Here is a 57671-nt window from a genome sequence, read left to right as displayed (position 1 = left end):
GACTAGAGCAGGCTGTCCTTTTTCAACAATTTCTCTTGCGACAATATCGGCATCAATGACTTGAATACCTTGGGTTTCAAACCATTGACTTGCAGCAGATTTACCACTGCCAATTCCACCTGTTAAGCCCAAGATAAACGTCATATTTAAATCCTATTAACCGCCTAAATATACTTTCATAATTTGCTCACCCCATAAAAAGGCAATCCAACCAGCAATGGCAATATAAGGGCCAAATGCAAAAGGTTGATTCTCTTTACGGATTTTAAGCAGAATAATCCCAACGATTGCACCAACGAGTGAGGAAAGTAGCACGATGAGGGGCAACATTAACGGGCCCATCCAAGCACCGAGTGCTGCTAATAATTTAAAATCACCATAACCCATACCTTCTTTACCCGTAATCACCTTAAATAGGTAGTACACAATCCAAAGGCATAGAAAACCAATGATATAGCCCCAAATTGCTGATACTGGTGTGGTATATAGACCGATGCTGTTGACAGCTAAACCTAAAGCAGCAAGCGTAAGGGTGAAGCGATCGGGTAACAATTGTGTATCAAAATCAATGAAGGTTAAAGCAATCAGTGTCCATGTGAGTATCAGTCCAAATAGCATCTGTAGGGTAGGGCCAAATATAGCCACAATCACTAAAGAGCAGAGCATGGTGAGAATTTCTACACATGGATAACGAAAACTAATCGGATTTTGGCAAGTACCACATTTGCCTTTAAGTACAAGCCAGCTAATGACTGGAATATTCTGATACCAGTGAATTTTGGTATTGCATTTTGGACAGGTGGAAGCAGGTTGGCTTAGGCTCAGTTTATCTGTATCAATGATTGCTTGTTCAGGATGCAAAAGCATTTGCCATTCTTGATGCCATTCTTTTTCCATGATTTTGGGTGTTCTAAAAATGACGACATTTAAAAAACTACCAATACATAAGCTCAATACACCAACAGCGAAAAAAAGGGCTGTTGGTGTTTGAGTAAAGTAATAAATCAGTTCTTGCATTAGACAACTGAACCCATTTGGAAGATTGGAAGGTACATCGCAATCACGAGACCACCAACTAGAACACCAAGTACTGCCATAATTAAAGGCTCCATCATTGAGGTTAGACCATCGACCGCATTATCAACTTCATTTTCAAAATGGGTTGCTACTTTATCGAGCATTGAGTCAAGTGCTCCAGATTCTTCTCCAATAGCCACCATTTGGATCGCCATTGAAGGAAATTTATTGGTCATTCGCATCGCAAACTGTAATTGTTGCCCCGTAGAAACATCATCACGGATCTTAAGCACGGCTGCTTCATAGACGCAATTATTGGTTGCACCTGCAGTTGACTCTAAAGCATCAATTAGTGGTACACCCGCCGCAAAGGTAGTGGCTAAAGTACGGCTATAACGGGCAATAATTGCTTTGTAGACTAAATCACCAAAAATAGGGGCTTTAAGTGCAGCTTTATCGAGTAAATCACGGAACTTTTTACTACGTTTTTTAGCTTCAAGGAATGAAGCAATAATTGCACCAATTACGAGAATTAAGATGAACCAGTAGTTCTGCATCCAGTCTGACATATTGACTACCATCTGAGTGAAAGCAGGAAGGTCTGCGCCAAAGGAACTAAATAAGCCTTGGAATACAGGCACGACTTTTACCATCAAAATAATGGTGACAATCAGTGCTACTACGATCACTGACATCGGATATTTCATGGCCTTTTTGATTTTTTGCTTTAAAAGTTCACTTTTTTCTTTATAAATTGCCACTCGATCTAACATGGTTTCAAGTGCACCAGATTGCTCACCAGACTCGACCAAAGAGCAGAATAAGTTATCAAAATACTGGGGGTATTTTTTGAGCGCACCTGCAAAAGTATTTCCGCCCTCAACTTCACTTTTAATTCCCAAAACCACTTCACGCATAGAAGGATTTTCTAAGCCTTCCGCAACGATTTCAAAGCCTTGTACTAAAGGTACACCTGCTTTCATCATGGTTGCAAGTTGTCGGGTGAAAATAGTGATATCTAAAGTTGTGACCTTTTTTTTCATTAAACCTTCGAGAATATTTTTACGCTTTTCTCGAATGGTTTTAATGTTAACCCCTTGCTTTCTAAGCGTAACTTTGGCCAATGCCATATTACGTGCAGGTAGTTCTCCTTTAATTTTGACCCCTTTACGATCAACCCCATCATAAGCAAATGTTGGCATCATTTGAGCTTTTTTGACTGCCATAATGTATTCCTTAAATATTGATTATTCTTTATTCGCTGGTCACACGGTTTATTTCTTGTAAAGAAGTTAAACCGTTAATGACTTTGATTAATCCAGAACGTCTTAAATTATTAAACCCCAATCTTTCCGATGCCGCTGCAATTTCTAAAGCATTGCCATCTTCCATAATAATTTTTGAAATTTCTGGCGTCACTTTCATGACTTCATAAATACCGACACGCCCTTTATAGCCTTCTCTACATTCATTACAACCGATCGGTTGATAAATTTGAAACTCAGGACTTGATAAATCTTCTTGTGTAAAACCCATTTCTAACAAACTTTGTTTAGGGATTTCGACAGGTACCTTACAATGGCTACATAAGCGACGTGCTAAGCGTTGTGCAATCACTAGATTTACAGAGGTAGCAATATTGAAAGATGGGACACCCATATTTCTTAAACGGGTTAATGTCTCTGGTGCACTGTTAGTGTGCAGTGTCGACATTACCATATGACCCGTTTGTGCGGCTTTAATCGCGATTTCAGCAGTTTCTAAATCTCGAATCTCTCCGACCATAATAATGTCAGGATCTTGTCTTAAGAAGGATTTTAAAGCAACGGAAAAACTTAACCCAACTTTTGGATTGACGTTGACCTGATTAATACCTTCTAAATTAATTTCGACTGGATCTTCAGCTGTGGAAATATTTGAGCTTTCAGTATTTAAAATATTAAGACCAGTATATAGCGAAACTGTTTTACCAGAACCTGTTGGTCCAGTGATGAGAAGCATCCCTTGTGGCTTATCTAAAGCATCCATAAATAATGCTTTTTGATGTTCTTCATAGCCGAGTGCATCAATCCCGAGCATTGCACTTGATGGATCTAGAATACGCAGTACCAGCTTTTCGCCAAATAATGTCGGTAAGGCGTTGACACGAAAATCAATAGCTTTATTTTTAGAAAGTTTGAGCTTAATACGACCATCTTGAGGGATACGTTTTTCAGAAATATCCATTTGTGACATGACTTTGAGGCGAGATGCCAAACGGGTTGCAAGTTGCAAAGGGGGGTTGGTAATGTGTCGTAAAACACCATCGACACGATAACGAACACGATAGGTTTTTTCGTAAGGTTCAAAGTGTAAGTCAGAGGCGCCCATTCGGATCGCATCAATTAGTAATTTATTAATATATTTAACAATTGGAGCTTCTTCTTCCGCTTTTTCCTCAGGGTCTGAGTCTGTAGCGGTGTCGTCTGTCTGGATGAGATCAACATCGAAATCATCACCACCAAAATCAAAATTAGTTTCTTGAGTAAAATATTTTTCTAAATATTTGATTAATTTATCATGTTCAACAATAACTGGTTCAATATTGAGGTTGCTATTAAAACGAATAGCATCAAGCGCTTCAATATTGGTTGGATCACTGATGGCAATATAAAGTACATTGCCACGATGCACCAATGGCAGGACATGGTGTTTATTAAAGAGATTATTGTCGACTAAATCTTGAGGGAATAGATGTGGGTCAAAAGCATTGAGATCAAAAAAAGGTTCACCAAATTCAAGTGATATCATTTCTGCGATCAGCAATGGTGATACTTTTAGATGTTCTATTAAGTATGCGACCAGATTGACTTTATTCTTTTTCGAACTATCTATCGCAATTTGCATCTGTGGCACAGAAACAACGCCATCATCTACGAGACGACGAATGTAACCAGAAAATTTAGGCGAAACTTGCTGTGTAGACATCCCCAATACACCTTAAATTCATTTTATAATTGGAATGTTAAAATTATACGGTGATCGTTAAAAATATCTATATTTAAAAGTACTGATATCAAAAGATAATCGATAAATAGTATGCACTAATTATAATTCTGTAGCTGAACTATGAAATGTTCAGCGTTTATTTTTTTATTCTTATTTAGTAATAACAATAATTAGCCTATGAAAATATTCTTATTCTGAAAAAAATCCGTGTAGAATGTGCTCATTTTCGATAATAGGGTTAGATGTATGTCGGGTTCGACTATTATTCCTTGGGTTGTCGGCAATTGGAAAATGAACCCATTGCAAGCTAACGCACAGCAACTTATTCAAGATTTAAAACAATATTTTACTCAAGAGCAAATTTCAGCACAAAGCTGTCATATCGGTGTTGCGCCAGTATCCATCGCATTATTGAATGTTCGAGCTCAATTATGTGATACCCCGATTAAAACGGTTGCTCAAGACGTTTCTCGTATTGCAGGTTTAGGTGCTTATACGGGAGAAGTAAGTGCCGAGCTATTAAAGGATAGTGGTATTCAATTTGTTTTAGTTGGACATTCAGAGCGTCGTGAAATTTTTGCGGATACGGCTGAAATTGTCAAACAAAAAGTACAACATGCATTAAGTGCAGGACTGACTGTAATTTATTGTGTTGGTGAAAGTTTAGAACAACGTGAAAGTGGTCAAGCAGAGCAAGTGGTATTACAGCAAATTTGCGATATCGCTACTGTGGTTCAAGCGGAACAGTGGCAAAAAATTGTTATTGCCTATGAGCCTATTTGGGCGATTGGTACAGGAAAAACTGCATCTCCAGAAGATGCGCAGACCATGCATGCTAAAATTCGTGAAGGTTTAAGCCAAATTACAGATCAAGGTAAAAATATTGCAATTTTATATGGTGGTAGTGTTAAGCCTGAAAATGCAGTAGAGTTGGCGGCTTGTCCAGATATTAATGGTGCGCTGGTTGGCGGTGCATCATTAAATGCCGAGTCTTTTTATCAAATTGCTCAGGCATTCGCAAAAACACAATAATGAGGAGTTCAGCATGCAGACATTTGTGCTGGTAGTGCATATCATTTTAGCCGTATTAATGATTGTGTTGATTCTTGTACAACACGGTAAAGGTGCAGATGCAGGTGCTTCATTTGGCGGTGGTGGTGCAGCGACAGTATTTGGTGCGTCTGGTTCTGCGAACTTTTTGACGCGCTTAACCGCAATTCTTACTGCATTGTTTTTTGTAACAAGTTTAAGTTTAGCTGTTTTTGCGAAAAAACAAACAAGCGATGCTTATGGCTTGAAAACAGTTCAAACCGCACCGCAAACGACGGTGCCACCCCAACAAAATTCGGGTGAAACTTCACCAACTGCACCAAAATAAGCTGAATTATTGAAATTAAACCTTTCAATTTGATAGGCAAGCTACTAGAATGCCACACAGCTGCGGTGGTGGTGGAATTGGTAGACACGCTACCTTGAGGTGGTAGTGCTTTCGGGCGTGGGGGTTCAAGTCCCCCCTTCCGCACCAACAATGAACCAGATTGTTGGTGTTAGCAGCTAAAAAAAGCATTGATGCGGGATGGAGCAGTCTGGTAGCTCGTCGGGCTCATAACCCGAAGGTCGTTGGTTCAAATCCAGCTCCCGCTACCATTTTAATTAAGATGCAACTTAATTAAAACAATTGTTTAGCTGTAAAGTTAAAGTTGTATGTAAAATTGCAGTATAGTTGCGGGATGGAGCAGTCTGGTAGCTCGTCGGGCTCATAACCCGAAGGTCGTTGGTTCAAATCCAGCTCCCGCTACCATTTTAATTAAGATGCAACTTAATTAAAAACAATTGATTAACTGAAAAGTTAAAATTGTCTATAAAATTTGCAGTATAGTTGCGGGATGGAGCAGTCTGGTAGCTCGTCGGGCTCATAACCCGAAGGTCGTTGGTTCAAATCCAGCTCCCGCTACCATTTTGATTAAGGTGCAACTTAATCAGGACAAGAAATTAAAGTTTGATTGAAAAACGTTTAATTATTGTGTATAATTTTGCAACGTTGATGCGGGATGGAGCAGTCTGGTAGCTCGTCGGGCTCATAACCCGAAGGTCGTTGGTTCAAATCCAGCTCCCGCTACCAAGTTTCTAAAAGGGCTCACAGATAGGTGGGCCTTTTTGCACAGTGGACTTTAGTTTTCTGTGTAATAATAGGGGCGATTACGCCCTTTTTTATTGGCTATCGTGTGGTGTAGACATCAATTGGTCAAAAAGTCATGCTTCACTATAGTAAGTTTGAATCGGTCCAATGAGCGATTGAATCGCACAAATATGACGAGAGTAAATGAAGCTATCAAATAAAACTCAAGCACTTCAAGACTTAATTGCCCCGGCAGTGCAAGCTTGTAATGTAGATCTTTGGGGAATCGAATTCCTTCCTCAAGGTAAGCGTTCTTTATTGCGTATTTATATCGACAAACCAGTCGGTGAAGACGCAACATCATTCACGAATGATGATGGTGAAGAAGAATTGGTACGTGGTATAGGTGTGCAAGATTGCGTGCGTGTAACTCAACAAGTTGGCGCAATGATGGATGTTCATGATCCAATTTCTGGGGAGTATTCTTTAGAAGTTTCTTCTCCAGGTTGGGATCGTCCTTTTTTCCAACTTGCACAAATGCAGGCTTATATAGGTCAACAAGTTGCATTTCGCTTAATTTCAGCTGTAGAAAATCGTCGTAAATTCCAAGCGAAATTGGTCTCAGTTGATCTTGAAAATGAATTTATTCAAGTGGAAGTTGAGCAGCAACAAGTGCTTGAAATTGATAGTAATAACATCGACAAAGCGAATTTGATCTATCAAGACTAAATTTAATTTATAAGAATTTGAATAGTAGGTGACTTATGGGCCGTGAAATTCTTACCGTTGCAGAGACGGTTAGTAATGAAAAAGGTGTTAGTCGTGAAGCGATTTTTGAAGCACTTGAGCAAGCGCTTGTAGCTGCGACGAAGAAAAAATTCTACGAAGGCACAAATTCTGAAGAAGCTCAGCTTCGTATCGAAATCGATCGTAAAACGGGTGAATATCGTACTTTCCGTCAGTGGGAAGTAGTTGCTGATGAAGATCATGAGATGCCTGCATGTCAAGATGCTATTTCAGATCTAGATCCTGAAAAATGGTCTATTGGTGATATTCGCGAACTTGAAGTGACATCTATCGAGTTTGGCCGTATTGCTGCACAAATTGCAAAACAAGTTATTGTTCAAAAAATTCGTGAAGCAGAGCGCGCGTTAATTGCTGATGCTTATGAAGAAAAAGTTGGTGAACTGATCTACGGTGAAGTGAAAAAACAAACCAAAGATGGGTTTATTATTGACTTAGGTGATAATGCTGAAGGGTACTTATCACGTGAAGAAATGATTCCTAAAGAGCTTCTTCGTCCTAAACAACGTCTTACTGCCATCCTTTACAGTGTAAATCGTGAAGGTCGTGGTGCACAATTGTTATTGTCACGTGCTAAACCTGACATGCTGATTGCTTTAATGAAAAAAGAAATTCCTGAAATTTCTGAAGAAATCATTGAAATTAAAGCAGCTGCACGTCAACCAGGTGTTCGTGCTAAAATTGCTGTGAAAACCAACGATCATCGTATTGATCCAGTGGGTGCATGTATTGGTATGCGTGGTACGCGTATTCAAGCGGTACAATCTGAATTAAATGGTGAGCGTATTGATGTTGTGGTGTGGTCTGATGATCCAGCTCAATATATTGCAAGTGCTTTAGAGCCTGCTGATGTATCGGGTATTGTGCTTGATGAAGATGCAAGAACTGCAGATATTATTTTTGCAACCAGCGATCAATTGGCACGTGCTATTGGTTCACAAGGTCAAAATGTACGTTTGGCTTCAGAGTTGACTGGCTATAAGCTGGATATGATGCTTGAAGATGAATATCGTGCTCGTCAACAAAGTGAAGCGCAACAATATTTAGATATGTTTGTTGAGCGTCTAGAAATCGAAGAAGATCTTGCCATGGCATTGGTAGAGATGGGCTTCACTTCTCTTGAAGAAGTGGCGTACGTTCCTGCTGAAACATTTGATGAGATCGAGTTAGATGCTGACTTGGTAGAATTATTACAAAGTCGTGCAAAAGAAGCTGCTTTAGCAGATGCGTTAAAACAGCAAGAAAATATTCAAGATCCAAGTGCTGAACTTCTTGCAATGGAAGGGATGACTTCAGAGATCGCTTATGCATTAGCCGCTCGTGGCGTAATCACTGTGGATGATTTGGCAGACCAAGCAACTGACGATATTTCTGATATTGACGGTTTGGATGCTGAAAAAGCAGGAAAATTGATTATGAAAGCACGTGAATCATGGTTTAACTAGGAGGTAATACATGACGGATAAGTCAATTCAAGAGTTAGCAGTCAGCGTAGGACTTCCGGTTGAAAAGCTTCTAGATCAAGTCCGTGAAGCTGGATTACCGCAAAAAATGGCTGATGATAAAATTACTCACGAACAGCAAGATGCTCTAGTCAACCATTTGAAGAAATCTCATGGTCAAGATACGAGCAATGCAGGAAAAATAACGTTGAAACGTAAAACAACAAGTACGGCTAAAGTAGCCAGTACTTCTGGTAAGGCAAAAACGATTAACGTTGAAGTTCGTAAAAAGCATACTTTTACGAAGCCAAATCCTGAACAAATCAAAGCTGAAGCTTTGGCTAAAGCCAATGCACAAGTAACGCAAAAAGCACCAGAGGCTGCTGTAGCAAAAGATGTTGCACCCGCTGGTGGTAAAGCAAGTGCAAATTTAGAAGCAATGCGCGCTGCGGCAAAACAACAAACTGCTGCTAAAGAAACGCCAAAAGCTGCTGTAGTTGTTAAACGTAAGTCAAACAACAAACTAGTGACTAAAGCAACTGTAAAAGTTATTGAAACACTTGAACAGAAAAAAGCGCGTGAGGCTCAAGCTGCTCAACTTAAAGCAGTTGAAGAATCAGCACGTCGTAAATCTGCTGAAGAAGCGCAGCAACGTACACTTGAACAAATGCGTCAAATGGCGTCTAAATATTCAGGTGATGAAGCAACAACCGCAACCATTCGTGTAGTTGATGATTCTCCACTTGCTGCGGGTCTTGTAGGTCAAGCCTATGAAGATTCGTTTGCAAAAGAAGATCGTGAAATCAAACGTGGTAGTAACACGACAAGCACGCGTGCGCCGAAAAAAGGTGGACGTCGTGGTCAAGAAGAGCAGAATTTCTCTTCTAATCATCATAAACGTGGTTTAAAAACCAGCCAAGCGAATAAGCATGGTTTTGAAAAACCAGTTAAAAAACAGGTTTATGATGTAGAAATTGGTGAAACCATTGTGGTTGCAGATCTTGCAGCGAAAATGGCGATTAAAGTTCGTGAAGTTATTAAATCACTCATGAAAATGGGCGAGCTTGTGACTCAGAACCAAGCAATTGAGCAAGATATTGCAGCACTTGTAGTTGAAGAAATGGGTCATAACCCAGTTCGTGTTTCTGATACTCAAGCAGAAGACAACTTACTTGAAGCAGCTGAAGAAGCACGTGGTGCACAAACTACGCGCCCTCCAGTAGTGACTATTATGGGTCACGTTGACCATGGTAAGACTTCGCTTCTTGATCGTATTCGTCGTGCGAAAGTAGCACAAGGCGAAGCGGGCGGTATTACGCAGCATATTGGTGCTTATCATGTAACCACTGATAAAGGAATTATTACATTCCTTGATACACCAGGGCATGCGGCATTTACAGCGATGCGTTCACGTGGTGCTAAAGCGACAGATATCGTGGTATTGGTTGTTGCTGGTGATGATGGTGTGATGCCACAAACTGCTGAAGCTATCGATCATGCACGTGCTGCAGGTACGCCAATCATTGTTGCAATTAACAAGATGGATAAAGAATCTTCTGATTCAGATCGCGTGTTGAATGAATTGACAGCTAAAGGCATTGTCCCTGAACAATGGGGTGGTGATGTACCAGTTGCAATGGTTTCAGCGCACACTGGTCAAGGTATCGATGAACTTCTTGATTTGATTTCAATTCAGGCAGAATTGCTTGAGCTGAAAGCATCTGAAGAAGGTGCTGCACAAGGTGTTGTTATTGAGGCACGTGTAGACAACAGCCGTGGTGCGGTTACCTCAATTCTTGTACAAAATGGTACCTTGAATGTTGGTGATTTAGTTCTTGCTGGTGCATCTTACGGTCGTGTTCGTGCGATGACAGATGAAAATGGCAAGCGTATTCAATCGGCAGGTCCTTCAATCCCAGTTGAGATTTTAGGTTTGCCTGAAGCGCCAATGGCGGGTGATGAAGTTCTTGTTGTAACCGATGAGAAAAAAGCACGCGAAGTTGCTGATGCGCGTATGGCACGTGAGCGTGAACAACGTCTTGAGCGTCAAAGTGCAATGCGTCTTGAAAACATTATGGCATCTATGGGCAAGAAAGATGTGCCTTATGTCAATGTTGTCCTTAAAACTGACGTACGTGGTACGCTAGAAGCGTTGACTGTTGCATTGAGCAGCTTGTCGACAGATGAAGTTCGTGTTCGTGTAATCGGTTCAGGTGTTGGTGCAATTACTGAATCTGATGTTACATTAGCTGAATCTTCTGAAGCTGTACTCTTCGGCTTTAACGTACGTGCGGATACAACTGCCCGTCAAAAAGCAGATGCAGATGGTATTGATATTCGTTATTACAGCATCATTTATGAATTGATTGATGATGTGAAAGCAGCAATGAGCGGTAAACTTGCACCTGAACATCGTGAAACGATTCTTGGTGTAGCGCAAGTACGTGAAGTATTCCATTCAAGTAAGTTTGGTGCGGCAGCAGGCTGTATGGTTCTTGAAGGCATGTTACACCGTAATAAACCAATCCGTGTCCTTCGTGATGACGTGGTTGTGTTCCAAGGTGAGCTTGAATCACTTCGTCGTTATAAAGAAGTGGTTGAAGAAGTTCGTGCTGGTATGGAATGTGGTCTTGCCGTGAAAGGTTATAAAGACATCAAACCACTCGATAAAATCGAAGTATATGATGTTCAATTGATTAAACGGAGTCTTTAATGGCGGGTAGTCAACGTCTTAAGCGTATGGCCGATACAGTGCAACGTGAGTTGTCAGAACTGATTCGTCAAGAGCTTAAAGATCCACGCTTAGGTGGTCTTGTGACCATCTCTGCGGTGAAAGTCAGCCCAGACTTAGGTTATGCAGAAGTTTATGTCACTGTAATGGGGCGTGAATTAGGCGATGATCAAAGTGAAGTTGCAAATCAAGAAACTTTGGCCGTATTAAATGGTGCCGCTGGGTTTTTGCGTCACGAATTAGGTCGTCGTATCAAGACACGTGTAACGCCACGCTTGCGTTTCCATTATGATAAAACCAATGCATATGGTAACTATATGTTCGGTCTTATTGCAGAAGCAGTCAAAGATTTACCTGAGCAAAAAGAAGACGAATAGTTATTTTTAGCATTCCATGAAAGCCACCTTCGGGTGGCTTTTTTGTGGATAACTTTTGAGTTATACACATCAGATAAAATGCATAAACAAAAGCAACACATCAGTTTAAAAAACTGTTTAGAATGATATTTTATATCAACAAATACCAATAAATATTTGAGGCTTAAAATGAGTAGTCGCATTAAAAAAGGCTTATTGGCTGTTATCTTGGCAAGTACATTGTTATTTACGGGATGTGGCTACAACACTTTGCAAGCCAAAGATGAAGCTGTCATAGGCTCTTGGTCTGAAGTGCAAAATCAATATCAACGTCGTGCTGACTTAGTGCCAAATTTAGTTAATGTAGTGAAAGGCTATGCAACGCATGAAGAAAAAGTACTGACTGAGGTGACACAAGCCCGTGCAAATGTTGCAGGTTTGAAAGTAGATAAAGATGTATTGGAAAATCCAGAATTATTTAAAAAATATCAAGAAGCACAATCCCAAATGACGGGTGCTCTATCGCGCTTATTGGCTGTCACCGAAAATTATCCAGATTTAAAAGCCAATGAGCAATTCCGTGAGTTACAAGTTCAGCTTGAAGGGACTGAAAATCGAATTGCGGTAGCGCGTAATCGTTATATTGCAACAGTGCAAGATTACAATACCTATGTTCGTCAGTTCCCACAAGCCATGACTGCAAAAGTGATTGGTATGAAACCTAAACCTAATTTTAGTGCTGAAACGGATGCACAAAAAGCCCCAACAGTAAGCTTTAACTAAATAGAGTTAGGTGTAAATATATAAACGGATGTTGATATGACTGAAGAAAGTAATAAATCTAAAATAAGCCCACTCAATATTATGATAATAATGGGATTGCTTACGCTGATGGTTGCTTTCCAGTCTATTGCTTGGGCAGAAGTTGCAACAGCAAGCAGTGATGCTGAAGATGCTGTTGTGCTGCCAAAGATTGTGAATAATCAGCAGCCGATAGCAATTAATCCTATAAATAGGATTGGTGAAAATCAGCTGAAGCAGAATGAAGCCAATCCGCAAAAAAGTCAAATTCAGGACAGTAATACGACTCAGGCTTCAGCAGCAGCTAATGACATGGCAGATGGGGAATCTATTCGCCAATTGCCCACATTAAATCAGCCAGTGATTGATCAAGCCAATGTGTTGTCTGTAGCACAGAAGCAAGATTTAGAACAAAGAATACGAGCTTTATATAATCAGGGCAAAGCACAAATTGGAATTGTGATCGTGCCAACTACAGGTCAAGAAAGTATTTTTGATTATGCTATGCGTATTGCACAGCAATGGCAGTTGGGTTCAGCAAAGCAAGATAATGGTTTACTTATTGCAGTTGCAGTGAATGATCATCGAATACATATTGCGACAGGCTATGGTTTAGAAGGTGTTATCCCCGATATTATTGCCAGCCGAATTATTCAGAATCAAATTACGCCTTTTTTTAAACAGGGTCAGTATGCTCAAGGTTTAGAGGCGGGTTTAACTGAAATTGAACGAATCCTAAATTTAGATCCTGAAATCGCGCAACAAGCGGCTGAAGATTTAAAGCAGCGTCAAGCACAAGCGTTACATGAGCAACAGGCTAAAGAGCAAATATTTACCACAGCAATGATTATATTGATTGTGGGTATTTTGGCTTCATTTATGGTCGGTAATCGTTTAAGTGCTTCTGTCGCAGGAGTCACAACTTTTGCTGCTGGTCTGATTTATGGCGCCGGAATTGTCATGAGTTTAGTTTTAGGCTTTGGTGTTTTTTTCTTACTCATTACCTCAGTAGCACAGCTTATTTTACAAATATTTTTAGCTGGTGGTGGGCGTGGTGGCGGAGGGCGCGGTGGCGGAGGTTATAGCGGTGGTGGTGGCGGATTTGGCGGAGGAGGCGCATCTGGCTCATGGTAACAATAACAGATACAACAGCAATTGTAACTGAACCGAAGTTGCAAGAAATAGTACAGCCTAGTTTAAAGCGCTGGTTGAAGCATTTTATATATTTACCTGCATCAAAGCGTTATTTTTCCCAGCAAGATCAAGCTGCAATTGCTGAAGCTGTGAAGCAGGCAGAATTGGGACATGTCGGTGAGATTCAAGTGGTGATTGAAGGGCATATTCCCAGTCATCAGGCCTATTATCAGAATACACGAAGTCGTGCACAGCAGTTATTTGCTGAGTTAGGTGTTTGGGATACTGAGCATAATAGTGGTATCTTGGTTTATCTAAATTTGTGTGAAAAAACGGTGGAAATTATTATCGATCGTGGAATTAGTTCCGCGACAACACAACTGGAATGGCAAAGAGTTTGTGATGTAATGATTGCGAGTTTAAAAAATAAAAACTATAGAATGGCAGTGATTGATGGAGTGTCGGATATTGGTCGAATATTAGATCAGTTTTATGAGCATCAAATTGTAGATAATTCGAATGAATTATCAAATACACCTAGAATTATGAACTAAATCAAACCTATGTGACGAGGAATGTCACTTTTTTACACAAACCTACTTTAAAAAAACATAAATTAAAAAAAACTCTTGTATTTAAAAACATAGAACATAGAATGATAATGTTTTGGTAGTTTTACGTTTTTTTCCAAAGAATAAAACAGATTAACTGCATAAAGAGGCTTGTAAAAGCAATAAAAATTTTAAACATTTGTGGAGAATGTTATGAACGCTCAAAAGGGTTTTACACTTATTGAATTAATGATCGTTGTTGCGATTATTGGTATTTTGGCTGCAATTGCGATTCCAGCATATCAGGATTATATTGCTAAATCACAAGCAAATGCTGGCTACTCTGAAATTAGCTCTGTTAAAACAGGTTATGAAAATGCAGTAAATGAAGGAAAACTTCCTACTAAATTAAGTGATGTTGGCTTTACTGCGGCTACATCTAATGTGTGTGATTATGGTATTACTGCTTTTACACAAACCAGTGGGGCAGTAGACAGTGCATTGACATGTACGCTTAAAGGTAATCCAAAAATTGCAACTAAAGTAATTGTATTAAATCGTTCTGAAGAAGGTGGCTGGACTTGTTTAACAGATATTCCTGCTACAGATGATAAATTTATTCCTAAAGGGTGCGCAACAGGCACAGCAGTGGCTGGTGCTATTAATACACTATAAAAATTTATTTTAATATAAAAACGCACTTAAATTAGGTGCGTTTTTTTAACTCAATTTTTTTAACAACAGTGAATTAATTTCTACAGCAAATTTTTATAATCTATTTTAACTGCTTTGGCCTAACTCTTTGCTTTCTAAGTCTGTTGGGCTTTATTGCACAAAGTCATTTGTAAGACATTGTTTTATATAATAATTAATTGTTATCTGAATAGGCTTACAGTAAAAATCTATCGCACAAACAATTGTCCTCTTACAATAGTACTTTGATCATTTGAGGAAATCTCTCGAGCTAGTTTGATTCCAATACACAATGGTATATCTAAGAAAAAGGCAAACATGATTGAAATCAAACTTATTCAGATGCAGCTATTTAATACTGTTTGATGATCAAGTTCTTATTTTGATTATCTTTGCTTATGGTCACAGGCTTTGTGTAATGCGAAGTCTTGGAAAGATACAAAGACTAGCTCGCTATAACGCAATGAGTTTTTTAGAAGAGTAAAATATTTAGGTAGGGCGTTGTGCAAAAAATGGTCGGGTTAACATCGGAAAAGTTTGGTAGAAACTAAGATGTACTGCATCAAATTATTAGGTGACTGTTATTTTTATTAAGTGGTTTGATATAAGAGATTATGCTTTGGGCAGGCTATTTTAATACTACTGAAGCTTTTAAAAAAATCTGTTTTATCTAGCACTATTTATATTTTAATTTATGAATTTTTAGAATTAGATAGGACTTTATTAAAAAATATGGTACCAATTTTTTATATTAAGAATGAAATTAATTTATACCTAGAAGTCAGATTTAAAAAAATATGATTGTTGATATGGTACTTAAATTATAAATATAGTCATATTATAACAAATATTTTAATATTAAATTTTTTTTAATGCAGAAAATTGAAAGTTACTTATACTTTAATAAATTTACTCAATTAAAGTGTGAGAATAACGTTGAATAATAAAAAAATAAAGGGATTTACACTTATAGAGTTAATGATTGTTATTGTTATCATTGGTGTGTTAGCAGGAATTGCATTAATACAATATCGAAATTTTATTATAAAATCCCAAATTACTAGTGCGGTCATTGAGTTGATGGGTTCAAGAACACAATATGAGCTTATTATGAATGATGGTGCAAATAATAATGATTTTACTAATGATAATATTGGCTTTTCAGTCTCAGAAATTTGTACCTATGTTGTGCATAAACCTATCGGAGAAATATCGCAGCCTGCGCTTGAATGCCAGTTAAAAAATGTAGCAAGTGCTATACAAGGAGAGTCCATTTATCTAAATAGAACTGCTGGGGGATCATGGAAATGCTCTACATCGGTCGGAATTGCTAATAAGTTTAAACCTGTAGACTGTATTTAATTTTTGAAACCTCGATTACACTACATAAAAATTTAAAATTGGTTACTTATTTATGTCAACGCGAATAAAATTCTTTTTGGGGCACTTGTTAGTATCAGTTATTCTTGCATTATTAGTTATAGCTATTGTATTTTTTGTCTGGTATCCATTTCCATTAGCTAAGGCAGTTGGTGTTACCCAAATTTTTCTGATGTTAATTGTGATTGATGTCATTATTGGTCCACTTTTAGGGTTGTTAGTTTATAAAGAGGGTAAAAAAACCTTAAAAATGGATTTGGTTATTATTATTCTAATCCAGCTTGCTGCTTTAAGTTATGGAGTATTTAGTATTGCTCAGGGTAGACCAGTATGGATTGTCTACACCAATATTGATCGTTTTGAGTTGGTTAGAAACATTGATGTTGAGAAAGACAATATCGCTATAGCATCACAAGAATATAAAAAAACAAATTGGTTACGACCACATATTGTTGCATTAAAAAAGGAAAAGACTATTGATGAGCAAAATAAAAGATTGTTTAATGATTTATCTAATGGAATATCAGCTGCAATGTACCCTGAAAGATATACTACATTCAGTGAATCTAAATTGGATTTACAGAGGTATACCAAAAATTTAAAAGAATTAAAAGAATATAATTCTGATCCTATCGTTAGTGAAATTTTAAAAGAATATCCTTCAGCAAACTCTTGGCTTCCACTAAAAGCTACTGCGGTAGATATGGTGGTTTTAATCAATAAAGAAAAAGCTGAAGTAGTCAAAATTGTTGATTTGCGACCATGGAATTAGATTAAAATCCTTGCCCCATATCGCTGTGTAAAACTGAGTGTATAATGTGCTCAGTTTTTTTTTAACTGAAATCCATGAAAGCTTACTTTCTCTATCTTTCAGCTATGCTCATTGCAATAGCTTGGCTGCTCCCCATTCACCAGACGCCTTGGACAACATTTGAAAGTGAAATACTCACTTTTCTTTCAGGCTTAGCATTATTGGGTTCTTTTTTACAACAAAAAATCAAAATCGCGAAGCCACAGATTATTGCTAGCATAATTTTGATTATTCCAATATTGCAGTGCTTCTTTGGACAAATTCTTTATTTGAGTAATGCTTTATTAAGCTTTGCTTATATATTTTCATTTTGGCTGATGATTGTGTTGGGTTATAACCTCTCCTTAGGTGGGAGTGCTCGAGAGAAGGTACTTAAAAACTGGAGTTGGTTAGTACTTATCGTAGGTTTGATTTCAAGTTTAATTGCAATTTTACAATGGTTGCAGCTCAGTCATTATTTTTTCCCATATATGAATCTCCTAAAAGGGAATCGTCCATTTGCGAATTTCGGACAACCGAATAATTTAGCCACTTTTCTAACTTTGGGCACATTGGCTTGCTTATATTTTTATGAAAAGCGCTTCGTTTCAAATGTGATACTTATTCCAAGCGCATTAATCTTGATATTTAGCATCGCTTTAACTCAATCCAGAACTTCATGGGTGGTTGGCTTATTTATTTTACTTTACTGGGGAGTAAAACAATATCAACAACCTAAACGTTTTGGCTGGATAAAGTTGCTGTTATGGATGGCCATTTTTATTGGCTTTATTAGTTTTTTACCGAGTCTAAATCATTTGCTGGAAGCACTTTCGAGTCAGCAAGTGGCAGAAACTGCTTCAGTGATTGAGCGAGCATCATCGGGCTATTTGCGGTTAGATATGTGGTCGCAAATGCTGGTTGCTATTTCGGAGCAACCTTGGCTAGGTTATGGGTGGAATCAAACAGGAATTGCACAAATCACAGCTTTTGATGCATATCCTTCACATGAGTGGATTAAAAGTGCACACAATATTATTTTAGATTTATTGATATGGAATGGGATTCCAATTGGCGTATTGATTCTGCTTTATCTCAGCTTTTGGTTATATTGGCTCAATAAAGGTGTTAAAGATCTAGAGTCAATGATTGCGATATTGATGGTGTGTGCCATTCTTATTCATGCACTGTTAGAATTTCCAATTCATTATGCTTACTTTCTTTTACCATTAGGTTTTTTATTAGGTGTGATTCAAGCACGCTATACGCGACTACCTTTAATTCAAATAAATGCGGTTGTTGTACGAGTACTCTTTCTACTTTCAGCGCTATTGATTGCCGTGGTATATCGAGATTACAACGTGTACAAGCAGCAAAGTTTAATTGTACTTAAAACGGCCCCTTTGAGCTTACAGCAGCAAGAAGTGATGCAACAAAAAATATGGCTACTGGATCAATTTTCAGATCGAGTTTGGTGGATTGAGTTAAATCCCCTCACAAAAATGTCTACATCACAATTACAGCATGTGGGGCGTATGGTTGCGAATACAGCATCAAAATATGATCTGTATAAATATGCGCAAGTGCTGGCATTTAATGGTCGAGTGGATGAAGCAAAGCATCAATTATGGATTTTAAAAACCCTACATGGTCAGGAACGTCCATTTGAAGATTTATTAAAAGTCGATGTATCTCAACAGCACTAACGGTTGATGATTTGTAATAAAAAATCCCCAATTGGGGATTTTTTATTATGGTAAAACCTTACATTTGACTTTGAATATAATTTTCAATACCCACTTGATCGACTAGGTCAATTTGAGTGGTGAGCCAATCCCAATACTCTTCTTCTTTTTCTAAAATTTCTTGGACTAGATCACGGGTTACATAATCTAAATTTTGTTCAGCAATAGTGACAGCTAATTGAATCGCTTCGATATTTTCTTTTACTTTGCGAACATCACAATGTAATACTTCTAGCGTGTGTTGACCAATGTAAAGTTTACCGAGATGTTGTAAATTTGGTAAGCCCTCTAGAAATAGAACGCGTTCAATGATTTTATCGGCATGTTTCATTTGGCGAATAGATTCTTTGTATTCTGCTGAACCTAATTGCTCAATTCCCCAATCATTAAACATACGTGAATGTAGGAAATATTGATTAATTGCCGTGAGGTGATGATAAAGCACCTGATTCAGTTGGTTGATGATGTCTCGATTGCCTTTCATGGTTCATACTCCATTCATTCACGCTGCCTTATTGAATAAGGCAATCTCTATTATTAAGCTACTTTGGATATCTTAATCAAGTTTACGCTTAGTTTCGAGTGATTTATGGAACGGCAAATGAAAATCGCAATCAAAAACAATTGTTGTGGAGCTTTAAACGAACAATAACTCTAATTGACTTGGAGCTGGGAATGGAAACAATGTCTATATTTTCGTTATTTTTATCCTACTGGTAGGAAGCCTTTTGTTCATGCTGCGATTGAGATACGTCCCGCAATTTCTGCCAGTTCTTGATTGATAATACTTTTCGCCTCTGGTGCGCAACGTCCACAACATGTGCCAAGATCCAGTAAATCACGGATTTCACGATAACTTTCCGCACCATCAGCTACGGCATCTTTGATATCTTGATCTGTAATACCACGACATAGACATACGTACATAAGTTCGAGCCAGCCAAAAGGTTAAATGGGATATCTAATATTAGTGATAATTGTTATCACTTGTCAATGAAATTCATTTGAATTGTTGGTGTGTGTTAATTGAACTTTCAAATAAAAAAATACCACCTGATCGGTAGTATTTAAAATTAAAGATTAAGTTGTTGATTCGTCATTTACTCATAGATTAATAATGGCAATGCCATCCATTTCAACCAATGCGTCTTTAGGTAAGCTTGATACACCTAATGCTGCACGAGCAGGGTAGGGTTGGGCAAAATACTCACCCATAATTTGATTGACCAATTGGAAGTGAGTAAGATCGGTGAGGAATATATTTAATTTTGCGATATCAGCTAAAGAGCCACCTGCAGCTTCACATACTGCTTTTAAATTATCAAAGGCACGACGAATTTGTGCTTCAATACCGTCAACCAACTGCATGCTGTAACAATCAAGTCCAATTTGTCCGGAAAGGTACAGTGTATTTCCAACTAAGATTGCTTGAGAATACGTGCCGATTGCAGCTGGGGCATTTTCAGTATGAATAACTTGGCGGGACATTGATTTCTCCTTTTTCATCTGATTTCATCATAATGGAAGCGGAGGCATCACGAAAGGCTTTCTTATGTCTAAATTAGCTGGCGTGCGGCACAGCTAAAATTGCAGCAGGCATGTTTAAGCGAGAAATTCGTGGAAAACCGAGCAGCATACGTAACTCGCGGATGATCTGTGCAACTTGTTTACGATTGTGTACCACAATATTGACATATGTTTTACCATCTTGAGATTGCACCATTTCAACCCCAGTTTTTGCTTTACGACATTGATAAATTAAATCAGAGATTTGTTCATCATTAAGTAACATGTCAATACAGAGATAAGCTGTAAAGCTGACATCGTCGACTGCTTCAGTGCTCCATTGTAAAGGCATAATGTTTTCTGGGTGTAAATGTTGCTCATGTAATAAATTATGACAACGTGCACGATGTACGATTAAGCCGCGACGAGATAAATGTCCTTGAATAGGATCACCCAAAACGGGGTTGCAGCAATGCGCATATTTAACATCAACGCCCTCTGTACCTTGAATCAGACGATCTGACAGTGGTGAATTGTCATTATGGTCTTGTGCAAATAAATGATTGGCTACAAGTTGTGGGAGTAAATCACCTACAGCAATTTGCTCAAATAAAGTTTCTTTGTTTTGTATATGACGCCATTGAAGTAGATCCATCCAATCTTCTTCAGATAAATCATCTACTGAGCGATTAAATAATTTCAATGCACGATTTAAAGCTTGTTGGCCAACTAGACGCTGTTCTTCAACATCCTGATCTTTGAGTATGTTTTGTAGTGCACGGCGTGCTTTTTGTGTATTGATAAAGCTGAGCCAATCTGGGTTTGGAGTAGCAAGAACATCCGTAATAATTTCAATAACTTGCCCGCTGACTAACGGTGTGGAAAGAGATTTTAGTTCCCCATTTATTTTTGCACCAACGGCATGATTGCCTAAAAATAGGCTGGCTGAATACGCAAAATCGACCACAGTAGCACCCTGTGGTAACTCGTGCAGTTGCCCATGTGGGGTGTAAACCCAAATTTTTTCTTGATGTAGATAATCCAATAGATCGCTAAATGTGGTTTTAGCACAAGCGCCATCAACTAGCACATTCAGATTTTGCATCGAGGCTTGAATCGCTGAGCGGCAGGCTTGCGGTGCGTTCTCACCCAGAACCACACCAAACCGTGCGGCTTTACGCATCAGTTCAGTTTGAATGGTGAGAGAGAGTGTAGTTTTTTCGCCTTTGAGTTTTAGCATCAATGATTGATTGCCACCAGGCAAAGGCTTACGAATATGATCGGCATAGTGTAAGACTTGAAAATTTTCTTTTAATGCTTCGACCAAGCGATCACAATCGGCAATGCTTTGTAGGATAATTTCAAAGGCGTGACTGTGAGTTAGTTCATGCAGATTAATATCGTTTTTAACAAAATGGCGTAACAATTCAATATTATTATTTTTCTTTTTAATTCGGCCTTGAATTTGATAAGAATTTAACAGGTCAGAAAGATTTTGTTCCCAAATAGATTGATATTTACAGCGTTCAGGTTTGGTTTGTGCTAAGGATTCTTGGATATTGTTATACATATCTAAATCAAGATTTTGATAACACAAATGTTCCAAATTATCGGCCATCTCATTCATACCGACTAGGCGTGCCATGGGTACGAAGATATCAAATGTTTCTTGTGCAATCCGCGCACGTTTGTCGGGGCGCAAAGCACCCAATGTTGTCATGTTGTGGTAACGATCGGCGAGTTTAATAATGATCACGCGAGGATCTTGTAAAGTGGCTTGGAGAATTTTTCTGAAGGAGGCTGCTTTATTGTATTCTTTATCGCTGGAATGGCTGAGTTTGGTGACGCCATCAACCAGTTCCGCTACAGTTCGGCTAAATTGTTGGCTAATATCATCTTTGGTAAAGTCTGTATCTTCAATGACGTCATGCAGTAAGGCGGCCATCAGCGTTTCGGCATCGAGTCGCATATGTGCCAAAATACAGCTGACTGCAATTGGATGTAAAATATAAGGTTCGCCACTTTTGCGGGTAATGCCAGAATGTGCAATATCAGCATAATCACAGGCTGCAAGAACTCGCTCGACATCACTTGCGGACAAGTATGCATCGATAATCATCTTGAGTTGTTGTCTGGCCTTGCTGACTTCTTCGCCTGGCATATAACACCTATATTCAATCTAGAATTTGATAATTTTTTACAATCTCTGAATGAAAGTAAAATTGCACAATGAGGCAATCTTTTCAAAAAGAAATACTCTATTTTTTTTAACAAATATTGAGTGATTTGTCTAATGTTTCATATCAGATTTGTAAATAAAAAAAGGCCTAGTCTGAAAACTAGGCCTTTTTTTAGCAGTTAAATCTTATTGAAAAGAAAAACCGTCTAAATTTAAGCTATTTGCAGAAAGTGCTAAATCTAGGCTAGATGTTTGGTAATCTTGATCACGTTGTTTTAAAATATCTTTAGTGACATGGCCAGAAGCAATTTCACGTAAAGCAACAACAGTTGGCTTATCATTGTCCCATTCTACAGTTGGTTCAATACCTTGACGTGCCAATTGACGCGCGCGTTTGCTTGCCACTAGTACAAGCTCAAAGCGGTTGTCCACATGGTCTAAACAATCTTCAACGGTTACGCGTGCCATAAGAATTCTCGTTTGAATATAAATTTTTTAAATAGACTGCGCAGTATAAAATGCTTTCAGTATAGACTCAAGTTTTAATCGTAGTATTCATCAGGATTGTGGGGTGATGAGGTTTTGGATTAATGCCTGATGACGATTCGCTTGCTGACTAAGCTTCAAACGATTGGCATTAATCACCGACTCTAAATCGTGTAAAGCCTTATTAAAGTCATCGTTAATAATGATGTAGTCGAAATTTACATACTGTTGCATATCTTCCACAGCACAACTCAGACGATGTTCAATCACATCTACGGAATCAGTCCCGCGATTCGATAAACGCTGGCGTAAATCAAATTGAGTTGGCGGTAAGATAAAAATTTGCTTAGATTCAGGAAAAAGTTTACGAACTTGTTCGGCGCCTTGCCAGTCAATTTCAAGTAAAACGTCATGTCCCTTGGCAAGCTGCTCTTTTACAGTCGCTTGTGCAGTACCATAATAGTTACCAAAAACTTCTGCAAACTCAATAAAACCGCCTTGTTCAACTTGAGCAAGAAAAGCTTCTTTGTTGGTAAAATGGTAATGCACACCATCTAATTCACCAGGGCGTTGAGTACGCGTGGTATGAGAAACAGAAACATGTAAATTACTGACACGCTCAAGTAGGGCTTTCACAAGAGATGTTTTGCCCGTTCCTGAGGCTGCAGAAACGACAAACAATAGACCCGACATGATATTTTTCCTGATATGATAAAATATCTTCTCTATTTTAAAGTAGACGAGTGGCAAACAAAATAGCAACTTGCAATTTGTTTGTAGTTTTATCAATAAATTTACTCCAAAATTTAAGCGAGCGTTGAGGGATTTATGGAAATTGTATTGGCTAATCCACGTGGTTTTTGTGCAGGCGTAGACCGAGCAATTGCGATCGTCAATCGCGCGCTTGAATGTTTTAATCCCCCTATTTATGTACGTCATGAAGTCGTACACAATAAATTTGTGGTGGATGATTTACGTCAGCGTGGCGCTATTTTTGTCGATGAACTAGATGAAGTTCCTGATGATAATATTGTGATTTTCAGTGCACATGGTGTATCGAAAGCAGTCCAGCAAGAAGCAGAACGCCGCGGTTTAAAGGTGTTTGATGCAACTTGCCCTTTGGTCACGAAAGTGCATATTGAAGTCACTAAATATGCACGTGAAGGTACTGAAGCGATTCTGATTGGTCATGAAGGTCATCCTGAAGTTGAAGGTACGATGGGGCAATATGATAAAAAAAATGGTGGTGACATTTATTTAGTTGAAGATGAAAAAGATGTTGCATCATTAAATGTACACCATCCAGAAAAAGTTGCTTTTGTTACCCAAACCACATTGTCGATTGATGATACGGCTAAAGTGATTGATGCTTTACGTCGTAAATTTCCAAAGATTCAAGGTCCGCGTAAAGATGATATTTGCTATGCCACGCAGAATCGTCAAGATGCAGTGCGTGACTTAGCTAATCAATGCGATGTGGTTTTAGTTGTAGGTTCACCAAACTCATCAAATTCTAATCGATTACGTGAGTTGGCCGAACGTATGGGGAAACATGCTTATCTGGTTGATAATGCCGATGAGCTTAAGCAGGAATGGTTTAATACCGCCGATAAAGTTGGGGTGACAGCAGGTGCATCCGCTCCAGAAATTTTAATTAAGCAAGTGATTCAGCGTTTACAAGACTGGGGTGCAACAGCACCACAAGAACTAAGTGGCTGTGAAGAAAATATTACATTTAGTTTACCTAAAGAGTTACGTATCTCTGTAATTCAGGCATAACTGTTAAAGAGGTAACACTCTCTTTAAATTCTTAATTTGACAGGTAATTGTATTTTAGCAATTATCTGTTTTTTTATGCCTTCTATCCTTTATGTGTTCAATTTGTAATTAAGTTAGGTATTATTTTTAATAGGGTAAAGTTTTGCTATTGGGGATCGGGATGCAAAAAAACAAAGGATTTACCTTGATTGAGTTGATGGTGACCATTGCAGTATTGGCAATTATTGCCACGATGGCGGCTCCTTCTTTTAATCGACTTATATTGAGCCAGAAGTTAAATAGTAATACACGGACATTGGTTGGTGCATTTAATCTTGCAAAGTCACAGGCTTCTGTGATGAAGAGAACGGTGGCCGTATGCCCAAGAAAGATAGTTACCACTGAGGATGATGCAAAAAAAGACTGTGCAACAGCAGCAATTGCAGGTTATGCAGCGATGACTGATCTGGAGAAAACTGATGTTCGTGAAAATCGTGTGATTTTAATGGTGATTGATCCAAAGGTGACTTTACAGTCAGGTAGCGCAACTCAAATAGTATTTAGTGAAGTAGGTTCAAGTGGGGCTCAGCAAAGTATGAGTTTATGTGCAGGTAAAGAATTGCGAACGATAACTATTTTGCAATTGGGTAATGTGACCCAAACGACGGGAACTTGTTAAATGATAATAATAAAACATCAAAAGGGTGTTGGTTTGATGGAGGTCTTGGTCGCACTTTTATTACTGGCAATAGGTGTACTTGGTTATACGGTATTACAGTTAAGAGCAGTCGATGCCTCTTCAGAAGCACTTTCACGTTCACAAGGTATGCTTGTTTTAAGAGGGCTTGCTGAGAATATTCGAGCAAATCCAGATGGGCAGACAAGTTATCCTACAGCTGTACGTGAATATACATCATTAACTAGTGCTACTAAAGAACCAACGGCAAGTTGTTTAAACCCTGCGGTAAAATGTACGCCACAGCAAATGGCAACATATGATGCTTATAGCACAGCTCAATCGGCTTTTGATATTGGTATGCATATCACAATGGCTGATTGCCCAGGAGTATCTGCTGCACCAGTGAAACGCCAATGTTTATTTATTGCATGGGGTGATACGACATTGTCCGCAACGTCTACTACTGCTGATGTCAAAAATTGTATGTCGAGTGCAGGTATTTATACTGCAAATTCGAAATGCCTCATGATGGAGGCATATTAATGAACAAAAAAATCAAGAAACTAAATGTACAGAATGGTTTTACATTAGTTGAGTTAATGATCGCTTTAGTTTTGGGTCTTTTAATTTCAGCCGCCGCTATCCAATTGTTTGTTGGTGGATTTTTGACTTCTCGTATGCAAGAAGCCAATGCGGAATTACAAAATAGTGGTGTCTTTGGGCTGGATTATATGGCTCGTGATATTCGTCTAGCCAATTTCGGAAATATTGTGCGTCCAGATTTAAATGATCAGACACCTTGGGGAGGAATTGTACTGACAGCACTTGATGCAACCAACACCAAAACAAATATTCCCTATCCAGCAATTGAACCCTTTATTTCTTCAGGACTCCTCAGTCACAGTAAAGGAAATCAGGAAGATATCAGTACTGTAAAAAATGAATGGCAAGGTTTATCTAATGTAGATTTGACCAGTGATCAGCTTACCATTCAATTTGTTGCACCAAATGACATGGTGAATTGTGAAGGGCAGACTGTTCAGGAAGGGGATTATATTATTCAGCGTTACTTTTTGAGACGTGATCCAGCTAGTGCAACATCAGGAGTTAATTTTGGCTTGGCATGTGATGCAAATACGCCGACAGCATCAGGAACGAATCCAGTAGCAAAACCAACGACTATTACAGGATTTGGTGATGCGGGGCAGATTATTATGCCACGTGTAGATCATTTTACTATCCAATTTGGAACGCGCGATAGTAGTAATAATCTGGCTTATTACACCATTAATCAGTATCGGATTGCAGCAAATGCAGCAAGAGCAAAAACACCTGCCGAAGAACCATCACGGATAGTCTCGGTGAAAATGGCTGTTCTTGTACGTTCACTAGATGATACTAAAAATAAAAATATTGATTTAACGAAGAAAATATTAATTCTTAATCAGAGCGTGACACTCAACGATGCTAAAACACAATACGCACGTCGAGTTTATACGACATCAGTTGCAATGCGAAATGGTTTGGGAGTACCTCGATGAATTCAAATTCTGAAATGAAAATGCATCATCAGCGTGGGGCGACTTTAATCGTTGTTTTGATTATGTTAGTGCTAATTACCATTATGGGAATTATGGGTATTCGTACAGCTATGACATCTTTGAATATTGCGACGAATAGTCAGGTTGGGCAGCTTTTATCACAGACGGGTGATACCCCTAGTAATTATTTTTTGAATTTATCGGATTATAAGCATCTCACTCAAATTACTACAGCTGTTGGTCAGGCAATTGAGCTTCATAAAAAAAATCCAGGTAAAGAAGTGATTTTTTGTTATAGGCCAACATCAAAGGAAATTGTGGATAGTGCATTTGATACGACTGTTCTGATTCCACCTGATGAGACTGCAGCTTCAAGTGCTAAAGCGACCATTGATTCAGTCTATACCAATCGTAGTGGATTTTGTGATTTAACCAAGGATTTTGGTAGTTCACGTGAAGCCGTGGTGACGCAAGTTGCTGTCAAAGTGATTGCAGAACCAAGTGCATCAATTGGTGCTGATCTTGAAAGGGGAAGTGATCAGTCGGCAGGGGCAACTGTTGCCAAAGATAAGGTTGAAGCTCGCATTCGAGTGACATCAACTGCGATTATGCCGAGTTTTTCTCGTCAAAATATAGACGAAATTCAGAAGTGTATTGGCAGTTCTGCAACAGTGGGCTATATCAATGACAATTTGGCTAAGGAATTAAAAGGCAAACAGACTATGGCAGACTGTTTGGTTGGAAAAGGCGTTCCCATTAGTACTCAGGTTCAGGAAATGGAAATGAGATCCCGTGATATTCAAGTTGAAGCACCTTAAAAGTTGGGAGAACAATGATGAAAAAACAGAACAATAGGTTCATTCCTGAAAATAAATTGACTCAGCTTAGTCGAGGTATTTCTTTTGCTTCAGCTTTTTTGGGTACCACACTTATTGCCTCTTCAGTAGTTCAAGCAAGTGATTTGCAGATTTATGCAACACCGACTGCTGGTAAAAAAACTATTGTAATGATGCTTGATACTTCGGGGAGTATGAACCCTGAAAGTAATAGTTATCGTGAAAACCGGTTACAATTAATGAAAACCGGTATGAATGCTTTTTTAAGTAGTAATAATCCAATTCTAAGAGACGTAAAGGTTGGATTAGGGAATTACTCTACTGGGGGGGATGGTAAGTCTGGTAATATTTTAGTGGCTGCGGCACCCTTAGGTGATGTGAGTACTCTCAATACTGTAGGTTCACAACGTTACAAGCTTAAGCAGGCTGTAAATGGGTTAACCGCTAGAAATGGTACGCCTACAGCACATGCTTATGCTGAGGCAGCAGCTTATTTGATGGGAACATCAACAAGAAGTGAAGCTGAAATAGAAAAGGATCTTTATAAAAAAATTACCACGACAGCTCAAGTATTTGACAGATATGAATGTCAAAGTACGAGCTATCCTTACTTAAAACCAGGTACCAATATATGTTATCAAAATGCTGGTTTTACCAGTAGTAGAACGCAGACGGCAACGACTATTAATAAAACAGTGAATACCGATACGTATTACCAATGTATCAGTTGGCGTACGACTGATTTTACCAATGGCTTACAGTATTGTGGTACTGGGACCTCAAATCAACATACATCTACGAATTCAGCATATTGGAAAAATTTAGGTAATGTAGAACCTGCTAATTTTTCTGGTGATGGGACAAGTTCATCTACAGGAGTTATATATTCCTATAAATTGGATATGCAACTAGGACCAAATGCAGATAGTGGTTTTGATGTATCTACAACAGATGCTAAAGATGGTTTAAAGTATATTTCTCCGTTACCAGTAGAGAAGGATCGAGTGAGTTGTGATGGGCAAGGGGTTTATATCTTGTCTGATGGTGCAGCAAATAGCACAACGACAAATAGAACAAAGTCAATTATGTCAGCTGCATTAGACAATTATGGTACAGGATTTAGTTGTTCTGGAGGTATGGCAGATGCATATGATGATACTGGTAGAGCAATAGGTGCATGGGACTGTATGGGGGAGTTTGCAAAGAAACTTTTCGATAAAACTAAAAATCCTACAGGTGTATCCATACAAACTGCTTTTGTTGGTTTCGGCAGTGATATGAATAATTTAAATCAGGCATATGTTCAACGTGCCTGCCAATTAAGTTCGAGATCACAAGCGGATAGAACCGGAGATGATGCCTGTTCTCCAGGTAAAGGAAGATATGCAGTAACTTCACCAGCATTTGGTAATGGGGGGTTTTTTACAACTCAATCAGCACAGGGTGTAACGGATAGTGTTATTGCATTTATTAATAATTTAGGTAAAGCACCATTAGAGCCGCTTACGACAGGTGCCATTTCTGTTCCTGTTGATAATTTAAATCCTTCAGGATTACAACCATATGGATATTTACGTGGTTTGGAGCCGAATCCACAAGGGACTGATTTAGCATGGGCAGGTAACTTGAAAAAATATCAAGTTATCCAAAAAGGAAATAATGCAGGCGCTTTTGCTGCAGCCAATGGAACAACCTTAGTTTATGATGCTCAGGGTGGTTTTAACACTGGTACCAAAGATTTATGGAATAATAACAGTGTATATAACGGGAAAAGTTATAGTGATGGAGGGGTTATCCGTCTAGGTGGTGCTTACTCTAAAGTTCCAATGCCTATATTAGGGCAGCAAGAAGATCTAACACTAGATCCGCCACAATATGCATATGCAGCAAATGTAAATGCTGTGCGTAACTTATTTACAGATGTAAGTGCAACTGATGCAAAAAATTTAACCAATGCAAGTAATAATACAAGTCTGTTAAAAATTCCTGGTGAAGCGATTCCAACCAGTGGAGCAGCATCCTTTGTGCTTTCTCAATTTAAGACCCAGGTGGCTTTAAAAGATTTTCCTATATTAACAAAAATAAAATTACTGAATTATCTTGGATATAGTATTCCTTATGATGAAACAGCAACAGCATTACCGAATACACTTGAAACACCTGTAGCACCACATTTGGCGATGGGTGGAAGTATACATTCATTACCTGTACAGTTGACATATTCAGGTACTTTGGATGAAACAGGAACTTTAACCAATACTCGCAGTCAATCAGTCTTATATGGAACAATGGATGGCGGTTTACATATTGTAGATAGTCAGACAGGTCAGGAACAAATGGTTTTTGTTCCAGCTGAGCTTTTAAGAAGTAATCTTGGTTCTAAGGCTTTAATTAAAGGTCAGACAGATCTTAATTCCCCTGTATCGGGTACGGATGGAGCATGGGTTGCGGATTCCACTTACAAAACTCAACGTGCCGCATCTTCAACGGAGACGAGTACGGTAAAAGCATTAACCATGAACATTTATGGTGGAATGCGTATGGGTGGGAATAGTTATTATGGCCTTGATGTACTAAATCCTACTAGCCCAAAACTGTTATTCAGATTAGGAGCAGACGTTGCAGGCTTTAACCGTATGGGGCAGTCTTGGTCTAAACCTGTATTGGCCAATATCCGTTATCAAGGTAAAAATCGTCGGGTTATGATTGTCGGTGGTGGCTATGATCAATGTTATGAAAATCCAAGATTTTCTTTAAATACAAAAGTTTCAGATACAGATTTTCCAGATACAAGCTGTGATAATAAATCTCAGGCGCAAGGTAATGCGGTGTATATGGTAGATGCTGATGATGGTTCGCTAATTTGGTCTACGACATATAGTGCAAAAGCAGCAGATGGCGATCAAAAGTATCTCCTACATAGTGTTGTGAGTCGTATTGGTGCGATTGATCGCGATGGTGATGGCTTAATCGATAACCTGTATTTTGGTGATTTAGGAGGACAAGTATTCCGTGCAGACTTTGATAACTATCAAACTAAAACAGGTTCAGCCTATAGCAGTTTTGGTGTGCGCGTCGCACGAATTGCAAATTTAGCAAGTAATGATACTGCAAATAATACGTGGGATTATACCAATAGTAAGGCACCTCGTTTTTATGAAGCACCAACCCTAACTATTCATGATGAGGGTGCGAATACCTTTCTTGTGGTTGGTCTTGCTTCAGGCAATAGAAGTACGCCTTTGGATGTTGTACCAACTGTAGGTCGTGAAAAACTTTTACCATCAACGGCACTCGGTGATCGCTCAGTTAATAATGTTTATGGTCTGATCGACCGAGACTTTATAAATCCAGCATTGATGAAATCTACTACAAGTTTAAAAACAGTCGGTATGACTTTAAATAAATTACAACAAAACCCACAACTATTGACTGGTCAAGTCTCCAATACATTCTTTGGTTCAGGTAGTGGTATTAAAGAGGGGTGGTATCGCTCCCTATCTAGTATGAGTAATGGTACTGAACGAGGTGGTACTGGATTCCGTGTAGCGGGTGGTATGAAAGCCTATGAAGAGCCATTTGCGATAACAGGCAATCTGATTATTCCAGTCTATGATCCTCAAGGAACCGGAATAGCAGGTCAAGATCCATGTAAACCACGTGTCGTTGGTGAAACCGATCGCCAATTATATTGTTTGCCATTTGGTGCTTGTTTAAAAACTGATGGAACGGTAGATAGTGGGCCTGGTGGTCGTGAAAGTAAAACTGGTTTTCAAACGAAAACAACAGACTGTCCTCCAGGTATTGCTGAGTGTAATAAGAATCCAATTGGCTCAGGGATTCGTGGTTTAGCGATGGCTCCAATTGAAGGTGGCGCATGCCCAGATAAAACACTCGCTGGTAATGATAAGGGAACTGGCAAGTGGAGTTGTGAACAGATTATTAACCCAACACGATGGTATGATAAATGGATCAAGTAAATCCTCAGTTGAGCCGATCTACCATCTCTTCCACTTATTTTAAAATAAGTGGAATTCAAAAGGTTCAACAGGGTTTTACCCTTGTTGAACTGATGGTGGTCGTAGTCATTATTACAATTTTTGCTGTGATTGCGATTCCTTCGTATCAAGAATACGTTAGGCGTAGCCAAGCATCCACTGCGGAACAGGAAATCCAAAAAATTTCGGAGCAATTAGAGCGATTTAGAGCAAAAAACTTTACTTATCGATGTTTTGATCCAAAATATTTATATGGTGGTACGGTCAGTAATACTGGAAGTAATAAATGTAAAAATGATGATTCATTAGCAGAAATTAATTTGCCTTATGGTGCAACTGGTGCAAATATAAAATATGTCATTACAATTATGGATTTACAAGATAATAGTAAGAAACTGACTGATGATGGAGCATTTGGGCGCAGTTATGCCATTAAAGCGTTGTCAAAAGATGCAAATAAAAATTATACCTATTTGCTAACCAGTGTTGGGTTACGCTGTAAAAATAAAACAGCCGCAAATGTGACATATATAAGCTGTGGTGCTTCCACGAATGGAATGGAGGGCTGGTGATGAATCAAAAGGGATTTACATTAGTGGAGTTGATGATTGTTGTTGCTATCATTGCTATTTTGGCAGCTATTGCTTACCCGTCTTATCAACAATATGTAATCAAAACAAAACGAGTGGATATGCAGTCTGCAATGATGCAAATTTCTCGAAATCTTGTAAATTATAAGATGGCTAATAATGATTTTTCAGGTCGTACTGTTGCTAATGTATTTGGTGGTACTGTTTATCCCACTTCTGGACCTGTACTTTATGATTTAACTTTAACCGATATTGACGGTACGCAACCTTTAACAGCAACAGCTGCCAAAGTGAATACCTGGCTACTAATCGCTACTCCAACAGGTGCACAGACAGGAGATGGACATCTTATCTTGAATCACCGTGGAGAGCGGTGTTGGACTAAAGGTTCTGATAAAAGCGGTGGTACTGCTTGTGTCCCATCTGCTGCTACAAATTGGGATGGGAGATAGATTACAAATTCAAGCTGTGGGTAACTTGAATTTGATCTTTCCTTCGCAGTAAATATGACGTAAAATATTGCCCTCTATGAAAGGGGTTTGAAATGTTCCGATGGTCGGTACATGAATAATCCGTAAAAACTATAAGGTTCTATCATGGTTGTAATTCGTCTAGCACGCGGTGGTGCTAAAAAACGTCCTTTCTATCAAGTTATTGTAACTGATAGCCGCAATGCGCGTGACGGTCGTTTCATCGAACGTATCGGTTTCTTTAACCCTACAGCTCAAGGTCAAGCAGAAAAAATTCGTTTAGATGCTGATCGTTTTGCTCATTGGGTTGCTCTAGGCGCTCAACCGTCTGAACGTGTTGCTTCTTTAGCTGCTCAAGCTAAGAAAGCTGCAGCTGCTGCATAATTCTAAATTAAGTAGTAGGAAAGCCCATGACACCAACACAGAATGTTCCCGAAGATCGTATTCAGATTGGACAGTTACGTTCAGCATATGGATTAAATGGGTGGCTCTGGATCTATTCCAATACAGAACCTATGAGCAACATCTTTGACTATCTTCCTTGGTACATTGAGACTAAAGAAGGTTGGCAGAGTGTAGATGTAAAACGTTGGAAACCACACGGTAAAGGGTTGGTTGTTTCGCTAAAAGGTGTGATTGATCGCACTGGTGCAGATAGCTTAGTTGGAACCAATGTTTGGATTTCTCAATCGCAACTTCCGAAAGCAGGAATGGATGAGTTTTACTGGACAGATTTGAAAGGCTTAACAGTATTAGGTCTAGATGAAGCTGAACAAGAAGTAAATCTCGGTAAAATCCATGAAATGTTTGAGACAGGTGCTAACGATGTGATGGTGGTTCACGCAACACCGGATAGCGTTGATGCTGAAGAGCGTATGATTCCATGGCATAAAGATGTGGTACAGCGTGTTGATCTAGAAGCTGGTCGTATTTACGTTAATTGGGGCGTAGATTACTAATCCTTAACGGGGTTAATGCATTCGGAAAATAGAGGAGTCTGCGATGTTTTTTGCAGTCATTACGCTTTTTCCTGAAATGTTTGAAGCGATTACAGCCTACGGTATTAGCGGGCGTGCAGCAAAACGTAGCATTGTACAAGTAACTTGTATTAATCCTCGCGATTATGCTGAGGGCAACTACAAAAGAGTGGATGAACGTCCATTTGGTGGTGGTCCAGGTATGGTAATGATGGCTGAGCCTTTGGCAAAAGCGATCAATCATGCCAAAGAGCTTGCACAGCAAGCAGGTGCAGTTCATGTTCCTGTGGTGTATATGTCACCACAAGGAAAGACCTTAAATGAACCTGCGGTACAAAAATTTGTCGAATATGACGGATTGATTGTACTTTGCGGACGTTATGAAGGTGTTGATGAGCGTTTGATCCAGCAATATGTCGATCAGGAATGGTCGATTGGTGATTACGTGTTATCGGGTGGCGAACTTCCTGCGATGGTTTTATTGGACAGTATTATTCGACGTTTGCCGAATGCTATGTCTGATGAGCAATCACACGTACAAGACTCATTTGTGGATGGTCTTTTAGATTGCCCACAATACACTAAGCCAGATCATTTTGACGGTTTGGATGTTCCCGAAGTTTTAAAATCAGGGCATCATGCAAATATTGAAAAATGGCGGTTTTTGCAGCGTTATCAACGTACACTTGAGCGCCGCCCAGAGTTGGTGGAACAAGTGGAATTGACCAAGCAGCAGAAAAAATGGCTAAAAGATTTAAATACTTAAATTCAATTTAAGTATTCTTTTAATAGGCCCTTTGTTGATTGAGATGGTCAACAACGAAGGGAAAGATAATCGGGTGTATGCGCTTTAGCCTCTATACCTAGCGATGATTAGACCTCTTCTGACTCGCACTTTGGAGATACCCCATGAGCGGTAAGCATCCTTTAGTACAAATTATTGAAAATGCGCAATTAAGAACTGATCTACCTGCATTTGCACCAGGTGATACAGTTATTGTTTCTGTAAAAGTTAAAGAGGGCGATCGTGAACGTCTTCAGGCTTTCGAAGGTGTGGTAATTGCGATTAAAAACCGTGGTTTAAACTCTGCATTTACTGTACGTAAAATTTCTAACGGTATTGGTGTAGAACGTGTTTTCCAAACACATTCTCCAATCGTAGCTAAGGTTGAAGTTAAACGTCGTGGTGATGTTCGCCGTGCTAAACTTTACTACCTACGTGAATTATCTGGTAAAGCTGCACGTATCCGTGAAAAATTACCAGCTCGTAAAGTTAAAGCTTAATTTTAAGTTTTATACGAGTAAAAAATGCGCCTTAACGGCGCATTTTTTTATCCTGTAGTTTTATAAACCTTCCAGTTTTAAACGATTGGCCTGTTGTCGATACTGGGCCACCGGATCAGGGGAAAATAGGGCGTGCAATCCAAGAATTTGATTGACTTGATCTAAGTGGCTTTGATCGTAATTATCACGAATAACTTGACCTAAATGAGTATTACAACGACTGACTAAACCATCATTATCTTTATTCTTATAAGATAATGGCGCCAATTGAGATATTGCACTATCTACGATATCAAAAATATTGGTGATTTGTGATGTTCCTGTCCAAGAATAATGATATACACCATTGCGGGTAATTTTTTGACCTTGACCACAGTCTTTTGGAATGGCTGCACTTGGATATTGAGCATTAAATTCTGCAGAACCTTTTTCACTGATACTTTTTAATGAGCGCTCCAAATTATTGGGTAAGCTTGGATTGCCTTCCAGTAAGTTGGTCACGGGTGCAATCATATATTGCCCGACAACCGTCAATAGCGTTTTAGCTGTATTATTATTTAAAATATCATCGGCTACTTTTGAGCCTTTGATAGTTCCTGCAACTGCGGTGAGTGAGGCTACTTTTTCTGGGGCAACAATTTCAATATAGCGAATAGTTGGGCCCCCATGGCTATGGCCAATCAAATTGACCTTTGGGGCACCAGTGATGGCCAGAACTTCATCCACCTGTTGGAGCAGCTGTTCACCACGAAGTTCTGTACTAGCTAAAGGTGAAACTTGGGTGGCAAAAACAGTCGCTCCATTACGTGCTAAATCAGGCAAGACTTGATAAAAATAATCAATGCCGAAACTTGCAGGACCTAAACGCGTGAAGCCAAACATACCATGATTAAAGACAATTGGATATTTGGTTTTAGCATAATTTGAGCTCACAAATTGGCTTTTTACAGTCTGCAAGTTGGTGGCAAATGTGGTGGATGCGCTGAATCCGCAGAGTAGCGTAACAAGCGAAACTTTAAGTATGTTTTTCACAATGTTTCCTTTTAACTTTTTTAATTTTATGGAATTTTTTAAAATGACTGAGATCTTTCGATCATCGGTATGCGGGCTATTTCTGTTATAAGCCTTGTAGTTTTAAGCGGTTGGCATGTTGCCGATAAACAGAAACAGGATCAGGTGAGAATAAGTAATCCCGTAATCCTAAGATTTGGTTTACTTCATCAAAGTGATTCCAGCGATAGTCATCACGAATTGTTTTACCCAGCTTACTACTACATTTACTGACCAAGCCATCATTGACTTTACCGCCAAACGCTATTGGCCCTAATGACGTGAGTAAAGTATCTGGATCAAGTAAATTGGTTGTATTGGCAACCCCTGTCCATGAATAGAAATAAATTCCTTTGGCTTGAGCAGCACCATCTGCGCAGGACGTTGCGGGCATGCCGAGTGGAAATTTTGCATTGTAAACCGTGACTCCAGCTTGTGACATACTATAAATAGATGCTTTAAAGTCTGAAGGGAGATTAGATTGTTGTGCAAAATTGATGATTGGGGTAACTAGTGCATTCACTACTTGTGCCAAGACACCTGTGAGTATCGGTGTATTTTGAACTAAATCGGCAACAGCTGAACCACCATTTACACCGGCAATTGAGCTGACAGAGGCGACTAAATCGGGACGGATACCAGAGATATAGCGTGCGGTTGGCCCACCATGACTGTGTCCAATTAAATTGACTTTAGGTTGTCCCGTTAAGGCAATCACTTCTTCAACTTGTTGCAATAATTGTTCACCTCGAACCTCGGTTGATTCTAAAGGTGAAACCTGAGCAGCGTAAGCGATTGCACCATGACGAGCTAAATCGGGTAAAATTTGGTACCAATAATCAAGTCCAAATTCTGTGCTACCTAAGCGATTGAATCCAAACATACCATGTGCAAATACCATGGGATATTTAGTTTGGGCATAGTGATCGATTACATATGCTGTTGTGGCTTTTTGTAGGCCAGCAGCGGCAATGCTGTGTTGATAGCTTAAACATGTCAGCAGTCCTGCGACCAGTATTCTTGCTTTCATTTTTATTCCTTAATTTTGTTTTTGTTTGAATTATAAACGTGATGTCGGATGTGTACCTCCTGATCTATGACATATTGAAAAAATGATTGAATACAAGATTAATTACTAAATGGTAATTTTCCACCTTGATCATGAACACTTTCAAAGGTATGTAGACGCAGCTGTTCGGATGGATTATTAAATTGTTGAGTCTTTAATTGCTCCACAGCAGTTTGTTTTGCAGTATCACTCATCGAACTTTGTGTAATTTGGTCACGATCGGTTAGATATTGATTCACGCGTTGTTTCCAATCATCACGTTGAATATCCAACTTTTCTAAACGTTGGGTGGCATCAGCACCGACTAAATTGGTTCGCATTTGGCGTAATTCAGTTGCTGAACCGCCCCGTGCTTTAATCTCTGAAGTGAGTTTTCTTAAATCTTCAAGCTGTGAGAGTTGTTGTAAATTTTCTTTCCAATCTTCAGGTAATTGATTAAAGCGAGCAGCCAATTGTTTGGCTTTTTCTTCGGTAGATAAACTTTGATCATCGAGTATTGCTAAGCGGTCTAAAGTGTAGTCGTTATAACTGTCTTCTTTGCCAAATAAGCCTTCGCTTTCATACGTTGAAAAAAACTTTTGACGCAAGTTTTGCATATTTGAAAAAATAGTCCGGTAATACTTCGGATCTTCTGGTTTGATATTCGGTGCTTCCAAGAGTCCAAGTTGTTCACGGTATTGTATATAACGTGACCATAGATCGGTCAATTGTGAAGAAATTGGCTCTTTAAAGCTGCTTTTTATATAAGTCACAAAGTCAGTTTTAATTTGTTGAATATTTTTTTCACCATATTGGGTAATAAAATATTCAAAGCAGTCTTTAGTTTGTTCATTGACCACCAAGCGATTGACTTGATCAACACGAATTTGGCAATTGATTTGAGTATCTTGTTGGCTTTGACTACTAAACATGTGGGTTTGCGAAGTTGTATTTGTGGAAGTTTCTGCATGGCTAGCTTGAGTTTGGTCTTGAATATCTGAGGAATTCACTCTTGTATCTTGTTTCAAATAATGTGGTTTTAACCCAAAAATAAAAGCCAAGATCAGCATAATGATGAAACTGAGGCCAATTACCCAATATTTTTTCTGCGTTCCCTGCATAGCCATACAGCATCCTTGAGTTTGGTATTATTATTCTGATTAAAAAATAATCTGACATAAAAAAATAAAATTCACAGGTAAAAATTGTAAAAATGGACAGATGGATTTGTTAAGATACGCTTCAAGATTGCACGAATTATGTAGATCATGTCCCTGAAAGCTCAGAAAATCTCTCGTCGCCATATTAGTGGTGTTTTTTTATTAAATAAGCCATTAGGTATTAGTTCGAATGCTGCTTTACAAAAAGTGCGTTGGTTATTGAGAGCACAAAAAGCAGGGCATACAGGTGCATTAGATCCATTAGCATCAGGCTTATTACCGATTTGTTTAGGTGAGGCGACCAAGTTTTCACACTATTTATTAGAGTCGACTAAACGATATCAAACTGTGGTTAAGCTGGGTGAAACTACAACTACAGGTGATGTTGAGGGTGATGTTTTAAAGTCGTGCACGGTACCTGTCTTAACCGAAGAAAAAATAGAACATGTACTAGCCCAGTTCCGTGGTGATATTCAACAAATACCGCCGATGTATTCAGCCTTAAAAAAAGATGGGCGTCCGCTTTACGAGTTGGCGCGTAAAGGGATTGAAATTGAACGTGAAGCACGACCAATCACCATCTATGATTTAAAATTACAGAGCTTTACAGAAGATAGTCTAACTTTAGATGTTACCTGTTCCAAAGGAACTTATATTCGCGTCTTGGGTGAGGATATTGGTCATGCCTTAGGTTGTGGTGGGCATCTGATTGAATTACACCGTACTAAAACTGGACACTTTGATCTTATTCCTGAATATACCATTGAGTATTTAGAAAGCTTAACCGAGCAAGAGCGTGAAGCATTGCTATTACCTGTATATGCTCCAGTCGATCATTTTCCTAAAATACAAGTTCCTGAAGGGCGTGCTGATTATTTTCAGAAAGGGATGGAAAGTAATATTGAACATGCTGCCGAAGCACAGGTGATTGTCTTTGATGGTGAGAAATGTTTAGGTTTAGCTGAAATTACAGATAAAAAACGTTTAGTGCCAAAACGAGTTCTTAATCTCTAAACATATATGGATATATAAGAGTAAAAGTTATGGAATTTGATTTAATCCTTAGTTTGGTGTTCTTTGCCTTTTGTGCTGGTGCAATTGATGCAGCTGTGGGTGGAGGGGGGTTGATTCAAATTCCCGCACTTATGGGGGCATTACCAAACTATGCAACAGCCACTGTTTTTGGTACCAATAAACTGGCCTCTATTTGTGGTACAGCTTCAGCTGCACTTTCATATTTACGTCAAGTTAAAATACAATGGAAGTTGCTTGCCGTTATTGCTGTCACGGCATTTATCAGTTCCTTTGGTGGAGCTGCCTGTGTTTCGATGATTCCACAGGAAGTTTTAAGACCCTTTGTTTTATTTATGTTGATTGTTATAGCAATCTATACCTTCATGAAGAAACAATTTGGGCAAGTGCATTTTCAGCAGGAAATTACCCCTAAAATTCTTTTATTGGCAGGAGTCGGTGGCCTATTAATTGGATTTTATGATGGGATTTTTGGCCCAGGCACTGGTAGTTTCTTTATCTTTTATTTTATTCGTTATTTAAAAGTCGATTTTTTACATGCTTCTGCCTTGTCTAAAATTGGAAATTTCATGACTAATTTTGCGGCCTTGAGTTTTTTTATTCCAACAGGACATGTGTTGTTTCAATTGGGGCTAATGATGGCTGTTGCCAATGTTGCAGGTTCGATTGTTGGTGTGAAAATGGCATTGAAATATGGCAGTGGTTTTATTCGAATTCTATTTCTAATTTTAGTCAGTATTTTAATTTGTCGTTTAGGCTATCAAATGTTGATGAATTAACTATAAAAATACACTTTAAAAAGATGGCCTGTTGGTCATCTTTTTAATGGCGCATCTAAAACTAATCAGGGTATAAATCAGCGGGTTTACTGGTTCTAAAAGTAATGCCAATTGATGCAAGCATAATACAAACTAAGGCAATACTTTGCCAAATGGAAATATGTTCATTCAATAATACGAAACCAGCAATTGCAGCGAGTGCGGGAGATAAACTGGATAAAGTGCCATAGCTGAGTTTGTTTAAGTGTTTGAGTGCCATTAAATCTAGGGCATAAGGAATAGCAGTGGCCAATAATGCAATCAGTAATGCTTGTCCCCAATATTGGGTTTGCATGAGTGCAGTCGGATTGTGAATAACGCTGACCGGCAACATCACGAGTGCCGACAATAGGATTGCGATACTTAATGCGTGTAGACCAATATTTTGGCGTACGACTCTTTGACCATAAAAGATATAAAAAGCCCAACAAATTCCTGCGCCAATGGCAAACGCTGCCCCAAGATATGAAAAATTATGTTGTGCTGCATCTTGCCAAGGCACCATCAAAGTCACACCGATAATTGCAAGACAGACCCAAAGATAATCACTTTTTTGTTTAATCGAGATTAAGGCTAAAGTTAAGGGGCCTAAAAACTCTAAACCAACCGCAATACCTTGTGGAAGTTTGCCTAGAGAGGCATAAAACAGCACATTCATTAAACACACTGAACCACTATAAAACAGTAAGTCTTTCCATTTTAGAGAAGGAAGTCGTTTGATGATTTTCCACGAACGGAACATGAGAATGATTAAAATAGAGGCAAAACACAATCTAAGCGTTACAACCGTGAGAGGATCTAAGACTTCGAACAACTGCTTAGCAAATGATGCACTGATCTGATAGGCGACCATGGATAAGATCATATAAAAAACGGCTGTAAGATTGGTTTTTTGCATACATTAAGCGGATCAAAATGACATTCAGGATATTAACATTTTCTTTTAGATAATTTTACATTTCGAAAATATATGAAAAATCATTTAATATTTACCTGTGATATGACATTAAGTGAGTTAAGATAAATAGATATATTAGATAAATGACACAAACGTAGGTACACAAGATGTCAAACAACGTATGTAATCCAATAAATTCTGAACCAATCCAACCGATCTTATTTGAACAAGTTCAACAAGATCATCCAGAGGCATGTTATCAATGGGTGGTCGATAGTGAATCTATTGCTGTAGCAAATTCGGATGAGCAAGCACAACAACGCATCGATTTATTGGTCAATGCATCGAATCAAAATCATGCTGCTGCAAGTATTTTATTGGGACAGTGGCATGTACTTGGGCATTATGTGACCCAGAATCTAGATGCTGCAATCTTATTTTTTCAACATGCTGCAAAATTAGGTGCAGCGATTGCCCATTTAGAATTGGCTTATATTGGATTAAATGGTTTAGTTGAAAAAATCAATCTGGAGCAAGCTCTTGAGCATTTGCAGCAAGCTGTAACATTCAATCATCCTGAAGCCATCCATCTCTATGCGAAATATCTGCTAAAGCAAGAACCAGAAACAGCACAATCATTATTAATGGATAATTATTTAAAACATCAATATCAAGAAAGCTTAAAACTATTGGTGCAGCATGAGGCTTTTAATCAAGAACAAGTTAAAAGCCAGCTGGAAGATATGGCACAACAGGACTATTTTGCGTGTGCAGTATTGGCATTTCATTTTTTAAAGCATGGTGATGAAAAACTAGCATTAAAATATGCAGATTTGGCTCAGGAACAGCATGAGCCTTATGGGTGTTATATACGGGCTTTATTAGAACAAAAAAATCCGGTAGGTTCAGCAGAAATAGCGCATGAATTTTTACTTAAAGCCGCAAAAAATGGGCATATTGAATCTATTTATTTGGTTGCCGTGGAGCTTTTAAAGCAAAGCGATATCGCTCAAAATTCAGCAGCACGAACTGAACTTCATCAGCAAGCATTTGGCTTTATGCAGCAAGCAGCTTTGGCTGGAAATCGGGATGCACAATATTCTTTTTCACAGTTTTTGAAACAGGGTATTGGCACAGAAAAAGATTTACAGCAAGGGTTATATTGGCTGAAGCAGGCAGCACAAAACCATCATTGTGATGCTCAGTTTGAACTTGCTATGTTATTACCTTTGCAGCACGAGCAGCATTTACCCTTATTAGGCACAGCTGCACAGAATGGGCATATCCAAGCAATGCTCTGTATGGCTATTCATGCACAGCGTCAGCAAAAGATCGAGCAGGCATTGGCTTGGTTGCATAAAGCCAAAGCAGGTAATTCACCGCGAGCGTGCTATTTATTAGCACAGATTTATCGTGATGGCGTGGGTATTACAGCTGACTTGCCACAAAGTGTAGAATTTTTGCAACAAGCAGCTGATTTAGGCGATATCGAGGCTTATTTTGAACTATTTAAAGCGTATAAAGAGGGTCTTGGTGTACGTAAAAATAAGTCGCTGGCGATTAAATATTTAAATTTAGCCAAAGAAAATCAGCATATTGAAGCAGCATCGATTGAATTTTAATGGGCTATCATCATGGTGTGGTTGAATAAGCTTTTAGGTTTGGGTCGGCGTGATGTAGTACAAGCAAAAACACAGATTTATCAGCATGAAACAGGTCGTTTATTTGTGGTTGGTGATGTGCATGGTTGTTACGATCAGTTGATGCAACAGCTTGCAGCTGTAAAATTTAATTTTAATCAAGACCTATTGGTTGCTGTTGGTGATTTGGTTGATCGTGGGGCAGACAGTTTAAAATGCCTTAATTTGGTTGATCAGCCTTGGTTTAAAGCAATTCGTGGCAATCATGAGGAAATGTGCATTTTGTCTAAAGTCGATCGACATATGGCAGATTTACATGTTCAGCATGGTGGCGAATGGTTTTATGCTTTAGATCCAATTCAACGTGAACAAGTCATTCAAAAATGTGTGGCTTTGCCGATTATTTTGGAAATTGAATATCAGACTCAATGTTATGGTTTTGTGCATGCAGATATTCATAAAAATCAATGGGATATATTTAAAAAATCAGTTCAATCTAATCATGAATTGGCAGTATGGGGAAGAGGGCGTATTCGTAATAAACGTCCAGAGTTGTATTCCAAGATTCAAGGAATCGATCTGGTGTTTCTTGGGCATACCGTGGTTGATTGTGTGACCAAGCGAGAAAATTGTTATTTTCTCGATACTGGATGTGTATTTGGAAAAGAGCTAACTCTTGTCGAAATTAGCCCGAATATTTCGATTGAACAGCAAGTAAAAGTCGTTGAGTAAAATATCCCCACTAAGCATACAACTTCTTCTGATTTAATGCTTAATTTTTGCTTTTTCCTCGGCTTTTTTTCTTGCGAGTTGTGTTGTATAGGTGCAACCAATCGATGCACAAATGATTACTGACAATGCCAACCATTGTGTCCAAAGTAATTGCTCATTTAGAAAGATAAAGCCCGAAAATGCGGCAATAGCAGGCTCTAAACTCATGAGCGTACCAAAGCTTAATGCCGTTAAATTTCTCAAAGCAATCATTTCTAAAGTAAAAGGTAAGGCGCTGGCAAGGATAGCTAGTGCAATAAAATAGATTAAGTTCGATGGTTCAAAAACGGTTGTTGTCATACCGGAGAACAGAGCAATCGGCATCAAACATAACATTCCCACAAACATGCCTAGACATACAGTATGATTACCAGAGACACCAGATGGTCGTTGTCCTGCAATAATATACATTGCCCAACAGGCACCCGCTGCAAGTGCAAATGCGATACCGATAGGATCTAAAGGTTGTGTGGCTTGATCAAATGGAAACAATAAAACTAAGCCTAAAATAGCCAGTCCAACCCAAATAAAATCAAATTTTTGCCGTGCATAATATAGAGCAACGCTAAGTGGCCCGATAAATTCAAATGAAACCGCAATACCTAAAGGTAAACGTTCGATAGATAAATAAAATAAAGCATTCATTCCTGCAATAGCGAAGCCATAAGCAATGATGGAAAGCCATTTCACTCGTTTGAAATTAATTTTCCAAATTCTAAAGATGATGGCCAAAATGATTGCACTCATAAATATGCGCATGACAGCCACAGTTAAAACAGGAAATTGTTCAAATAATACTTTTGCTAAAGAGCCGCTACTTTGCAGACTCATCATAGCGATTAAGAGCAAGAAAATTGCTTGAAGGTAGGATATCTTTTGTAGATTGAGCATTTAACTAAAATGGCCTTTGATCGGTAAAAAATAATAACAGTATTTTTATCAAACAATAAAAAAACCACAGCTAGAAAGCTGTGGTTTTTTTAGAGTCTTTATTATTTAGAACAATACGCGAACGCGGATAGTACCTTCAACTTCGTTTAGGGTATCTAAGGCTTCTTTCGATGCAGTTGCATCAACATCCATCACTAAATAACCGACATCACCTTTGGTCATTAAAGATTGACCAGAGATATTGATGCCATGTTCAGCAAACAAGTTGTTGATTTTAGAAAGAACGCCAGGAATATTTTTGTGAATGTGCAGTAAACGGTGTTTACCTTCAGTCAACGGTAATGCAATTTCTGGGAAGTTCACAGCAGATAAGGTCATCCCTTTATCTGAATAAGCCACAAATTTTTCTGCCACTTCTAAACCAATGTTCGCTTGTGCTTCCATGGTCGAACCACCAACGTGCGGGGTTAAAATTACGTTGTCTAAACCACGTAATGGAGAAACGAATTCTTCACCGTTGGCTTTTGGTTCTTTCGGGAATACATCAATTGCAGCGCCACCAATGTGACCTGATTTGATTGCATCAGCAAGATCTTCAATGATGACACAGGTACCACGTGCTGCATTGATGAAGATAGAACCTTCTTTCATTTTGGCAAATTGTGCTTTGCCAAAGAAATTACGTGTAGAAGGCACATCAGGAACGTGTAATGTCACGACATCAGCAGTAGCAAGAAGTTCATCTAAAGAACCGACTTGACGTGCATTTCCCATTGGAAGTTTAGTGACAGCATCATAATAGATGACTTGCATCCCTAAACTCTCAGCAAGTACCGAAAGCTGAGAACCAATTGAGCCGTAACCGACGATACCTAAAGTTTTACCACGAGTTTCAAACGAACCCACAGCTGATTTATTCCAACCACCACGATGTGTCGATGCAGATTTTTCTGGTACGCCACGAAGGAGTAGAATTGTTTCAGCAAGGACAAGTTCAGCAACTGAACGTGTATTTGAATAAGGTGCGTTAAATACTGGAATACCACGAATCATGGCAGCATTTAAGTTCACTTGGTTGGTTCCGATACAGAAACAACCAACAGCGATCAGTTTATTCGCAGCTTCAAATACTTCGTCAGTCAATTGAGTACGAGAACGAATCCCAATGAAGTGAGCATCTTTAACCGCTTCTTTCAACGCTTCACCTTCAAGCGCAGTTTTACGGGAATCGATGTTGGTGTATCCGGCAGCATTTAAAGTGTCAATTGCGTTTTGATGAACGCCTTCTAACAACAAGAAACGAATTTTATCTTTAGGTAGTGAAAGATGTTGGCTCATTACGGCTCCGCTACAAAGGCCAAATTTAGTCGCAATATGATACCATAGACACGGGTCTATAGATATTTCGTTTATGACTGAGAACGTGGATATTTGCCTACGATTTCTTATAAGCTATATTGATAAAATGGATTAATCTGTATTTTTCTACGACTCCGTGCACTTTGCGTCTAAGTTATGCATAAAGTGTAAATAGAGTATGCATGGATGAGGCTTTATCCAACGCAGGCTTGGCGGTAGAATACAGCAGAATTTGGCGTTAAAATTTGAAAATGATGTTTATTTTCAGGTGAATATTTTTTATCAAGCGGTTCTAAATGGAAGCGCTATAGTCCCCAAAACCACTTGTTTATATCTTGCTAGGTCCGCAAAACGATGAATGCTCCAGTTACTTTAGCACCTGAATTATTGACCCACTTGACGGAAATTGTCGGTGAAAATCGTATTAAAACCGACGCTGACAGTTTAGAAAATTGGGGTCGTGATCATACGAAGCACTTTGATCCAAACCCATCTGTCATCGTTTTTCCATCGAGTACTGAACAAGTGCAGGCGATTGTAAAACTTGCCAATCAATTTGATGTTGCGATTACACCATCGGGTGGTCGTACGGGTTTATCTGCGGGTGCAGTGGCAGCGAATGGTGAAATTGTCATTAGCATGGACAAAATGAACCAAATTATTGAGTTCTTTCCTGCAGATCGCATGGTTCGTATTCAGGCTGGTGTTGTAACCGAGCAGTTGCAAAACTATGCTGAACAACAAGGCATGTATTATCCCGTTGATTTTGCATCTTCAGGTTCATCGCAAATTGGCGGTAACATTGGCACCAATGCTGGTGGTATTAAAGTAATTAAATATGGCATGACGCGTAATTGGGTGCTGGGTTTAACCGTTGTGACGGGTAAAGGCGATGTACTGCGCTTGAATAAAGGCATGATTAAAAATGCTACAGGTTATGCGTTACAACATTTGTTCATTGGTGGTGAAGGTACTTTAGGCTTAGTGACTGAAGCTGAAATGAAGTTGGAACGTCAACCGCATGACTTACAAGTAATGGTCTTGGGTATCCCCGATTTTGAGTCAATCATGCCTGTGCTGCATGCCTTCCAAAACAAAATTGATTTAACGGCATTCGAATTCTTTGGTGAATTAGCGATGCAAAAAGTATTGGACAATGGTCATGTGCAACGTCCATTTGAAACAGCATGTCCATTCTATGTATTACTTGAGTTTGAAGCGCCGTATGAACCAATTATGGATGCGGCAATGGAAATCTTTGAGCATTGCATGGAACAAGGTTGGGTGCTTGATGGTGTCATGAGTCAAAGTTTAGACCAAGTACATAGCTTATGGCGTTTGCGTGAAGACATTTCTGAATCAATTGCGCCATTTACCCCATACAAAAATGACATTTCCGTGTTAATTACCCATGTCCCTGCATTTATTAAAGAAATTGATGCAATTGTGGAAGCGAATTATCCTGATTTTGATATTTGTTGGTTCGGTCATATTGGTGACGGTAATTTGCACTTAAATATCTTAAAACCTACGGATTTAAGTAAAGATGATTTCTTTGCCAAATGTCAGGTCGTGAATAAATACGTATTTGAAACCGTGAAAAAATACGATGGTTCAATTTCTGCGGAACATGGCGTGGGTATGACCAAAAAGCCGTATCTTGGCTACACGCGTTCTGAAGAAGAAATTGAATACATGAAAGCATTGAAACAAGTATTTGACCCGAACGGTATTATGAATCCGGGTAAGTTGTTTGATCTTTAATTGAAATAAATATTCCAAAAAGCGCATCGTGAGGTGCGCTTTTTTTATAATTTGATAAAAATAAAACAATTTGTATAATAAAAAAGCATTTAAAAACAAAGAATATAATATGAAAAATAAAATTTTATACGCCATTATTGCGGGATTAATTCTGATTGTTCTATTCCTTGTATTTTATCGCAATGACAAATTATCAAGCGTAGCCACGACATTGAATTCAATCAATATAGATATATGTGGCTCTATAGTTTCATTGCCAAAGGATTATCAAGTTTTAGCTGCAAGTGTTTATGCAGGTACATCTAGCCATAGTTTGCCTGCGGAATATAATGGATATAAAGCAATTGATGTTGTTGTTACCGTCACCAAGCCGACCGTTATTGTTTTAACGGGCTATGAACAAAATGTTTGGAATATTAAAGAAACACAGCCAAATTTAGTAAAAGCTGTATTACTAATAGGATCTTATGATCAAAAAGTCATTTTAAATGACAGTAAAGCCAAAGTTTTAGGCGGTAAAAATTCTGCTTGTAATGGGAGTTATTATGATGAGCAGGAAATTGAACAGCTGAATCGATATAGTCAGTCTCATCTTAAAAGAAATGTAGATGCACTTTATGTATTGGGTGAAACAAAATATATTAATATGGATGACAGCCAAATTGAACCCTTAAAGAATAAACTTAAAGATCAACTTCAAGCATATACCAAGAAAACTGCTTCTGTGCTCACGAGTGAACATTATATACAGTTGCCAGAAAGTGATGAGGGGATGCAGAAAGCTTTGCAATTGGGGCTAATTCGTCCAGTAACGAATTCTGATGCTGAACAATTTGATTTGGCTCAAATTAGACTAACGGTAGGGAATAATTCTGATCCGACAGTGATCATTGGTCTAGGTGATGAGTTAAGACATGAGTTTTATCCAGACCGCAGCTATGTCATTTTAAAACCTTTTAAGTTTCCAGGTGATATGTATGGCGGGCATTCAGCAACATTCAATCTGCCTGAAGGTGTTGCATATCCAATAGGAGAGTTATCACACTCCACGCTTTACAACATGAGTGATGGAACATGTAGAGGTGCAGGATGCAGTCACTGAATTTAAAATTGATGTCATTTGTTCAACCACACCATTAAAAATATAGAAAATTATTTTATCCTTAAGATTTAATCTGTAAGTTCTTTTAGGGATAGCTACATAAAGTTAATCGTGTGAAAAATGAAGACATGGCATCATAGGTGCAATGTTTTTTATGGGAGATATTTTCCAATGTTACGTTTATTGTCCACCTCTATAATATGTTTGGGCTTAATGACGACAGGTTGTGCAACGACAAAAAAATTAGCCTCTAAGGTAAATGTTGGCTCATCTAATACGCCAATGCAACAGGTGTTAAAAGTTCAGCCTGATATTGTAAAAGAGCAAAACAGCCTTTCGATACGCCAAGTGTTTAACCGTGTTGAGGCGCCAACAGCGGCTCAAATTGCAGTGATTGAGTCTAATTTAATGGATGATTCTGTTTCTGCTATTCGTACCGATTATATTTTTAAACTGGTAGATAATGATTGGAAGTTGCAAGAAACTAAAAAAAGTTATCAATGTGCACGCGGCAATACTAAAAGCTTTCAAACCAAACGATGTTCTTAGTTAATTGTTTGTGATTAAAATTTAGACTTTTACTCTCATTAAAAACGTATCAGATTTGGTACGTTTTTTAGTTTTAGGGATATTGAGTAAATGACTTTAAAGTTTTGAATTATGGCTAGATGACTTTGAATTGATGAGCTAAATAAAAAATTGACTCGTTAGAGGGTAATGTTGCATTGTGATGGATCTATAATGATTGATTTAATATAAGATGCAAATAGAACAAGAAATTCAACACTTATTTAAAGATCGAGATGATTTTCCACTTTTTTATATTGAAAGTGGTAGTCGCCTATGGGGAATGGCAAGTCCAGACAGTGATTATGATGTACGTGGTTTTCATCTTCCATCTAAAGCACAATATTATGACTATAAAAAATACCGTGATTTAATTGAAATTATGGATGGAGATTTTGATTTTGTTTCTTTCGATATAAATAAAATGTTTGGATTGCTTGCCAAAAGTAATCCAACAGTTTTAGAGTGGGTTAGAGCACATATTATATATTTCAATCAGTTTCCAGAATGGGAAACGTTTAAGGAGGGATTGTTAAAACGGATAGATTACAAGGCTTTGTATTACCATTATCTTTCATTAGCCACTAGTGGTATGCATGTGATGCAAACTGCTGATAATTTCACTTATAAAAAAGTATTTTATTCTATTCGTGGATTAATGTCCGCGGAATTGGCAATGCAGCAAATTATGCCTGAATTACTTATTACTGACTTATTTGCACAAATTGATATAAATGATGCACTTCGGCATTGGGCAGAAACTTATTTAGAAATTAAAAAACAGCAAAAAGAAAAAGCTCAGGTTCCTGATGTCGAACAACAGCAAATTTTAAAATTACTGAATGAAAAAATTGAAACTTTAAAATTAAGAGCTATGCAAAATACCAATGATTCAGAAGAGTTACAGCGATATCTCACGGATTATAGTTTTAGTTTAAAACAATACTATTATGGTTAATGATATAACTCTGCCATAAGGTACACTATGGATAAAGTTATTAATTAGCGTGTTGTATTGTTTAAGTGTTAGGATTTCATCTTGTATTTTTTACTCACAGATTGAGAAACTCAGTGAACGATTTTATTAATAACTTTAAACCATATGAATAAACTAAAATTTATTTGCACCAAAAACAAAGTGACCAATAAAAGTACAACTCGAATGCTTGCTGAAATTCTGCTAAACTTAATTAATATATAGAGCCAACCAAATATACAGGTTTTATGTATTGTAAAAACCTCACAATTACTTATTTTATCTACTCAACATCTTGTGAATACGGTGTATAAAGCCGCTTAAGACTAAGCGCACTTTCTAAAATTTATATTTAAATTCTCAGTGCTTGTCATTGGGTTGATGCTTATCTCCCTAAAAAAGTAATCAGCCTTTATAAGAGCCTATAACGATATGTAGAAAATAATGCAAAAAATTCAAACCACAACGTTGAGCCGTGCAACGCTCATGTTTCCATTGGCATTAGTACTGTTTGAATTCTCAGTCTATATTGGCAATGACTTAGTCCAACCTGCGATGCTCGCTATTACCAAAGAATTTGGTGTAAGTAGCTCGTGGGCACCATCTTCGATGTCCTTTTATTTATTGGGTGGAGCATGCGTGGCATGGTTACTCGGCCCACTATCTGACCGTATAGGCCGAAAAAAAGTTTTATTGGCAGGGGTACTCTTCTTTGTTATCTGTTGCTTACTTATTTTACTCACCCATAATATTGAAAGCTTTTTAGCCTTACGTTTTCTACAAGGTTTTGGATTGTCTGTGATTTCTGCTGTAGGCTATGCAGCCGTTCAGGAAACCTTTGAAGAACGTGATGCCATTAAAGTCATGGCGCTGATGGCAAATATCTCTTTACTTGCTCCATTACTGGGGCCTGTATTGGGGGCTTTCTTAATTGATCATCTATCATGGCATTGGGGCTTTATTGGTATTGCTTTACTGGCTTTTCTGAGCTGGTTTGGCTTGAAAGCAAAAATGCCCAGTTCGCAAGTTAGCAAGCCTAAACAACCATTTCGTTATGTATTGGATGACTTTAAACAGGTCTTTAAAAATAAAAGATTCTTAATCATGACCTTGGCTTTGCCGATGATAGCAATGCCACTGATGCTATGGATTGCCTTATCTCCAGTCATGTTGGTGGAAGAGTTAGGCCTAAGTAGTATGCAATATGGTTTAGCACAATTTCCAGTATTGGGCGGTTTAATAGTCGGTAATATTGTGTTGATTAAGGTGATTGATAAATTGGCCTTAGGTAAAACGGTATTAATCGGGTTGCCAATTATGCTGTTAGGTACTGTAATTGTTTTGCTAGGTGTCATTTGGAGTGATTACTTTATTTATTGCGTCATTTTAGGTATGACTTTAGTGAGCTTTGGTGAGGGTATCAGCTTTTCTGTGCTTTATCGTTTCGCATTAATGTCATCCGAGGTTTCCAAAGGTACAGTTGCGGCAGCAGTTTCAGTGTTAATGATGTTTAGCTTCTTTTTCGTAATTGAATTGGTTCGTGTTCTATATGAGCATTACCATTTTTGGGCATATGGTTTAATTTGTTTTGCATTGGTCGCATTATGGTTTAGTTATCCGCGGAGTATGTTGAATACTATTTTGCTAGAACGTAAACAACGAGGTGAGTTCTAATCTTTTATTTTAGACCATGAAGAGTAGGTTGTTATTGAAAAAGGAGCATTGATTAATGCTCCTTTTTTATTTTTCATGAGAGTAGATTTAGTTTTGCTCTAATTTCTTGAGTTTATGATCAAAAACAAAAGGCCCAAATGGTAAAATTGAAGCAATAAAACCGAAAATAAACATCTTAATCGACCATTTTTGCTTTTCACACACCACAAATAAAACAGCTAAAAAGGCAATGAAGAGGATGCCATGCCCCATACCCACATATTTCACCATGATGGGATTATCCCAAATGTATTTCATCGGCATGGCAATCAACAGGAGTAATAAAAAAGAAATGCCTTCTAAAAAGCCAACAACACGTAACGATTTGATATTCATGGTCACTATTTAAGCATGAGAATGAAGCTCGAGTGTAGCGGAGTCCGTAGTAAAGTTGAATGAAAATTAAAATAAATTTATTAATTTTGCTGCAGTGATTTAACCCTACTCAAAGGAAACCTCTAAGCTATTATTTAATCTCCAAGGCGAATAAAGCTGTTTTCAGTTTCAGCAATTCAGGTAGCGTTTCTAGCAATAAACTGATTTGTTTTAGCGCTAACAATAAATCGTCAGAAAGCTGATCTTGTGTGCTTAATTGTTTAATTTCCTCGAGCTTTTGTTGGATTTTTTGGTTATCTAACGCGTGTTGTTGCACGATGACATCATTAAGCATCTGCTTACACCAAAGCATTAATGCTAAAACTTGCTGGTCTTGTACTTGCTGACGGTGACTTCCCAATGCAGAGACATAACTTAGTTGGCTATGGCTATACACCAAATAGCGAAAGGCATTGTGAATTAAATCCTGATTGGGATTCGGCTCGGTACTTAAGCTTGAAATCATACTGGATAATTCAATTTGCGCATTATGGGCATTCCGCCGTGCAGTTCGGTAAGCCATACTATTATTTTTACCGTGTTGGTATTGCTCAACAATGGCATCAAAATAGTCCAAGGTCGCTTGCGTACTTTTCTGAATAGTTTTAGAAATATTGCGGAAATTCCAATCTGGCCAAATAAAACTCACCGCAAACCATGCAATTAGACAGCCTAAAATGGTATCAATGATTCTAGGTAAAATAACGGTATAGCCTGAACCCTTGAGATTAAAAATCAACAACACCATTAAAGTGGCCATCAGCGTCGCCATGGCATATTTTTTGGAACGTAAATAGAAAAAAGACACGCCAAAAATAATGGTCAGAATCAATTGCCCTTCAATACTGGGTACGAAATACAGTACAGGAATACCGAAGATGACCCCTAAAAGCGTGCCTAAAGTACGCAGTTTCAAACGGCTTTTAGTTGCAAAATAACTCATCTGACAGACAAATAGACTAGTCAGTAATATCCAGTATCCATTTTTAGCAAAGGGCAACAGAGAAAGGGCATAACCGACAGCAAAGACAAAAGCGATACGTACCGCATGTCTAAACAGTGCCGATTGTGGGGTAAGGTGTTGTTTAAGTTTGAGCCATAAATCTTGAACCCCATGAATATCATCATCTAAGAGATTAATATTTTGTTGCTGTTGATGGCTATTACCATGATAGTGCTGTTGGTAATTGTATTGTTCAATACTCAAGTTTAGAAATTGATCTCGAATATTATTGAGATTACGTAAAATTAATAATAAGTTTTTGACTTCTAAATTATGGGGGTTTTCTTGTATCCATTGATGAATGGAGAGGTCTAAATGGTGCAGTGCTATTTCGGTATCTGGATTGGCTTGAAAGGGCTGTTGATGCAGAATTGCATGTGCAAGGGCTTGGCAGCTTTGAGCATGTAATCGTACATTTTTTTGAATGCGAAAGATTAAATCTGTACGGCTAAAATATTTATGAATGTTCTCATAATGCAGATAATTGGAGGTGGCTTGTTCATGAATATCTTGTGCTAAGAAGTATAAATTGAGCCAGTAAATAGTGTTTTTATTGGCACGTGAGGCCTTCAAACGGGTAAGTAGTGATGCTTTTGTGATATTCAAACTATGTACGACATGGCTATTTTGCAGAGACAACTCATATAAGCATTGTTCGATATTCTTGGTATTATCGGGATCAAAGAGCTTAGATTTAATGTTGAGAAGTTGTGAAAGCGCATTGAAATTTTGCGCTAAATTATCTTGTAAGGCTTGAGTCGGTTTGAGTAAATAAAAAATTACAGCGCTAAGACCATACCAAAGCGTACCGATGATAAAATAGCTCGGCTGTTGGTACCATTCACTGTATTCTCCCAATCCGAACATAGTGTAAATGGAGAGTAAAATCGTACCAAAGGAAATGCTAGCATAGCGCTGCCCTAATGCACCCATTAAGATGAGGGCTGCACTAGAAAGCGATAAATAGACAATGAAGAAAAATTTATAAGGATAAAGTAGGTCTAAAATACTGCTGACTGTAAAAAATAAGATACAGACATAGCCTAAATTTCTTAGTCGAATACTGAGGCGATCATCAAAGTCCGTCAGGGCCGTTGCAATGGCACCTAAAGTTACTGGAACAATTAAATACTCTTTACCTAGAAAATAAAGGCCGAGCGTGGTACCACTCAGCACAATAAAAATTTGTAGGCAATACATCCAAATAGAATTGGATTTAAAGCTTTGGAAAAGCTGTTGCAGACTATTCACAAAAGGTATTCGCAAGAGTAAGGGCTTGAGCCAGCTCTATTTTTCCGGCTCAGTCCTTGAGTATTCAATGGTGGGAGTATCTATAAATGGTGGTGATCATTATTGAATAACACCACAAGCGATGCGTGCTCCACCACCACCTAAGGGTTTAGGGTGATCGGAATAATTATCGCCTCCAGCATGGATCATAATGCTTAAGCCTTGAATATTTTCGAGCTTTAAACGCGGTGCGATGACGGTTGTATTGGCATGGCCATCGGAATCGACATTCAATACAGGTAGATCTCCAAAATGTCCGTCATTGGGCGTGCCATGAATGGCATGTGTGGGATTGAAATGCCCCCCCGCAGCTAACGCAGCTCCCATTTTTCCATCTTTTTCAGCAGGTGCACAGGAACCATTTTCATGAATATGAAAACCATGATAACCAGATGGCAATGCTGAGAGATGTGAGGTAATCATTAAACCTTGAGAGCTATCTTGAAAAGTTACTGTTCCAATTTTTTGTTGAATGCCTTGAGCTGTCACAGCATGTATATCGACAATTTTTTGCGGTGCTTTATTCTTATTGCTATGAGATGCAGTAGTCGTGCTGCACCCTACAGTGAATAAAGCAATGAACGTTGTTAAAGCAGACATTTTAAAAAAAGAGGAAAGCATGGTGACGCATCCTTATTGTGTTTGTTGTACTGCTATTCAAACAGAGCAGAGGATGCGAGGCAATGCGAATGAGTCACTGTATTGTATCAGTTTATTAACAAATTTGAGCCAACTTAGAGTTTGGGAGTGTTTTCATCATCAATGTCATAAGCCAATGTTGCTTTCGGCACAGGTTCAGGGTCAATGGTTTCGTGTAACCATTCACGCCAAATGGCGAGCAGGATGGCTAAGATAACTGGACCAATAAATAAACCGACCAATCCAAAACTAGCCAAGCCACCTAAAACACCAAACATAATTAAGAGGAATGGAATTTTAGTTGCACCTGAAATGACCAGAGGGCGAATTACGTTATCTGAAGTACTAACAATACATACACCCCACGCCATGATGCCAATTGCTTCAACCATGTGTCCTTTTGATAATAACCATAATGCCACGCTGGTATAGGCGATTGGTGTTCCAAAGGGGATCAGTGCAAGTAAGAAGGTAACAATGGTTAAGACCATTGGGTTTGGTACATCTGCAACGAAATAACTGAGGCCGGCTAAAATTGCTTGTGCAACAGCAGTTAAACCTACGCCATAAACCACAGCACGTGTAGTTTCTGAAATCGTATCAATATAATGATGGATACGTGGGCCAATAATTTTTTCGAGTGCTTTACTGACTTGATGGACAATCGTTTGCCCATCTCGATAGAAGAAAAACAGTGACATGATGGCAAAACAGAGTTTGACGATATTCTTGGTAATTTCATTTAGAACAAATTTACCATAGTTCATATGCCCCTGAATCCAAACCCCAATGGTGTGTGAAAAACTGGTGGGGTCAGCATTAAGTTCACGTACTGTCCGAGTAATTTCTTTACCAATAATAGGTAAGTCTCGGATTAAATCGGGAACGGTTATGTCTCCAGAAGAAAATTGGCGTTGTAAATCGAGATACAGATTACGACCTTCGTGTTGTAAAATAAAAATAGCAAAGGTCAGTGGCAAACCAACCACCAAAATGACTAAAGTGATCATGATTGATGCGCTTGAGGTTGGCCGATTTTCACCACACATTCTCTGGATGCGTTTGTACATTGGCCAAGTCATATATGCGATGATACATGCCCAAAGTACAGGCACGATAAAATATTTGAGTATGTCAAAACCCAAATAAATTAAAATAAAAAACAGCCCAAATAATAAAGCACGCTGTAAGGTCGGATTAAATTCTTGCATTAATCACTCTAATCTCATTTAAATTTTCATGGAAAAATGTAAGCATTATTTGGCTGACATCATTCGGTATATGCTTTTCATCATATATCAAAAATTATCAAAAGTGCGATTTGCAACTATTTTCTAAAATTTAGAACCAATCACTGGGGTCATCGATTAGTGCATCAAGCAACGGCTGCCATTGCTCTTGAATGGCCAAATAGCTTTTTTGCGGTTTATCAAAAATACTCAAACCATGCATAGCCAATTGTCCATAAGCACTACGTTCTGAAATCCAAGCGACAGGCTTTTGTTCAATTTTATCGAAAAAATGTTGAATATCTTTAGAACTTGAACTATTTGATTTAACTCGATTCGCAACCAAATGCACTGCGACCTTGCCTTTGCGAATGCGTTTAATCTCTTGAATATGTTTTAAAAAACGTTTGGTACTGTCAATGTCAAAAAAGGAAGGCTGTAGGGGGGTCACAATGGCATGACATTCACTAATCAATTGCTCAGCATGTTCACCCGTTAGTGCACCAGGGGCATCAATAATTAAATATTCTAAATTTTTGGGTGCTTCACCAATCGATTTTTCGTGTCGCCAATCTAGGCTTTGAATTGTCGCTGCATCTTCAAGACGTTGCTTAAGCCATTGCAATGTTGATTTTTGATTGTCTGCATCTGCAAGTGCGACTTTATAACCTTTTTGAGCCAAAGCCGAAGCCAATGTAATCGCAGTAATTGTTTTACCGCAGCCGCCTTTTAGATTTGCAATGAGTATTGTTTTCATGATTTACAATTAAAATGGGCAATAAAAGTTTGATCTTAGCTTAGCATTATTTTTCAGCAAGAAGATGATACATGACAAAAGTTTAGTTGTTGTTTACATTGTGCTGAGTTTGAGCTTTAGGATGAAAAGATGTCCATTTGGATGGCGATGTTAATTGGCGCCTGTATCGGAATTGTGTTAACCACCATGGTTCTGTCGAGCACTAGAAATGGAAAAATTAAAGCAGAATATGAGCAATATATTGCTGAGCTTGAGTTGGAACATCAGCAGGCTTTGGTTAGTGCACAAAAACGTAGTGTAAATACCAGTCGTGCAGTATTGAAAGGTAAGATGGCCGAGCAAATGGCTCCGATCATGCCTGAATTTCAATATTTGCCCAGTGATGCTAAATTCTTGGGTGATCCCGTTGATTATGTAGTTTTTGATGGTTATAGCGACTTTCGGGATGGCGAAGGCCGAGCTGAAGATATTGAAGTGGTGTTAATTGATATTAAAAGTGGTGGGGCACGCTTGAGCAAAGGACAACAAGCAATTGCTCAGGCTGTTCGAGAGGGGCGTGTGCGTTTTGAAACCATCAGAATTAATTTTGCAGATTAAACCTAATCTTCTGAATGCTGAATTTAATTCATTTTTATTTTCACAACGCCATTTTATGTAACAAGGTCAAGACATGAGAAATTCATATTTTGACTCTATTGAGACATTGTTTTTTATAAATATTTAATAAAAATCAA

At 38.4% G+C, this 57671-nt stretch carries 56 protein-coding genes, 5 tRNA genes and 1 pseudogene (1 of these 62 only partly in view); 41 read left to right on the top strand and 21 right to left on the bottom strand.

All coding sequences use genetic code 11. The annotated features are described in order from the left end of the window. The 4 genes in view from coaE to pilB are tightly spaced (at most 28 nt apart) and all read right to left on the bottom strand, a layout consistent with a single transcriptional unit that may run on beyond the window. On the bottom strand, positions 1 to 144 hold the beginning of the coding sequence (gene coaE / locus B9T27_RS12700) for a dephospho-CoA kinase (RefSeq protein WP_086207180.1). Its footprint begins 459 nt before the window's first position; the window shows 144 of its 603 coding nt (coding positions 1-144); it begins with the start codon at positions 142 to 144; its stop codon lies off the left edge, out of view. 12 nt (positions 145 to 156) lie between these two features. Then, positions 157 to 1017: a prepilin peptidase gene (locus tag B9T27_RS12695; RefSeq protein WP_086207179.1), complete on the bottom strand. Its 861-nt coding sequence runs from the start codon at positions 1015 to 1017 to the stop codon at positions 157 to 159. Further along, a complete protein-coding gene (locus B9T27_RS12690; RefSeq protein WP_086207178.1) occupies positions 1017 to 2243 on the bottom strand; it encodes a type II secretion system F family protein in 1227 nt (408 codons plus the stop codon). Before B9T27_RS12690 ends, B9T27_RS12695 begins: the two co-directional genes overlap by 1 nt. Positions 2244 to 2271: 28 nt before the next feature. Next, the gene (pilB, locus tag B9T27_RS12685; RefSeq protein ID WP_086207177.1) at positions 2272 to 3984 is read right to left on the bottom strand and encodes a type IV-A pilus assembly ATPase PilB; all 1713 of its coding nucleotides are present in this window, start codon (positions 3982 to 3984) and stop codon (positions 2272 to 2274) included. Positions 3985 to 4251: 267 nt separating this feature from the next. On the opposite strand from pilB, the gene tpiA reads away from it, so the two are divergent. The 19 genes and pseudogenes from tpiA (at position 4252) to B9T27_RS12595 (ending at position 18512) form a co-directional block, all read left to right on the top strand. After that, on the top strand, positions 4252 to 5037 hold the full coding sequence (gene tpiA, locus B9T27_RS12680) for a triose-phosphate isomerase (protein ID WP_086207176.1): 786 nt from the start codon (positions 4252 to 4254) through the stop codon (positions 5035 to 5037). A 13-nt stretch (positions 5038 to 5050) separates the two neighbouring features. Further along, positions 5051 to 5383, top strand: coding sequence for a preprotein translocase subunit SecG (gene secG / locus B9T27_RS12675; RefSeq protein WP_086207175.1), 333 nt, complete (start codon positions 5051 to 5053; stop codon positions 5381 to 5383). A gap of 62 nt (positions 5384 to 5445) precedes the next feature. Next, positions 5446 to 5530, top strand: a tRNA-Leu gene (locus B9T27_RS12670). Between the two features lie 45 nt (positions 5531 to 5575). Next, positions 5576 to 5652 (top strand) — tRNA-Met (locus tag B9T27_RS12665). Positions 5653 to 5729: 77 nt separating this feature from the next. Next, positions 5730 to 5806 (top strand) — tRNA-Met (locus B9T27_RS12660). A 79-nt stretch (positions 5807 to 5885) separates the two neighbouring features. Next, a tRNA-Met gene (locus B9T27_RS12655) sits at positions 5886 to 5962 on the top strand. 88 nt (positions 5963 to 6050) lie between these two features. Beyond that, positions 6051 to 6127: transfer RNA gene (locus B9T27_RS12650), tRNA-Met, on the top strand. A 201-nt stretch (positions 6128 to 6328) separates the two neighbouring features. Next, a complete protein-coding gene (gene rimP / locus B9T27_RS12645) occupies positions 6329 to 6853 on the top strand; it encodes a ribosome maturation factor RimP (RefSeq protein ID WP_086207174.1) in 525 nt (174 codons plus the stop codon). Between the two features lie 35 nt (positions 6854 to 6888). Beyond that, positions 6889 to 8373 (top strand): transcription termination factor NusA, encoded by a 1485-nt coding sequence (gene nusA, locus B9T27_RS12640; RefSeq protein ID WP_086207173.1) that lies wholly within the window; start codon positions 6889 to 6891, stop codon positions 8371 to 8373. A 10-nt stretch (positions 8374 to 8383) separates the two neighbouring features. Then, positions 8384 to 11083, top strand: coding sequence for a translation initiation factor IF-2 (infB, locus tag B9T27_RS12635; RefSeq protein WP_086207172.1), 2700 nt, complete (start codon positions 8384 to 8386; stop codon positions 11081 to 11083). Further along, on the top strand, positions 11083 to 11478 hold the full coding sequence (locus B9T27_RS12630; protein WP_086207171.1) for a ribosome-binding factor A: 396 nt from the start codon (positions 11083 to 11085) through the stop codon (positions 11476 to 11478). Before infB ends, B9T27_RS12630 begins: the two co-directional genes overlap by 1 nt. A gap of 168 nt (positions 11479 to 11646) precedes the next feature. Further along, positions 11647 to 12240 (top strand): LemA family protein, encoded by a 594-nt coding sequence (locus tag B9T27_RS12625; RefSeq protein ID WP_086207170.1) that lies wholly within the window; start codon positions 11647 to 11649, stop codon positions 12238 to 12240. Positions 12241 to 12276: 36 nt separating this feature from the next. Then, positions 12277 to 13392 (top strand): TPM domain-containing protein, encoded by a 1116-nt coding sequence (locus B9T27_RS12620; RefSeq protein WP_086207169.1) that lies wholly within the window; start codon positions 12277 to 12279, stop codon positions 13390 to 13392. Next, a complete protein-coding gene (locus B9T27_RS12615) occupies positions 13386 to 13946 on the top strand; it encodes a TPM domain-containing protein (RefSeq protein ID WP_086207168.1) in 561 nt (186 codons plus the stop codon). Before B9T27_RS12620 ends, B9T27_RS12615 begins: the two co-directional genes overlap by 7 nt. A 210-nt stretch (positions 13947 to 14156) precedes the next feature. Next, on the top strand, positions 14157 to 14618 hold the full coding sequence (locus B9T27_RS12610) for a pilin (protein WP_086207167.1): 462 nt from the start codon (positions 14157 to 14159) through the stop codon (positions 14616 to 14618). A 435-nt stretch (positions 14619 to 15053) separates the two neighbouring features. Next, a pseudogene (locus B9T27_RS15230) lies at positions 15054 to 15158 on the top strand (IS5/IS1182 family transposase); the annotation flags it as partial. A gap of 414 nt (positions 15159 to 15572) precedes the next feature. Continuing rightward, a complete protein-coding gene (locus B9T27_RS12605) occupies positions 15573 to 15998 on the top strand; it encodes a pilin (protein WP_213033019.1) in 426 nt (141 codons plus the stop codon). 52 nt (positions 15999 to 16050) lie between these two features. Further along, positions 16051 to 16788 (top strand): TfpX/TfpZ family type IV pilin accessory protein, encoded by a 738-nt coding sequence (gene tfpZ / locus B9T27_RS12600; RefSeq protein ID WP_086207166.1) that lies wholly within the window; start codon positions 16051 to 16053, stop codon positions 16786 to 16788. Positions 16789 to 16862: 74 nt separating this feature from the next. Further along, positions 16863 to 18512: an O-antigen ligase family protein gene (locus tag B9T27_RS12595; RefSeq protein WP_086207165.1), complete on the top strand. Its 1650-nt coding sequence runs from the start codon at positions 16863 to 16865 to the stop codon at positions 18510 to 18512. Between the two features lie 58 nt (positions 18513 to 18570). Here the strand turns inward: B9T27_RS12595 and bfr are convergent, their stop codons facing one another. The 6 genes from bfr to gmk form a co-directional block, all read right to left on the bottom strand. Further along, positions 18571 to 19035: a heteropolymeric bacterioferritin subunit Bfr gene (bfr, locus tag B9T27_RS12590; RefSeq protein ID WP_086207164.1), complete on the bottom strand. Its 465-nt coding sequence runs from the start codon at positions 19033 to 19035 to the stop codon at positions 18571 to 18573. Between the two features lie 248 nt (positions 19036 to 19283). Continuing rightward, on the bottom strand, positions 19284 to 19478 hold the full coding sequence (locus B9T27_RS12585) for a bacterioferritin-associated ferredoxin (protein WP_086207163.1): 195 nt from the start codon (positions 19476 to 19478) through the stop codon (positions 19284 to 19286). 177 nt (positions 19479 to 19655) lie between these two features. Further along, positions 19656 to 20039, bottom strand: coding sequence for a RidA family protein (locus B9T27_RS12580; protein ID WP_086207162.1), 384 nt, complete (start codon positions 20037 to 20039; stop codon positions 19656 to 19658). A 73-nt stretch (positions 20040 to 20112) separates the two neighbouring features. Next, positions 20113 to 22218: a RelA/SpoT family protein gene (locus tag B9T27_RS12575; protein WP_086207161.1), complete on the bottom strand. Its 2106-nt coding sequence runs from the start codon at positions 22216 to 22218 to the stop codon at positions 20113 to 20115. Between the two features lie 204 nt (positions 22219 to 22422). Further along, positions 22423 to 22704 (bottom strand): DNA-directed RNA polymerase subunit omega, encoded by a 282-nt coding sequence (gene rpoZ / locus B9T27_RS12570; RefSeq protein WP_086202008.1) that lies wholly within the window; start codon positions 22702 to 22704, stop codon positions 22423 to 22425. Between the two features lie 90 nt (positions 22705 to 22794). After that, entirely contained in the window at positions 22795 to 23415 is a 621-nt protein-coding gene (gmk, locus tag B9T27_RS12565) for a guanylate kinase (RefSeq protein WP_086207160.1), read from the bottom strand. Between the two features lie 135 nt (positions 23416 to 23550). On the opposite strand from gmk, the gene ispH reads away from it, so the two are divergent. From ispH to rplS, 12 genes are all read left to right on the top strand, one after another. Then, positions 23551 to 24501: a 4-hydroxy-3-methylbut-2-enyl diphosphate reductase gene (gene ispH / locus B9T27_RS12560; protein WP_086207159.1), complete on the top strand. Its 951-nt coding sequence runs from the start codon at positions 23551 to 23553 to the stop codon at positions 24499 to 24501. Between the two features lie 160 nt (positions 24502 to 24661). After that, positions 24662 to 25159 (top strand): pilus assembly FimT family protein, encoded by a 498-nt coding sequence (locus tag B9T27_RS12555; protein WP_086207158.1) that lies wholly within the window; start codon positions 24662 to 24664, stop codon positions 25157 to 25159. After that, positions 25160 to 25702: a type IV pilus modification protein PilV gene (gene pilV / locus B9T27_RS12550; protein ID WP_086207157.1), complete on the top strand. Its 543-nt coding sequence runs from the start codon at positions 25160 to 25162 to the stop codon at positions 25700 to 25702. It begins immediately after the preceding gene. Further along, on the top strand, positions 25702 to 26700 hold the full coding sequence (locus B9T27_RS12545) for a PilW family protein (protein WP_086207156.1): 999 nt from the start codon (positions 25702 to 25704) through the stop codon (positions 26698 to 26700). The genes pilV and B9T27_RS12545 overlap by 1 nt, the downstream gene beginning before the upstream one ends. Beyond that, entirely contained in the window at positions 26697 to 27518 is an 822-nt protein-coding gene (locus B9T27_RS12540) for a pilus assembly PilX family protein (protein ID WP_086207155.1), read from the top strand. Before B9T27_RS12545 ends, B9T27_RS12540 begins: the two co-directional genes overlap by 4 nt. 17 nt (positions 27519 to 27535) lie before the next feature. After that, positions 27536 to 31516, top strand: a complete 3981-nt coding sequence (locus tag B9T27_RS12535) for a PilC/PilY family type IV pilus protein (protein ID WP_086207154.1) — start codon at positions 27536 to 27538, stop codon at positions 31514 to 31516. 92 nt (positions 31517 to 31608) lie between these two features. Continuing rightward, positions 31609 to 32106, top strand: coding sequence for a type IV pilin protein (locus B9T27_RS12530; RefSeq protein ID WP_416224406.1), 498 nt, complete (start codon positions 31609 to 31611; stop codon positions 32104 to 32106). Further along, positions 32106 to 32576 carry a type IV pilin protein gene (locus B9T27_RS12525; RefSeq protein WP_171263397.1) on the top strand — a complete coding sequence of 157 codons (471 nt, stop codon included), beginning with the start codon at positions 32106 to 32108 and terminating at the stop codon, positions 32574 to 32576. The genes B9T27_RS12530 and B9T27_RS12525 overlap by 1 nt, the downstream gene beginning before the upstream one ends. Before the next feature lie 144 nt (positions 32577 to 32720). Next, the gene (rpsP, locus tag B9T27_RS12520; protein WP_086207152.1) at positions 32721 to 32978 is read left to right on the top strand and encodes a 30S ribosomal protein S16; all 258 of its coding nucleotides are present in this window, start codon (positions 32721 to 32723) and stop codon (positions 32976 to 32978) included. Positions 32979 to 33004: 26 nt separating this feature from the next. Further along, the gene (gene rimM / locus B9T27_RS12515) at positions 33005 to 33553 is read left to right on the top strand and encodes a ribosome maturation factor RimM (RefSeq protein WP_086207151.1); all 549 of its coding nucleotides are present in this window, start codon (positions 33005 to 33007) and stop codon (positions 33551 to 33553) included. 43 nt (positions 33554 to 33596) lie between these two features. Then, entirely contained in the window at positions 33597 to 34337 is a 741-nt protein-coding gene (gene trmD, locus B9T27_RS12510; RefSeq protein WP_086207150.1) for a tRNA (guanosine(37)-N1)-methyltransferase TrmD, read from the top strand. 143 nt (positions 34338 to 34480) lie between these two features. Continuing rightward, positions 34481 to 34855, top strand: a complete 375-nt coding sequence (gene rplS / locus B9T27_RS12505) for a 50S ribosomal protein L19 (RefSeq protein ID WP_086207149.1) — start codon at positions 34481 to 34483, stop codon at positions 34853 to 34855. A gap of 60 nt (positions 34856 to 34915) precedes the next feature. Here rplS and B9T27_RS12500 read toward each other — a convergent pair whose 3' ends face one another. From B9T27_RS12500 to B9T27_RS12490, 3 genes are all read right to left on the bottom strand, one after another. Further along, a complete protein-coding gene (locus B9T27_RS12500; RefSeq protein WP_086207221.1) occupies positions 34916 to 35878 on the bottom strand; it encodes an esterase/lipase family protein in 963 nt (320 codons plus the stop codon). Positions 35879 to 35972: 94 nt separating this feature from the next. After that, positions 35973 to 36935, bottom strand: coding sequence for a lipase family alpha/beta hydrolase (locus B9T27_RS12495; RefSeq protein WP_086207148.1), 963 nt, complete (start codon positions 36933 to 36935; stop codon positions 35973 to 35975). A gap of 98 nt (positions 36936 to 37033) precedes the next feature. After that, positions 37034 to 38074: a lipase secretion chaperone gene (locus B9T27_RS12490; RefSeq protein ID WP_086207220.1), complete on the bottom strand. Its 1041-nt coding sequence runs from the start codon at positions 38072 to 38074 to the stop codon at positions 37034 to 37036. A 147-nt stretch (positions 38075 to 38221) separates the two neighbouring features. Between B9T27_RS12490 and truB the strand changes: the two genes are divergently transcribed. Both truB and B9T27_RS12480 read left to right on the top strand, forming a co-directional pair. Continuing rightward, a complete protein-coding gene (gene truB, locus B9T27_RS12485) occupies positions 38222 to 39127 on the top strand; it encodes a tRNA pseudouridine(55) synthase TruB (RefSeq protein ID WP_086207147.1) in 906 nt (301 codons plus the stop codon). Positions 39128 to 39156: 29 nt separating this feature from the next. Beyond that, positions 39157 to 39924 carry a sulfite exporter TauE/SafE family protein gene (locus tag B9T27_RS12480; protein WP_086207146.1) on the top strand — a complete coding sequence of 256 codons (768 nt, stop codon included), beginning with the start codon at positions 39157 to 39159 and terminating at the stop codon, positions 39922 to 39924. 61 nt (positions 39925 to 39985) lie between these two features. Here B9T27_RS12480 and B9T27_RS12475 read toward each other — a convergent pair whose 3' ends face one another. Further along, positions 39986 to 40861 carry an EamA family transporter gene (locus B9T27_RS12475; RefSeq protein ID WP_086207145.1) on the bottom strand — a complete coding sequence of 292 codons (876 nt, stop codon included), beginning with the start codon at positions 40859 to 40861 and terminating at the stop codon, positions 39986 to 39988. A gap of 167 nt (positions 40862 to 41028) precedes the next feature. Between B9T27_RS12475 and B9T27_RS12470 the strand changes: the two genes are divergently transcribed. Next, a complete protein-coding gene (locus tag B9T27_RS12470) occupies positions 41029 to 42483 on the top strand; it encodes a tetratricopeptide repeat protein (protein ID WP_086207144.1) in 1455 nt (484 codons plus the stop codon). A gap of 12 nt (positions 42484 to 42495) precedes the next feature. After that, positions 42496 to 43233: a metallophosphoesterase gene (locus B9T27_RS12465; protein WP_086207143.1), complete on the top strand. Its 738-nt coding sequence runs from the start codon at positions 42496 to 42498 to the stop codon at positions 43231 to 43233. A 33-nt stretch (positions 43234 to 43266) separates the two neighbouring features. Here B9T27_RS12465 and B9T27_RS12460 read toward each other — a convergent pair whose 3' ends face one another. After that, positions 43267 to 44163 (bottom strand): EamA family transporter, encoded by an 897-nt coding sequence (locus B9T27_RS12460; protein ID WP_086207142.1) that lies wholly within the window; start codon positions 44161 to 44163, stop codon positions 43267 to 43269. A 105-nt stretch (positions 44164 to 44268) separates the two neighbouring features. Then, on the bottom strand, positions 44269 to 45501 hold the full coding sequence (gene serA / locus B9T27_RS12455) for a phosphoglycerate dehydrogenase (RefSeq protein ID WP_086207141.1): 1233 nt from the start codon (positions 45499 to 45501) through the stop codon (positions 44269 to 44271). A 375-nt stretch (positions 45502 to 45876) separates the two neighbouring features. Between serA and B9T27_RS12450 the strand changes: the two genes are divergently transcribed. The 5 genes from B9T27_RS12450 (at position 45877) to B9T27_RS12430 (ending at position 51605) form a co-directional block, all read left to right on the top strand. Then, entirely contained in the window at positions 45877 to 47286 is a 1410-nt protein-coding gene (locus B9T27_RS12450; RefSeq protein WP_086207140.1) for an FAD-binding oxidoreductase, read from the top strand. 109 nt (positions 47287 to 47395) lie between these two features. Beyond that, positions 47396 to 48388 (top strand): hypothetical protein, encoded by a 993-nt coding sequence (locus tag B9T27_RS12445; protein ID WP_086207139.1) that lies wholly within the window; start codon positions 47396 to 47398, stop codon positions 48386 to 48388. Between the two features lie 171 nt (positions 48389 to 48559). Beyond that, entirely contained in the window at positions 48560 to 48937 is a 378-nt protein-coding gene (locus B9T27_RS12440; RefSeq protein ID WP_086207138.1) for a hypothetical protein, read from the top strand. A gap of 211 nt (positions 48938 to 49148) precedes the next feature. Beyond that, the gene (locus B9T27_RS12435) at positions 49149 to 49913 is read left to right on the top strand and encodes a DNA polymerase beta superfamily protein (protein ID WP_086207137.1); all 765 of its coding nucleotides are present in this window, start codon (positions 49149 to 49151) and stop codon (positions 49911 to 49913) included. A 462-nt stretch (positions 49914 to 50375) separates the two neighbouring features. Beyond that, a complete protein-coding gene (locus B9T27_RS12430; RefSeq protein ID WP_086207136.1) occupies positions 50376 to 51605 on the top strand; it encodes an MFS transporter in 1230 nt (409 codons plus the stop codon). Positions 51606 to 51692: 87 nt separating this feature from the next. Here B9T27_RS12430 and B9T27_RS12425 read toward each other — a convergent pair whose 3' ends face one another. The 5 genes from B9T27_RS12425 to B9T27_RS12405 all read right to left on the bottom strand — a co-directional run bounded on the left by B9T27_RS12425 (position 51693) and on the right by B9T27_RS12405 (position 56937). Next, complete coding sequence (locus tag B9T27_RS12425; protein ID WP_086207135.1) at positions 51693 to 51980, bottom strand: DUF3817 domain-containing protein; 288 nt, start codon at positions 51978 to 51980, stop codon at positions 51693 to 51695. A gap of 130 nt (positions 51981 to 52110) precedes the next feature. Then, the gene (gene yccS, locus B9T27_RS12420) at positions 52111 to 54273 is read right to left on the bottom strand and encodes a YccS family putative transporter (RefSeq protein ID WP_086207134.1); all 2163 of its coding nucleotides are present in this window, start codon (positions 54271 to 54273) and stop codon (positions 52111 to 52113) included. Between the two features lie 99 nt (positions 54274 to 54372). Next, positions 54373 to 54933 carry a superoxide dismutase family protein gene (gene sodC / locus B9T27_RS12415; protein ID WP_086207133.1) on the bottom strand — a complete coding sequence of 187 codons (561 nt, stop codon included), beginning with the start codon at positions 54931 to 54933 and terminating at the stop codon, positions 54373 to 54375. Positions 54934 to 55046: 113 nt separating this feature from the next. Beyond that, positions 55047 to 56162, bottom strand: coding sequence for an AI-2E family transporter (locus B9T27_RS12410; RefSeq protein WP_086207132.1), 1116 nt, complete (start codon positions 56160 to 56162; stop codon positions 55047 to 55049). A 130-nt stretch (positions 56163 to 56292) separates the two neighbouring features. After that, positions 56293 to 56937, bottom strand: a complete 645-nt coding sequence (locus B9T27_RS12405; protein WP_086207131.1) for a ParA family protein — start codon at positions 56935 to 56937, stop codon at positions 56293 to 56295. A 129-nt stretch (positions 56938 to 57066) separates the two neighbouring features. On the opposite strand from B9T27_RS12405, the gene B9T27_RS12400 reads away from it, so the two are divergent. Then, positions 57067 to 57534, top strand: coding sequence for a Holliday junction resolvase-like protein (locus B9T27_RS12400; RefSeq protein WP_086207130.1), 468 nt, complete (start codon positions 57067 to 57069; stop codon positions 57532 to 57534). Positions 57535 to 57671 lie beyond the last annotated feature (137 nt).

This window comes from Acinetobacter sp. ANC 4648 (assembly GCF_002135345.1).
Classification (GTDB): domain Bacteria; phylum Pseudomonadota; class Gammaproteobacteria; order Pseudomonadales; family Moraxellaceae; genus Acinetobacter.
This window is presented reverse-complemented; position numbering and strand designations above follow the sequence as displayed.

Bases quoted from the DNA above. Each gene is read 5' to 3' on its own strand.
- B9T27_RS12690 (WP_086207178.1), bottom strand. From the start codon at position 2,243: ATGGCAGTCAAAAAAGCTCAAATGATGCCAACATTTGCTTATGATGGG.
- B9T27_RS12630 (WP_086207171.1), top strand. From the start codon at position 11,083: ATGGCGGGTAGTCAACGTCTTAAGCGTATGGCCGATACAGTGCAACGT.
- truB (WP_086207147.1), top strand. From the start codon at position 38,222: ATGTCCCTGAAAGCTCAGAAAATCTCTCGTCGCCATATTAGTGGTGTT.
- B9T27_RS12475 (WP_086207145.1), bottom strand. From the start codon at position 40,861: ATGCAAAAAACCAATCTTACAGCCGTTTTTTATATGATCTTATCCATG.
- B9T27_RS12525 (WP_171263397.1), top strand. From the start codon at position 32,106: ATGAATCAAAAGGGATTTACATTAGTGGAGTTGATGATTGTTGTTGCT.
- B9T27_RS12595 (WP_086207165.1), top strand. From the start codon at position 16,863: ATGAAAGCTTACTTTCTCTATCTTTCAGCTATGCTCATTGCAATAGCT.
- B9T27_RS12405 (WP_086207131.1), bottom strand. From the start codon at position 56,937: ATGAAAACAATACTCATTGCAAATCTAAAAGGCGGCTGCGGTAAAACA.
- B9T27_RS12410 (WP_086207132.1), bottom strand. From the start codon at position 56,162: ATGCAAGAATTTAATCCGACCTTACAGCGTGCTTTATTATTTGGGCTG.
- B9T27_RS12435 (WP_086207137.1), top strand. From the start codon at position 49,149: ATGCAAATAGAACAAGAAATTCAACACTTATTTAAAGATCGAGATGAT.
- B9T27_RS12615 (WP_086207168.1), top strand. From the start codon at position 13,386: ATGGTAACAATAACAGATACAACAGCAATTGTAACTGAACCGAAGTTG.
- B9T27_RS12430 (WP_086207136.1), top strand. From the start codon at position 50,376: ATGCAAAAAATTCAAACCACAACGTTGAGCCGTGCAACGCTCATGTTT.
- B9T27_RS12695 (WP_086207179.1), bottom strand. From the start codon at position 1,017: ATGCAAGAACTGATTTATTACTTTACTCAAACACCAACAGCCCTTTTT.
- B9T27_RS12580 (WP_086207162.1), bottom strand. From the start codon at position 20,039: ATGTCCCGCCAAGTTATTCATACTGAAAATGCCCCAGCTGCAATCGGC.
- B9T27_RS12545 (WP_086207156.1), top strand. From the start codon at position 25,702: ATGAACAAAAAAATCAAGAAACTAAATGTACAGAATGGTTTTACATTA.
- pilV (WP_086207157.1), top strand. From the start codon at position 25,160: ATGATAATAATAAAACATCAAAAGGGTGTTGGTTTGATGGAGGTCTTG.
- gmk (WP_086207160.1), bottom strand. From the start codon at position 23,415: ATGTCGGGTCTATTGTTTGTCGTTTCTGCAGCCTCAGGAACGGGCAAA.
- B9T27_RS12535 (WP_086207154.1), top strand. From the start codon at position 27,536: ATGAAAAAACAGAACAATAGGTTCATTCCTGAAAATAAATTGACTCAG.
- nusA (WP_086207173.1), top strand. From the start codon at position 6,889: ATGGGCCGTGAAATTCTTACCGTTGCAGAGACGGTTAGTAATGAAAAA.
- rimM (WP_086207151.1), top strand. From the start codon at position 33,005: ATGACACCAACACAGAATGTTCCCGAAGATCGTATTCAGATTGGACAG.
- rplS (WP_086207149.1), top strand. From the start codon at position 34,481: ATGAGCGGTAAGCATCCTTTAGTACAAATTATTGAAAATGCGCAATTA.
- B9T27_RS12465 (WP_086207143.1), top strand. From the start codon at position 42,496: ATGGTGTGGTTGAATAAGCTTTTAGGTTTGGGTCGGCGTGATGTAGTA.
- B9T27_RS12445 (WP_086207139.1), top strand. From the start codon at position 47,396: ATGAAAAATAAAATTTTATACGCCATTATTGCGGGATTAATTCTGATT.
- rimP (WP_086207174.1), top strand. From the start codon at position 6,329: ATGAAGCTATCAAATAAAACTCAAGCACTTCAAGACTTAATTGCCCCG.
- B9T27_RS12400 (WP_086207130.1), top strand. From the start codon at position 57,067: ATGTCCATTTGGATGGCGATGTTAATTGGCGCCTGTATCGGAATTGTG.
- B9T27_RS12620 (WP_086207169.1), top strand. From the start codon at position 12,277: ATGACTGAAGAAAGTAATAAATCTAAAATAAGCCCACTCAATATTATG.
- B9T27_RS12575 (WP_086207161.1), bottom strand. From the start codon at position 22,218: ATGCCAGGCGAAGAAGTCAGCAAGGCCAGACAACAACTCAAGATGATT.
- secG (WP_086207175.1), top strand. From the start codon at position 5,051: ATGCAGACATTTGTGCTGGTAGTGCATATCATTTTAGCCGTATTAATG.
- B9T27_RS12450 (WP_086207140.1), top strand. From the start codon at position 45,877: ATGAATGCTCCAGTTACTTTAGCACCTGAATTATTGACCCACTTGACG.
- tpiA (WP_086207176.1), top strand. From the start codon at position 4,252: ATGTCGGGTTCGACTATTATTCCTTGGGTTGTCGGCAATTGGAAAATG.
- B9T27_RS12425 (WP_086207135.1), bottom strand. From the start codon at position 51,980: ATGAATATCAAATCGTTACGTGTTGTTGGCTTTTTAGAAGGCATTTCT.
- B9T27_RS12440 (WP_086207138.1), top strand. From the start codon at position 48,560: ATGTTACGTTTATTGTCCACCTCTATAATATGTTTGGGCTTAATGACG.
- trmD (WP_086207150.1), top strand. From the start codon at position 33,597: ATGTTTTTTGCAGTCATTACGCTTTTTCCTGAAATGTTTGAAGCGATT.
- B9T27_RS12585 (WP_086207163.1), bottom strand. From the start codon at position 19,478: ATGTACGTATGTCTATGTCGTGGTATTACAGATCAAGATATCAAAGAT.
- B9T27_RS12495 (WP_086207148.1), bottom strand. From the start codon at position 36,935: ATGAAAGCAAGAATACTGGTCGCAGGACTGCTGACATGTTTAAGCTAT.
- B9T27_RS12490 (WP_086207220.1), bottom strand. From the start codon at position 38,074: ATGCAGGGAACGCAGAAAAAATATTGGGTAATTGGCCTCAGTTTCATC.
- B9T27_RS12530 (WP_416224406.1), top strand. From the start codon at position 31,609: ATGGTGGTCGTAGTCATTATTACAATTTTTGCTGTGATTGCGATTCCT.
- rpsP (WP_086207152.1), top strand. From the start codon at position 32,721: ATGGTTGTAATTCGTCTAGCACGCGGTGGTGCTAAAAAACGTCCTTTC.
- ispH (WP_086207159.1), top strand. From the start codon at position 23,551: ATGGAAATTGTATTGGCTAATCCACGTGGTTTTTGTGCAGGCGTAGAC.
- B9T27_RS12540 (WP_086207155.1), top strand. From the start codon at position 26,697: ATGAATTCAAATTCTGAAATGAAAATGCATCATCAGCGTGGGGCGACT.
- B9T27_RS12610 (WP_086207167.1), top strand. From the start codon at position 14,157: ATGAACGCTCAAAAGGGTTTTACACTTATTGAATTAATGATCGTTGTT.
- B9T27_RS12625 (WP_086207170.1), top strand. From the start codon at position 11,647: ATGAGTAGTCGCATTAAAAAAGGCTTATTGGCTGTTATCTTGGCAAGT.
- B9T27_RS12470 (WP_086207144.1), top strand. From the start codon at position 41,029: ATGTCAAACAACGTATGTAATCCAATAAATTCTGAACCAATCCAACCG.
- B9T27_RS12480 (WP_086207146.1), top strand. From the start codon at position 39,157: ATGGAATTTGATTTAATCCTTAGTTTGGTGTTCTTTGCCTTTTGTGCT.
- B9T27_RS12555 (WP_086207158.1), top strand. From the start codon at position 24,662: ATGCAAAAAAACAAAGGATTTACCTTGATTGAGTTGATGGTGACCATT.
- pilB (WP_086207177.1), bottom strand. From the start codon at position 3,984: ATGTCTACACAGCAAGTTTCGCCTAAATTTTCTGGTTACATTCGTCGT.
- serA (WP_086207141.1), bottom strand. From the start codon at position 45,501: ATGAGCCAACATCTTTCACTACCTAAAGATAAAATTCGTTTCTTGTTG.
- sodC (WP_086207133.1), bottom strand. From the start codon at position 54,933: ATGCTTTCCTCTTTTTTTAAAATGTCTGCTTTAACAACGTTCATTGCT.
- rpoZ (WP_086202008.1), bottom strand. From the start codon at position 22,704: ATGGCACGCGTAACCGTTGAAGATTGTTTAGACCATGTGGACAACCGC.
- B9T27_RS12460 (WP_086207142.1), bottom strand. From the start codon at position 44,163: ATGCTCAATCTACAAAAGATATCCTACCTTCAAGCAATTTTCTTGCTC.
- infB (WP_086207172.1), top strand. From the start codon at position 8,384: ATGACGGATAAGTCAATTCAAGAGTTAGCAGTCAGCGTAGGACTTCCG.
- tfpZ (WP_086207166.1), top strand. From the start codon at position 16,051: ATGTCAACGCGAATAAAATTCTTTTTGGGGCACTTGTTAGTATCAGTT.
- bfr (WP_086207164.1), bottom strand. From the start codon at position 19,035: ATGAAAGGCAATCGAGACATCATCAACCAACTGAATCAGGTGCTTTAT.